General features: G+C 69.2%; 29 protein-coding genes and 1 pseudogene. 12 read left to right on the top strand and 18 right to left on the bottom strand.

Annotated elements, in window-relative coordinates; translation table 11 throughout:
* The first annotated feature begins 1068 nt into the window (after positions 1–1068).
* The 5 genes from AB0J04_RS28855 (at position 1069) to AB0J04_RS28835 (ending at position 14468) form a co-directional block, all read left to right on the top strand.
* Complete coding sequence (locus tag AB0J04_RS28855; protein WP_363171487.1) at positions 1069–3765, top strand: Helicase associated domain protein; 2697 nt, start codon at positions 1069–1071, stop codon at positions 3763–3765.
* Positions 3766–3963: 198 nt separating this feature from the next.
* Positions 3964–4959, top strand: a complete 996-nt coding sequence (locus tag AB0J04_RS28850; protein ID WP_363171486.1) for a hypothetical protein — start codon at positions 3964–3966, stop codon at positions 4957–4959.
* Positions 4956–7025, top strand: coding sequence for a hypothetical protein (locus AB0J04_RS28845; protein ID WP_363171485.1), 2070 nt, complete (start codon positions 4956–4958; stop codon positions 7023–7025). Before AB0J04_RS28850 ends, AB0J04_RS28845 begins: the two co-directional genes overlap by 4 nt.
* On the top strand, positions 7022–7987 hold the full coding sequence (locus tag AB0J04_RS28840) for a MoxR family ATPase (RefSeq protein WP_363171484.1): 966 nt from the start codon (positions 7022–7024) through the stop codon (positions 7985–7987). Before AB0J04_RS28845 ends, AB0J04_RS28840 begins: the two co-directional genes overlap by 4 nt.
* Positions 7914–14468, top strand: a complete 6555-nt coding sequence (locus AB0J04_RS28835) for an SAV_2336 N-terminal domain-related protein (protein WP_363171483.1) — start codon at positions 7914–7916, stop codon at positions 14466–14468. The genes AB0J04_RS28840 and AB0J04_RS28835 overlap by 74 nt, the downstream gene beginning before the upstream one ends.
* A gap of 107 nt (positions 14469–14575) precedes the next feature.
* Here AB0J04_RS28835 and AB0J04_RS28830 read toward each other — a convergent pair whose 3' ends face one another.
* On the bottom strand, positions 14576–15133 hold the full coding sequence (locus tag AB0J04_RS28830) for an XRE family transcriptional regulator (RefSeq protein WP_363171482.1): 558 nt from the start codon (positions 15131–15133) through the stop codon (positions 14576–14578).
* A 6-nt stretch (positions 15134–15139) separates the two neighbouring features.
* Positions 15140–17383, bottom strand: a complete 2244-nt coding sequence (locus AB0J04_RS28825) for a helix-turn-helix transcriptional regulator (protein WP_363171481.1) — start codon at positions 17381–17383, stop codon at positions 15140–15142.
* Positions 17384–17658: 275 nt separating this feature from the next.
* On the opposite strand from AB0J04_RS28825, the gene AB0J04_RS28820 reads away from it, so the two are divergent.
* On the top strand, positions 17659–19290 hold the full coding sequence (locus tag AB0J04_RS28820; RefSeq protein ID WP_363171480.1) for a hypothetical protein: 1632 nt from the start codon (positions 17659–17661) through the stop codon (positions 19288–19290).
* A gap of 434 nt (positions 19291–19724) precedes the next feature.
* On the opposite strand, the gene AB0J04_RS28815 is transcribed toward AB0J04_RS28820, so the two are convergent.
* The 7 genes from AB0J04_RS28815 to AB0J04_RS28785 all read right to left on the bottom strand — a co-directional run bounded on the left by AB0J04_RS28815 (position 19725) and on the right by AB0J04_RS28785 (position 27022).
* Entirely contained in the window at positions 19725–20402 is a 678-nt protein-coding gene (locus AB0J04_RS28815; protein WP_363171479.1) for a hypothetical protein, read from the bottom strand.
* Positions 20403–20448: 46 nt separating this feature from the next.
* On the bottom strand, positions 20449–21633 hold the full coding sequence (locus tag AB0J04_RS28810) for a hypothetical protein (protein WP_363171478.1): 1185 nt from the start codon (positions 21631–21633) through the stop codon (positions 20449–20451).
* Positions 21630–22418: a hypothetical protein gene (locus AB0J04_RS28805; protein WP_363171477.1), complete on the bottom strand. Its 789-nt coding sequence runs from the start codon at positions 22416–22418 to the stop codon at positions 21630–21632. Before AB0J04_RS28805 ends, AB0J04_RS28810 begins: the two co-directional genes overlap by 4 nt.
* On the bottom strand, positions 22415–23869 hold the full coding sequence (locus AB0J04_RS28800; protein WP_363171476.1) for a hypothetical protein: 1455 nt from the start codon (positions 23867–23869) through the stop codon (positions 22415–22417). Before AB0J04_RS28800 ends, AB0J04_RS28805 begins: the two co-directional genes overlap by 4 nt.
* The gene (locus tag AB0J04_RS28795; protein ID WP_363171475.1) at positions 23866–24624 is read right to left on the bottom strand and encodes an ATP-binding protein; all 759 of its coding nucleotides are present in this window, start codon (positions 24622–24624) and stop codon (positions 23866–23868) included. Before AB0J04_RS28795 ends, AB0J04_RS28800 begins: the two co-directional genes overlap by 4 nt.
* Before the next feature lie 62 nt (positions 24625–24686).
* Positions 24687–25481: an ATP-binding protein gene (locus tag AB0J04_RS28790; RefSeq protein WP_363171474.1), complete on the bottom strand. Its 795-nt coding sequence runs from the start codon at positions 25479–25481 to the stop codon at positions 24687–24689.
* Positions 25478–27022, bottom strand: coding sequence for a Mu transposase C-terminal domain-containing protein (locus tag AB0J04_RS28785; protein ID WP_363171473.1), 1545 nt, complete (start codon positions 27020–27022; stop codon positions 25478–25480). The genes AB0J04_RS28790 and AB0J04_RS28785 overlap by 4 nt, the downstream gene beginning before the upstream one ends.
* Positions 27023–27599: 577 nt before the next feature.
* Here AB0J04_RS28785 and AB0J04_RS28780 point away from each other — a divergent pair.
* Positions 27600–28097, top strand: a pseudogene (locus tag AB0J04_RS28780) (helicase associated domain-containing protein); the annotation flags it as partial.
* 49 nt (positions 28098–28146) lie between these two features.
* Here the strand turns inward: AB0J04_RS28780 and AB0J04_RS28775 are convergent.
* From AB0J04_RS28775 to AB0J04_RS28740, 8 genes are all read right to left on the bottom strand, one after another.
* The gene (locus AB0J04_RS28775; RefSeq protein ID WP_363171472.1) at positions 28147–28725 is read right to left on the bottom strand and encodes a DUF6262 family protein; all 579 of its coding nucleotides are present in this window, start codon (positions 28723–28725) and stop codon (positions 28147–28149) included.
* Positions 28722–31331: a tyrosine-type recombinase/integrase gene (locus AB0J04_RS28770; protein ID WP_363171471.1), complete on the bottom strand. Its 2610-nt coding sequence runs from the start codon at positions 31329–31331 to the stop codon at positions 28722–28724. Before AB0J04_RS28770 ends, AB0J04_RS28775 begins: the two co-directional genes overlap by 4 nt.
* Positions 31313–32455, bottom strand: a complete 1143-nt coding sequence (locus AB0J04_RS28765; RefSeq protein ID WP_363171470.1) for a tyrosine-type recombinase/integrase — start codon at positions 32453–32455, stop codon at positions 31313–31315. The genes AB0J04_RS28770 and AB0J04_RS28765 overlap by 19 nt, the downstream gene beginning before the upstream one ends.
* Before the next feature lie 218 nt (positions 32456–32673).
* Positions 32674–33369 carry a DUF6308 family protein gene (locus AB0J04_RS28760; RefSeq protein ID WP_363171469.1) on the bottom strand — a complete coding sequence of 232 codons (696 nt, stop codon included), beginning with the start codon at positions 33367–33369 and terminating at the stop codon, positions 32674–32676.
* 107 nt (positions 33370–33476) lie between these two features.
* Positions 33477–35375 (bottom strand): hypothetical protein, encoded by a 1899-nt coding sequence (locus tag AB0J04_RS28755; protein ID WP_363171468.1) that lies wholly within the window; start codon positions 35373–35375, stop codon positions 33477–33479.
* A gap of 144 nt (positions 35376–35519) precedes the next feature.
* Positions 35520–37013: a ThiF family adenylyltransferase gene (locus tag AB0J04_RS28750; RefSeq protein ID WP_363171467.1), complete on the bottom strand. Its 1494-nt coding sequence runs from the start codon at positions 37011–37013 to the stop codon at positions 35520–35522.
* Positions 37010–37381, bottom strand: a complete 372-nt coding sequence (locus AB0J04_RS28745) for a hypothetical protein (protein WP_363171466.1) — start codon at positions 37379–37381, stop codon at positions 37010–37012. Before AB0J04_RS28745 ends, AB0J04_RS28750 begins: the two co-directional genes overlap by 4 nt.
* Entirely contained in the window at positions 37378–37641 is a 264-nt protein-coding gene (locus AB0J04_RS28740) for a hypothetical protein (protein ID WP_363171465.1), read from the bottom strand. Before AB0J04_RS28740 ends, AB0J04_RS28745 begins: the two co-directional genes overlap by 4 nt.
* Positions 37642–37975: 334 nt before the next feature.
* Between AB0J04_RS28740 and AB0J04_RS28735 the strand changes: the two genes are divergently transcribed.
* From AB0J04_RS28735 to AB0J04_RS28725, 3 genes are read left to right on the top strand one after another with little or no spacing between them, the layout of a single operon-like run.
* On the top strand, positions 37976–38353 hold the full coding sequence (locus AB0J04_RS28735) for a hypothetical protein (RefSeq protein WP_363171464.1): 378 nt from the start codon (positions 37976–37978) through the stop codon (positions 38351–38353).
* A 46-nt stretch (positions 38354–38399) separates the two neighbouring features.
* Positions 38400–39545, top strand: coding sequence for an ImmA/IrrE family metallo-endopeptidase (locus AB0J04_RS28730; protein ID WP_363171463.1), 1146 nt, complete (start codon positions 38400–38402; stop codon positions 39543–39545).
* Positions 39542–41875, top strand: a complete 2334-nt coding sequence (locus AB0J04_RS28725; protein ID WP_363171462.1) for a hypothetical protein — start codon at positions 39542–39544, stop codon at positions 41873–41875. Before AB0J04_RS28730 ends, AB0J04_RS28725 begins: the two co-directional genes overlap by 4 nt.
* A 215-nt stretch (positions 41876–42090) precedes the next feature.
* On the opposite strand, the gene AB0J04_RS28720 is transcribed toward AB0J04_RS28725, so the two are convergent.
* Positions 42091–43353 carry a WD40 repeat domain-containing protein gene (locus AB0J04_RS28720; protein ID WP_363171461.1) on the bottom strand — a complete coding sequence of 421 codons (1263 nt, stop codon included), beginning with the start codon at positions 43351–43353 and terminating at the stop codon, positions 42091–42093.
* Between the two features lie 144 nt (positions 43354–43497).
* On the opposite strand from AB0J04_RS28720, the gene AB0J04_RS28715 reads away from it, so the two are divergent.
* Positions 43498–43980, top strand: coding sequence for a hypothetical protein (locus AB0J04_RS28715; RefSeq protein WP_363171460.1), 483 nt, complete (start codon positions 43498–43500; stop codon positions 43978–43980).
* On the top strand, positions 43977–45524 hold the full coding sequence (locus AB0J04_RS28710) for an ISKra4 family transposase (RefSeq protein WP_363171459.1): 1548 nt from the start codon (positions 43977–43979) through the stop codon (positions 45522–45524). The genes AB0J04_RS28715 and AB0J04_RS28710 overlap by 4 nt, the downstream gene beginning before the upstream one ends.
* Positions 45525–45858: the final 334 nt, after the last annotated feature.

The raw sequence follows: 45858 nt of genomic DNA, 5'->3' as shown, positions 1-45858 counted from the left end.
GGAGCGGTCGCTGCGCTCCCGCTGCCCACGCAGCGCGTGGGCAGATCCCTACGCTGCGCTCCTGGATCCGGTGGGGCCGGCCGCTGCGCGGCACGGCGGGCTGCGCGATGCGCGATTCCGGCTGAAGGGGTGTCAGGTGCGGATAGTGGGCCCTCCAGTGCGGGAGTTAGGGGGTGCTGAGCACTCCAGGGCGGGTTCGCTGCGCTCCCCCGCCCTGATGGTCCTTCAGGCTTCGCCTTACGGACCGTCAGGCCCGCTTGCCCGGGCCAGGCTAGCTACGGGGGTGGAGGTCGCTCGTTCGCGCCGGGTTTCAGCGTAGCACGTGCATCAGGTTGATGCTGCATGTACCGTTGGTGGAAACAAGGGACGCCCCGCAACCACCACCGGGGTGGATATTCGAGAGGAACGGCCGCAGATGACCGGTCACTACGAACCTACCGGAACAGACCCTGCGCTGAGCGGCGATTCTGTGCACAGAGTGACGCAGTATCAGCAGGAATTCGCATTCCTGGCCTCGCAGGGCGTGCCCGCGAGCGAGGCGGACGACTTGGTCGCCGCACTGGAGGCCGGGGCGGTCGCCGGGCGCAGAGCGAGGTGATCGAGCTGGGCGGCATGACTCCGGGTCCGGTGTTCGAGGACAGCTGGGATGAGGGCGTGACAGCCGTGAGCGAGACCCTTGTGCGCATTAACCAGGGCTGGTCGCGGCGCGGCTTCCGGTCGGCCGGGGCTGCTGAACTTGCCGTACACATCGCGGACGTGAGGCAGCGTGAGCGCGCCGGGCTGGTGCGCCTGGAGGCGTTCGTCCGGGAGACGGTGCTGGCGCGCACACACCCGCACACCACAGAGCGGCGCCGTGTGCTGAGGCACTGGGCGAGGCCGGCAGTCTGTCCACCGGCGACGTCATCCTCGAGGCCGGGCACTACGACCCGGACGACAAGCCGTCATGGAAGGACGGAAAGCCCGGCGGCCGGCGCCTCGCCAATGGGTCGATCTGGGACCACTCAGCCACGTACCCGCACGCGGACCGTCTGAAATACCGCCGGAATTAGGCATCGAGGAGGAGAGTAAATGTCTGCGATTCAGCTCAAGGAACACCAGGTCGATCAGAAGGCGAGTTTCCGTAAGTGGGTGGGATTTCCTGCAAGGTCATCTGTGCCCGCTCAGGGGGCGCGCGCCATGATCGTGTCGGCGACCGGGTCCGGGAAGACGTACACGGCCGCCGCGGGCTCGCTGGAGTGCTTCCCGGGCGGGCGGATCCTTGTCACGGTGCCCACCCTCGACCTGCTCGTGCAGACCGTCCGGGCGTGGCGCCGGATCGGTCACAACGGGCTGATGGTCGCGGTGTGTTCGCTGGAGAAGGACGAGGTCCTGGAGGAGCTGGGCGTCCGTACGACCACGAACCCGATCCAGCTGGCGCTGTGGGCCGGGAGCGGGCCCGTCGTCGTGTTCGCCACGTACGCCTCCCTCGTCGACCGTGAGGACCCCCGGGACATCACGGGCCAGCGGAAGATGCGCGGGCCGCTGGAGATGGCCATGGCAGGCGGTGAGCTGATGTACGGGCAGCAGATGAACCCCTTCGACCTGCTGGTCGTGGATGAGGCCCACGGGACCGCCGGCGACCTGGGGCGACCCTGGGCGGCCATCCACGACAACGTCCGGATCCCCGCCGACTTCCGCCTCTACCTCACCGCCACCCCCAGGATCCTCGCCGCTCCACGGCCCCAGAAGGGCCGGGACGGGAGGGAATTGGAGATCGCCTCGATGGTCTCCGACCCGGACGGAACCTACGGCGAGCGGATCGCCGATCTCGGGCTGTCCGAGGCGATCGAGCGCGGGATCCTCGCTGGGTTCGAGATCGATGTCCTGGAGATCCGCGACCCCGATCCCATCCTGGGGCTGTCCGAGGAAGCCCTGCGCGGTCGGCGCCTCGCGCTGCTGCAGGCCGCCCTGTTGGAGCACGCCGCCGCTCACAACCTGCACACCGTGATGACGTTCCACCAGCGCGTCGAGGAGGCCGAGGCGTTCGCGGCGAAGATCCCCGCCACCGCCGCAGAGCTGTACGCCACCGAGGCCTGTGGCAAGGCCCTTCAGGACGCCGCCGCGCTGCCCCGGTCCTCGATGGGAGCCGAGCCCTACGAGCTGGAACCGTTCCGTCACGTGCCCGCCGACCGGGTCTGGTCCGCCTGGCTGTGCGGAGACCACCTCGTCAGCGAACGGCGAAAGGTGATCTACCAGTTCGCCAACGGCATCGACGCCAAGGGGCGCCGCGTGCACCGCGCGTTCCTCGCCTCCGTACGCGTCCTTGGAGAAGGCGTCGACATCACCGGCCTGCGCGGTGTCGAGGCGATCTGCTTCGCCGACACCCGCGGCTCCCAGGTCGAGATCATGCAGAACATCGGCCGAGCCTTGAGGCCGAATCCGGACGGGACCACGAAGGTCGCCCGCATCATCGTCCCCGTCTTCCTCTCTCCCGGCGAAGACCCCGACAACATGATCTCCTCCGCCTCCTACAAGCCCCTCGTGGCCGTCCTGCAGGGCCTGCGCTCACACGACGAACGCCTCGTGGAACAACTCGCCTCCCGCGCCCTGACCCGCGGCAAGGAGCGCCGGCGCATCCACGTGAAACGCGACGCCGACGGCAACATCATCCAGCCCGATCAGACCGAGGGCGGCGGCGAGGGCGAGGGTGAGGAGGAGGGCCAGGATGCGGCCGAGGCCGCCGTGGAGTCGGCGCTGCTGCACTTCGCCGGCCCCCGCGACCCCGCCACCATCGCCGCATTCCTGCGCACCCGCGTCTACCGGCCCGAATCCCTGGTCTGGCTGGAGGGCTACCAGGCCCTGCGCCGCTGGCGCGCCCGGCACCACATCAAGGGCCTGTGCACCGTGCCCTACGACACCGAAACCGAACTCGGCGTCACCGTCTTCCCGCTGGGCCGCTGGGTCCACCAGCAGCGCCGCGCCCACCGCGCCGGCGCACTCGAAGACCACCGCAAACAGCAGCTGGACGACGAAGGGATGGTGTGGGAACCCGGCGACGAAGCCTGGGAGACCAAACTCGCCGCCCTGCGCTCCTACCACCGCGCCCACGGACACCTCGCACCCCGCCAAGACGCCCTCTGGGGTCAAGGTGAGGGCGAGGCGATGATGCCCATCGGCCATCACCTGGCCAACCTCCGCCGCAAAGGCCAGAAGAACGGCCTGGGCAAAGACCCGGAACGAGCCGCAGAGCGCGCCGCGCAGCTGACCGCCATCGATGAGGACTGGGACTGCCCCTGGCCCCTCGACTGGCAACGGCACCACCGCGTCCTCGCCGACCTCGCCGCCGACGAACCCCACGGCCGTCTGCCCCACATCGCACCCGGCGTACTCATGGACGGCGACGACATCGGACGATGGCTGGAGCAGCAGCGCAAGCCGGGCACCTGGGCGCAGCTATCCACCGAGCAGCAGCAGCGGCTGTCCACGCTGGGCATCAAGCCGCTCGAGGCGCCGCCTGCGGCTCCGGTGGCTGGGCATGCGGCGAAGAGCCCGAGCAAGGCACAACAGGCATTCCAACGCGGCCTGACGGCCCTCACGCAGTGGGTGGAACGGGAGGGTCAGCGGCCGGTCCCACGCGGCCACAGCGAACAGATCACAGCCGAGGGCGAGACGCAGCCGGTAGTCGTGAAGCTGGGGGTGTTTATGAGTAATACCCGGAGCCGCCGCGACAGGCTCACCCCTGACCAGCGTGCCGCGCTGACCGAACTGGGAGTCGAATGGGCCTGAAGGACGTCACCACCGCGGCCGCACCAGCGTTGCCTGCCACCGCAATGCCCATGGCAGTAAGAGGCATGGTAAGGCGTTCTTCTCCGTTCTGGAGCATGTACGCCTTTCAATCTGATAGGGATCACCCTGAGCACATTTCTTCTCACGAGCTTGCAGGGTTCAGAAGTCAAGGCGCGGACTGCTGTACGGGGGTATGGGATGAGTGATTCCGCCAGGAGCCAGCTGGTGTTCGTACACGGTATCGGCGGCGTACGAGATGCCGTTCAGGAGCGCCGCGAGTGGCTGGAAGCACTGGCCGAGGGCGCCCGCAAGGCGGGGCATGCCAATTCGGTGTCTGGGCTGACCCAGGGGTGGCTGGCGGAGGCCCGCTTCGCGGATTACAGCGATCTGTTCGTGGTCCGGGGCACGCAGGGATCGGATACCGGAGGGCACGACGATGAGCAGGTGGCATTCCTGGACGCACTGGTCCGAGACGTCATCGACGAGCTCGGTCTGCAGGCCCAAGAGCAAGGAGATCAGCGCGCGCTGAAGGCCATCGAGACTGCCCGAGACCAGCTGCCTGATGGGGATGGGGATGGGGATGGGGATGGGGATGGGGAGTGGCAGGGGGTCGGGGAGCCGGTTCGAGTCCTGGGGAGAGTGCTGACGACTCTGTTGCAGGTGCCTGGGCTGCGGCGGGCTGCCCAGTGGGCGAGCGGCAGGACGTTGCTGGGGCAGCTGGCTCAGGTCGGCCGCTACCTGGATCGCGGTGGGGCGGACGAGAGTGGGCGGCCGCTGGATGTGCGGATCCGTGAGCGGGTGCTGCATGGAGTGGATCCGGAGCGGTCGCTGGTGGTGGTGGCGCATTCGCTGGGCTCGGTTGTGGCGTTCGAGGCCTTGCATGACTATGCAGGTTCGGTACAGCTGTTGGTGACTTTGGGCTCTCCTCTGGCGACGGGGGCGGCGGTGCTGCAGCGGGTGCGTCCGCAGCCCGCGCGTACGCCGGAGCCGGTTGGGCGGTGGCTGAACTTCTGGGACCGGGACGACATCGTGGTAGCCCGCCCGCGGGTGCAGCAGTGGATGCTGCCGAGTTTCTCCGGGGTGGTGCCGGTGACGGATCGGGTGGACTCTGACGGTGTGTGGGTGCACACGGCGACGAAGTACTTGCGGCAGCCGGCTGTGGCCGGGCCCATCGTGGAGGCGCTGAAGCAGTGACGGGCGGGCTGGCGCGGCATGTGCTGGTGATCGGGGCGCAGTGCCGGGCCATGGGAACGTTGACGCGGCTTGAGCAGGCCGCGCGTGAGTTGCATGACGTGCTGACTGATCCTGCGCTGGGGGGCTGTCGGGCCCGCGTCGGTGAGTACCCGTCTTTGCTGGTGAACAGGGAACTCCAGCCTGCGGACATCCGCAAGGCGGTGGAGGAGGCAATGCAGCAGGCCAAGGCCGATGGTGCTGTGCTGGTGGTGGCGCTGCTCGGCCACGGGTTTACACCACCGCAGCAGACCGAGTTGTACTTCATGGTCAGTGACTCCACGACGGAGAGTGTTTCGTCGGCGGTAAACGTCAGGCAGTTGCTGACTGAGGCAGCCGATGAGGCCGGCGTGGACGGCGTGATAGCACTGGTCGATACCTGTCACGCTTCGGGAGCCACGCCGGATACGGGCCAGGTCGCGGGCGGTATCCGTGCAGGCCGAACGCGGCTGTCGGTGCTCACCGCCGCTGCAGCCGACCAGCCCGCTCGGGACATGAGACTGACCTTCGCCCTGGTCAAGGTGCTGGCTGAGGGACTCGCCGGGGCAGGCAGCGAAGTGTTCGTGGGCCGGATGCTTACCAAGGAGCTGCGCGAGCGGGTCAGTGGGCAGACTGTCGGGTGGATGGAGTATGACAACGACCCGTTCGCCCTGGGGGGCTTGTGGCTGGCCCGCAACCGCCGCTATCGCAGCCAGCGGGCTGCCGACGAGGTCGTGGGCCCACTGGGACGGCAGGAGTTGCAGCAGGCCGTGGAGATGTGGCGGGTACAGCGGCACTTGCCTGAGCGCTTGACCCGTACCACGCTCACCGAACTGCACGACTTCGTACACACCGGCCCGGTCGAGGACGAGGCCAGCGCTGACTGGCGTATCCGTGTGGGCGACGTGGCAGGCGCGCTCGTGGAATGCGCACAGACCGGCGAACTACTCAGCAGCGTGTTCGCCACTGCGCTGACCAGCGATCTGCTCCGTGCTGCAGGACGTCTGGCGGGTTTTCCACTGGAGGCTGCAGGAGCGGTGCCGCTGCGGGACTTGCTGGAGTACGCCGCCCTGTCCGCGCAGCCTGTCGACGGAGCTCGATGGCAGGGCCTTGCCCGTTTCATGGCTGCCGTCGAACACCAGGTTGATTCCGGGGTCGAGGATCCCCAGATGCGAAAGTGGGCGCAGCAGCATGGGGTGATCACCGAGTTCAACGATGCCCTGGCCGAGTTCTCGCAGAGCAGGCAGCAGCAGGAAGTGCGGTTGGTCGTCAGCCTGGCCGGCGCTTGGGCAGACTGGCCGGAAGAGGTGGACGCCTGGCTACTGCTTGGTCAGTCGGCACTGCCGGCGCGCGAGCGGTTCGGCTGTGAATCCGTAGACCGCATCGGTGTGGGAAAAGCGATCAAGGCAGCGCTGGATTGGGCACGCAGCCGGCTTCCTGCCCCGGAACTGCTGATGCACGTCGATGTGGCCGCCCCCGCCCATCTGCTGGCGCAGTGGCAGCCCGAAGAAGAAAAGGTCGGCCGCTCTCTTCTGGGAGTTCACCATGTGGTCGTTGCGCGCTGGAGCGGCCGATTGGACCCGTCTGAGGACAACGCGGAGATCAACGACACCGCCCGCAAGACACTCAACGCCATGGCGTCTTGTGGAAAAGTGCCTGTGGAGTGGGTCGACCCGGCTGTCCTGGTCGACCAGCCCGGCCTGGAGCACGCGCTGATGACCGGCCAGTACGCCACGGCGGTCGGGCTCGACCACCACCCCCAGGACCTGCATGAGATCTTGGGACTGCTCCTGCCCTATGCGCCGATCATCCTGTGGCCGCGCGCCGATGCACGGCCCGCCAACGGCCAAGTCCAGACCGTGGTACAGCAGAACTGGCACGACTTGCCCGACGGCTTCGCCGAGGCCTATCGCAGCCGCTGGAAGGGCTCTCACGCGGACTGCCCGGTCTGCCTGGGCGACATCCGGGCCGTGTGGCACGACGAAGCGTGGCTGAATTTCTGCCGCCCGTTCGAGAACCGCATCGTGGCCGCCCTCGAGGAGGAGCTGTGACCTGGAAGCCCTACTACCACGGCGACGGCGAGCGGCGGCAGACGTCGCTGGCCAAGCCGCCGCCGTGGCGGACTTTCCCCCGCACCCCGCAGCACGAGGAATTCCGGCCTCCGCCCGGGTTGACCGACGCGGTCAACGCGGCCCTGCACCTGCGCCGACCGCTCCTGATCACCGGGCCCGCCGGGTCGGGGAAGTCCACCGTGATCGAGCAGGTCGCCCACGAACTGGGCCTCGGCCCGGTGCTGCGCTGGCACATCGCCTCCCGCAGCACGCTGACTGAGGCGCTGTACCGCTACGACGCCTTGGGCCGCATCCATGCCCAGAGCCTGCAGGCCGCCATGGGCAACCGCCCCGGCGCACGCACACAGCGCAGGCACCACCACGGCGGCGATGACATCGCCCCGTTTCTGCAGCTCGGACCGCTGGGCACGGCTCTGCTGCCTGCGGAGCGGCCACGGGCCCTGCTCATCGACGAGATCGACAAGAGCGACCTGGATCTGCCCAGCGACCTGCTGGAAGCCCTGGAGCGCGGCGAGTACGAGATCCCCGAGCTCGTGCGCTACCGGCGCCCCAAGGTCAAGGTCCGCCAGTGGGACAGCCAGGATGAATACGTCATCCTCCGCGGACGCGTACAGTGCACACAGTTTCCCTTCATCGTGCTGACCAGCAACGGGGAACGCGACTTCCCCCCGGCCTTCCTGCGCCGCTGCATCCGCTACACCATGCCCCCGCTGACACCCGAACTACTACAGAACATCGTGCACGCGCACTTCAAGCGCGCACCCGACGCCGGCACTCAGGAACTGATCAACGCTTTCGCCGAGCGGGTGGGCAGCGGCGAACACCTTGCCATCGACCAGCTCCTGAACGCCGTCGCGCTGCTCACCGGTGATCACGAATTCCCGGAACAGCAGCGCCAGGAACTGCACGAGCTACTTCTTCGCGAGCTCTCCCGTGCCTGATGACCTCGGCCGCCTCCTGGCCGCGCTCGGCGCCTCGGTTCCGGCCGACGCAGACCCGCAGCTCCTCGCCGACGCCGTGTGGCTGGCCGCCGCGCGCGCCGCAGCCGACGACACCGGCGAGGCCGGTGCCGCAGCCGCTTCCGCGATCCCAGGACCCACTGCCGCGGAGGGCGCCCCCGCACAAGCCTCCGAGCCATCACCGTCAGCGCCGGCCGACACCGCAGACGGTGCAGAAGACGCTGAGGTGTCCGCGCTCCACCCGGGGGGAATCACCCACGTCCGCGGCGTTCCGCTGTCCCTGGGACGGGCCGCTCCGCTCCCCGGCGCGCTGGCCGTCGGACGCGCGCTCCAGCCGCTGCGAAGGACGTGGCGCCGCGGCGCCGGAATGCGCCTCGATGTCGACGCCACCGTGGAGCACTATGCTCGCGGAGGGCCACTGGTGCCGATCTTCGCTCCACGGCCGGAACGCTGGTTCGAAGTCGTCGTCATCGTCGACACTTCGCTGTCGATGAGCGTCTGGGGCGAGACCACACACGCCTTGGTCCGCCTGCTGGGCAGCCTGGGCGCCTTCCGCGCCGTACATACCTGGCAACTGCACTGGCAGGACGCGCAGCTTCACGTACGCGACCACTGCGAGCGGGCCATTCCAGCCGACCGCGTCCCTCTCCACGGCAGCGGAGCACACGGCCGACGCCTCGTTGTGGTCGTCTCGGACTGCGCCGCACGCGGCTGGCACCACCCCCGGCCCTGGCAGCTACTGAGCGCCTGGGGCCGGCAGGCACCCGTTGCTCTAGTCAACCCGCTGCCGCAGCGTCTGTGGCGCCGCTCCGCACTCAACCTGCCCGCCGTGCACGCGACCGCCCCCCAAGCCGGAACCCGCAACAGCGCCCTGAACTACCGCCTGCCCCTGCGATGGCACCCGCGCCCCGGACACCGCGAGAACCTGAGTCCGTGGCAGGCGCTGCCGGTCGCCTCTCTGACCCCTCACTCGCTGGGCGCCTGGACCCGGACCCTGATGGCCGCGGACCCGCACGGCTGCGACGCCGTACTCATCCCTGCCACCGGGCGCCTGCCCCACGCCGTCACCCCTGGCACCGCCTCCCCCGCCCCCCAATCCACCGACGATCCCGCAGGCCTCGCCGACGCCTTCTTGCACACAGCCTCCGCCGGAGCAGTCCGTCTCGCCGTCCTCTGCTCCCACCTGCCCGAACTCACCCTGCCTCTGCTGCACGCGCTGCGCGACCAGGCCGTACCTGAAGCCCAGCTCGCCGACCTCGCCGAGCTGCTCACCAGTGGCCTCCTGACGGTCGCCACCACCCCCGGCCACGACCCCGTCCTGACGCTCCGCCCCGCGGCTCGAGACCGGCTGCGCATCCACCTGACCACCCATGACGCCTGGCAGACCCTCCGCGCCTTCAGCCGCCATCTCGCCACCCACCCCCACGCTCCTGGCGGCATCGCCGCCATCCTCCACAGCCCGCATGCCACAGCCCAACTACCCGCCCAGCTCCAGCCCTTCGCCCAGGCCGCCACCGCCACCCTCCGCCTCCTCGGCATCACCATCCCCGCCGCAGACGCCCCCGCGGAAACAACCAGTCCGCCCAACGCGGCACCGGCCGCGCCAGGCTTGCGGCCATCAGCCACCCAGGTAGACACCACACCCACGTCGATCACCTCATCAGCAGACCCCGACCACCAGCCCGCGCCACCGGCCGTCGGTCACCCGCACGACGTGCCGTCATCCATGCAGGAGACCACGCACTCCCCAGAGCCAGCGCCCGACAGGAATGGTGAGGAATCTCAGACTCCGCCCCATTCCATGACCGATGCCCCCCCTCCAGACGCCACAGCCGCAGATCCGGACGCAGCGCTCAGCCGCTACTGGCGAGATCCCGCCTACCGGATCGAGGAGTTCCCCACCTCGTCTGCCCTGCCCGAACTACGAACCCTTGCCGAGCGGCCCTCGGAACTGCTGTCCACTCGTTTCCAGGTGGTGCCCTTCACCGGCCGCGACGCCGAGCTCGCCAGCCTCACGCGCTGGCGCGATGATCCGGCCGGTCTGTCGATCCGGCTCATCCACGGGTCCGCTGGAGAGGGGAAAACCCGCCTGGCCATCGAGTTCGGCAAAATGAGCCAGGATGCAGGATGGGCGGTGGGGAAGGCGTCGACACCGCCAAGCAGCGAGCCGAGTGCGGACGCCACCCCGCCCAAAGACCTTCCGGGGCGCCGTGCAGGAATCCTTGTCGTGGTGGACTACGCCGAAACCTGGCCCCTTTCCACCCTGCACGACTTCCTCCAGGAACCGCTCCTGTACCGCAGAAACACCCCAGTCCGCGTACTCCTGCTCGCCCGCCACGCGGGAGCCTGGTGGCAGAACCTGACCACGTGGATCGACCACCGGCTCGACGCTGCGCACGACACGCTCCCGCTGAAGCCGCTGGCAGCCTCAGTCCGGGCGCGGACTGAGCTCTTCCACCTCGCCTGCGACAGCTTCGCAGCGCACCTCGGCCTCCCCCACGACCAGGCCGCCCGTATCGGCCCGCCCCCGGACCTGGACACCGACGAGGACTACGCCCAGATCCTGACCATCCACATCGCCGCCCTGGCCGCCGTCGACGCCCACCTGCACCACGAGAGCGCCCCGACCAACCCGGCCCGCGCCTCCGCCTACCTCCTCAAACGCGAACGCGCCCACTGGAGCGCCCTGCACCAGCGCCCGTCCCAGCCGCTGTCCACCGCCGCAGCCTTGACCGCCGTAGAGGATCTCCTGCACAACACCCCACCCATTCCCCGCGACAGTGCGCTGTCACCACCACGATGGCCAGGCGGACCTTCAGAAACGCGGATCGTCATGATCGCCAGCACCATGGATCCGGTGCTCGCCGGGAGCAGCTTCCGCCAGCTGGGTACCGGTTTCCTGCTGAGTCCTCGCCTGATCCTCACCGCCGCGCACATCCTCCAACCGGGCAGCCGACCGGAGACCGTCAAGGTCCGCAACAGGCGCGGCACCATCACCGCGGACGGCTGGGTCGACTGCCGCGTCCTATGGGCACACGACACCCACGACGCCGCTCTGCTCCTCGCCGAGGAAGACCTCGTCGAGCCCGCCACCGACAGCCACTTCTCCGCCCCCCGCTGGGCACAGCTGACCGGCGACGAACCACTGAGCCCCTGCCACCTCACCGGCGTTCTCATCGCAGACGCGGCTTCCCCACAACCGAGCGGCCATCTGACCGGCACCCTGCGCCCCACTTCCTCCTCCCGAGGTGCCGCGTACGAATTCGAACCCACGAACCCCCTGCCGCAGCCCCGCAGCACTAAACCGTTCGCCAGGGGCATGTCCGGGGCCCCCGTCTTCTTCGGGGACTTCCTTCTGGGCTTCGCCATCGCAATGCGAGACGACCGCTCCACACGCCCTCGTTTCGCTGTCGCCGCCATCAGCACCCTGGTCGACGACCGCGGGTTCAACAAGGCCTGCAGCCGGTACATGCGGCGCATCCCCCGCCTGCACTCCTTGCCCGACGCCCCTTCCACATCGGCCGGGGACGACTATGCGAGTGGCGGGCTGACCGGGCGCCAGCCGCCGCGGGTGTTCATTTCCTACGCCCGTGAAGACGACGACGGTACCCACGCCGAACAGGTCCGCAGTTTGTGGCGGCTGCTGCGTACGGAAGGAATCGACGCCCGTCTCGACCAGATCGACATCAAGGCCGGCCAGGACGTGACGGCCTGGATGCGACACGAAGTTCGGGCGGCCGACTTCGTCCTGGTCATCGTCTCCCCCGCCTACAAACGCCGCGCCGAAGACCCCGAAGCCGCCCCTGGGGCCGCAGCAACCCTCGAAGCCCGCCTTCTCCGTAACAAACTCGCCCACTCCCCGACCGACACGAGCCAGCGGATCCTGGCTGTGGTCCTACCCGGCCACACCCTCATGGACCTCCCCATCCTCCTCAGGCCTTTCACCCCCTACATCGTCGACCCCATCACCCCAGCCGGCGCCGCCCTGCTCCTGCAACGCCTCGCTCAACGCTCCCCTTCTGCCGCAGGCCGCACTGACCCGGCTGAGCAGGCCCGCCACTCCACCGAGCTCGCGGAGCACCACTGGCGCGCAGGGCGCCATACCGAAGCTCTCGCTACCGCCGACCAGGCAATCGAGGTCTACCGGCGGCTGGCTTCCGACGACCCCGCCTACCGGCCCAACCTCTCCACGGCCCTCGCCACCCAGTCCGATCGGCTGGCCGAAACCGGTCGCTCCAGCGAGGCTCTGCAGGCCGCCCGAGAAGCAATCGCCATCGCAGAGAGCGCAGCCCAGTCCGATCCCGATGCCTTCCGCCCGGCTCTTGCCATCGCCCTGTCCACGCTCAGCAACCGCTTGGACGAGACCGGCCAGCGCAAGGAGGCACTGGCCCCAGCCGAGCGGGCGGTGGTGATCCGGCGACAGCTGACGGATACCGACCCCGTCACGCACACGTACGACCTCGCACGGTCACTGTCCAACCTCAGCAACCGCCTCGCCGACCTCGGACGGCATCGAGAGGCACTCAGCGCGATCACCGAGGCTGTCACCCTGTCCCGACAAACCGCCGGGACCAACCCAGACACCTTCCTTCCCGGCCTCGCCACCATGCTCAACAACCAGGGCGCCGCGCTGTCGAAAGCAGGCCGCCCGGCAGAAGCAGTACACGCCACCGAAGAGGCCGTCCTCATCTGTCGAAAACTCGCCCGGACAGGCCATGACTCCGCTGTTCCCGGCCTGGCCAGCACGCTGCTCAACCTCGGCGCGGCACTGTCAGAAACAGGCCGGCATGAAGAGGCCCTGAGCACCGCCGAGGAAGCCGTCACCCTCTACCGGCACCTGACCGAACCCGGCACCGGCACCCACAGCCCTCGGCTCGCCGCCGCGCTGCACAATCTCAGCCTCCGCCTGTCAGAGACTGAACGGTCGGACGAAGCACTCACGGCGCTCGACGAAGCCATCGCCCTCCGACGTCGCCTCGCAGCAACCAACCCGGACGCTTTCCTCCCCGACCTCGCACAATCGCTGAACGCGGCAGCGGGGCTACGGACCAGCTGGCGCCAGGACCTGGACAGAGCCCTGGAAGAAGCAGGGGAGGCCGTGGAAATCTTCCGCCGGTTCGCCGCACAACTTCCTGCAGTGTTCACCAGCCGCCTGCACCAAGCGATGACAACGCAGGCAGCGGTCCTCGACGCGCTCGGACGTTCCGACGAAGCCGACCATCTGGCGCCGTTCCGTGACTCTCTGGCACCACCGGATTCCGGAGAGACGACGGACATCCAAGAGGGCTGGGCCTGGCTGCGGTCAGACCCGCTCCAACGCTCCCGCCCCTCGGAACCCCCCGACCCGTCCCGCTCGAACGCAGTCCTGGCAGACGAAGCGTTGTCAGCGGGGGGCCATAACCTGGCGAAGCGGGAACCGCAGAAGGGCACCTCCATGAACGCCAGTTACTACCGGAGCCAGCTGGACAGGAAGAACAAAGCTCGCGCTGACGCGGAGAAGAAGGTCGGCGAATTCCGCAAGAAGGAAGCCGACAAGCGTGGGAAGGCCACGAAGGAGCGAGCGGCCGCAGCCAAGGCGCGCAGCCAGGGCACCATCAACAGCAAGCTGCGCGCTGCCGAGCGGTACGAGAACGAGGCCAACAAGGCGAGCCAGGACGCCAGCACGTGGAGCGCCAGAGTGGGCAAGCTCTCCAAGGAGACAGCTGATCTGTCGGCCAAGCTGGCGAAGGCGCAACAGGCTGAGCGGGCGGCCGCGGAGAAGGCTCGCCAGCGTGAACAGCAGAAGATCGAGAGCCGTCTGTCGACGACGGAGGGCGAGGTGCGCACAGTGCTGAGGGAACTGCGGGCCCCGAAGCCGGAAAAACTGCGGGTGCTGCTGCTGGCGGCCGCTTCCGCCGGTGACCTGCGAGTTGGCCAGGAGCAGCAGAGGATTCGTGCGGCGGTGCAGAGTGCCACCCATCGCGACCTTGTCGAACTGGATGTCCACCCGGCCGCGACGGCGGACGTCTTCCTGGACGCGCTGACCCGGTTCCGTCCCCACGTCGTGCACTTCTCCGGTCACAGCACGCAGGATCTGATCGCTTTCGAGAAAGGTGAGGACGGCTTTCACGAAAGTGCCATCGTCAGCGCCGGCGCCTTCGCCCGGGCCATCGCCGCCGTGGACGACAAGCCGTTGCTGGTCCTGCTCAACTCCTGCCACTCCGCAGCCCAGACCGGGAAGCTGGTCAGCACCGTGCCGTTCGCCATCGGCATGTCCGACACCATCGGCGACGTCGACGCCATCACCTATGCCGCCCGGTTCTACGCCGCCGTCGCCGACGGCCAGTCCGTCCAGGCCGCCCACCTCCTCAGCCGGGCGGCCATCGAAATGAACGGCCTGCTCGACCACGACCTGCCGACCCTCACCTGTGCAGTGGACGTCGACCCCAGCGCTACGAAGCTGGTGACGCCGCCTCCGGAGTAGGACGTGGTTGAGCACGGCATCGCGTGCATGAGTAGCTGTTTCCCTCGGATACGCGAGCGAGCCCGGACCAGTTGGTCCGGGCTCGCGGGCTGTTCGGGCAACGGCCTCTAAAGATCGAACTCCAAGTGCTCGATGTCCGTGAGGCGCACCTCCTCCAGCTGTCCGGCGCGGCGGCCGTTGTCCTGGAAGTACACCTCCTTGAGCGCTTCAGCGGCGATCTCCCGCAGGCGGTCGTCGCTGACGCCGGCCTCCTGGGCGTCGAACAGGCGGGCGGCGTAGCGGGGCGGCAGCGCGACGGTCAGGTGCCGTATCCGGTCCTGGTCCGTCGACCCGATCGGCGCGGTGTAGCCGAGGCGGGCGCGGGTGTCGATGACGATGCCGCCGGTCGTCGCCGCCTTCTGCCGCGCCTGGGCGCGGATCTGAGGCTGCCAGCGGGCCCTCACCTCGCGCTCCAGGCGCGCGGCGAGGCCGGCGCGGGGCTTCTTGATCTGGTCCTTCACGTACCGCTCGACGGTGCGCTGGGAGACCCGCAGCATCTGGGCGACCGCCTTGGTGCCCCCCAGCTGCCTGACCAGGTACCGCATCTGCGCGCCCGCGCTCTTGGGCGCCGGTCGGGTGAACGCCTTCTGCACCGCGGCGTCCAGGCCGTCCCCGAACACGCTCATGCCTGCCTACTCCCCACTGTCGACGTCGGTGACGGTGCCGTCCTTGATGTACCGGGCCAGGTTGAGCTCCGGGGCCTTGAACTGCTCGCGCACGCCCTCGCCCCACAGCACGCTCTGGGTGCCCTCCCACTTCACCAGGCCCGGGTTCACGCCGAGCTTGAAGCCGCCCGGCAGCGGCTTGCCGTCCCGGTAGGGCAGGAAGTCCAGCGGGCTCTCGCCGTCGACCGCGTACACGACGCAGTCGGAGAGGATCGCGACCGGGTACTGCCCGGTGAAGGACGCATGCCGGATCATTTTGCGGTGCAGGTTGATCCGGGTGCGGGAGATGACCGCCGCGCGGATGTCCGGCCTCCACGTCGGACGGGACAGTGCCCGCCACGGCTCGCCGGACTTCCAGCCCTCCCCGCGCGGGCGCTCGCGCAGCTTGCCCAGGCCGCCCTTGACCGTCGCCTTGACCGCGTTCACGACGATCGCCAGCTCCGGGTCGCGTTGCCGCCAGCCGGACATTGCCGTCAGGAAGTCGGCCGGCTCCATGTCCGCGTGCACGCCGAGGTCGGCCATGGTGGCGAGGAAAGCGTCGCGCAGGCGGTTGTACCAGGAGTCCAGGTAGCGGCCGGAGTCGTAGCGCACCCACGCCTCGAGCGGCGTGACGTCGTAGCCGAGCTCCACCGCGTACGCCACGGTGGGCGTCGCGTACCAGGCCGGACCCGTCGGGCGCTCGCCCGACGGTGTGAACGGGCTCGGCAGCAGACTGCCGTCCAGGTCCACCCACTTGTCCTTGCCGACCTTCACCCTCGACAGGTCGACATGGGACAGATCGACCAGCCACGCACCGGGCAGCTTCGCATCGAACACCGGCGCCTTCACCTGCGTCGGCGCACCGAGACCAACGGTCAACCCGTTGGCTCCGGCGGCGAACGCCATGTTCACGTCGATGCCCACCAGGTGCCGCCGGGTGTATTCGACGTCGGTGAACGGCCGCGCCCAGTCGTACGCCTCCTCGAACAGCTTCTCCGCCGGCGTCCGCGTGTGGAAGCGCGGCAGATCCTTCAGGAGCGGGTGCCCGTCCGGGGCCTCGCACGGCGCGCAGTCCACCGGGTCCTTGCCCAGCGAGCCGGGGTTGTGCTCGGAGTGCCGCTTGCCCGTCTCATCGGGCTCGGAGGCGCGGGTCGGCGGGTGGAAGCCGGTCATCAGCTCCAGGCCGGTCACGGCGGTGGAACCGCGGGGCGTCATCACCCGCGACGCGTACACACCCAGGAGCCGGGCGAGGTCCGCCGCCGCCAACTGCCCGGCGTGGCCCCAGCTGCGGGGATCGAGCGCGTCCCACGACGGGATGCACAGCTGCACGCAGGCCCGCTCCGAACCCGTGGCCGGACGGTAGATCCGCGCCCATGGCCCGAACCCGCGCTTCGTCAGCTTCCAGTCCGCGCGGGCCAGCTGCTTGATCACCTTGTGGCCCTCCGGGATCCGCCCGGCGAGCCGCTCCTCCTCCGCGAGCGCGACCGGCAGGCCGTAGCGTTCCAGCGCGGACGGGGTGAGGACGATCAGCGGGTCGGCGTCCTTGCCCGGGCCGGACAGCTTCGGCTGACCGAGCCTGGCCTCCTTGAGAGTCCAGTCGACCAGGGACGGGATGGACTTGGCGGGCACGTCCAGGACCAGGCCGCCGACGCAGTACGCGAAAACCTGGCTGTCGTCGTCGACATCGACGACCGCGAGCGGACCGTTGACGAAGCGCGGGTCGGCGCCGGCCGGGGTGTTCGCCGCGGCGGCCTTCCGCGCGGCCGGACGGCGCGATGTCGACGACGGCCTGGCGGTGTGTGCCGGACGCGACGCGGCAGCCGGAGCGGTGGCGATGGGGCGGGAGGAGGTGTTCTCGGAATCAGTCATGGCCGCAGCCTCGGAGGCCGGGGCTGCGGATACAGTCCACGCTTCCGGTGCCGGGGCGGGAGTGCTCGCGAACGTCGCGGGAACGGCCGTGTCCTGGACGGGCGTTGGGACGTTGACAACAACAGCGGGGTAGAGCTCCGCGAGCTGCGAGAGCAGACGTGCGTACGCCTCACGCTCGGGCGGCCTGGGCTCGGTCTTGCCGGACTCCCACCCGCTGACGGTTGCCCGCCGCACGTCCAGAGCGACGGCCACCTCATCCAGCGTCAGACCGTGCGCAGCACGCAGTCGCTTGCGCTCCGCCGGTGGCGGCAACGGGGACCGGGACGCGACCAGCGCATCGACCCGGTCGAACAACTCGGACATGGAACACCTCCTGACAACACCCTAACCGCATGAACCGTACGGATCACGCACCTTTACCGTACGGATCACGCACAAAATCCGTTCGTTGGCCGGACGTGCACACGCGCGGCGGAGCGAGACGGAGCGGCTGCGGAAGGCCCGCGAGCTGCTCGACACGGTCGATGTGCTCACGCACGAGGAGGGCACGCCGGTTGAAGCCCGTTCCTCCGAGGCTGATCGGCCCGCATCCCCGATGATGGGGACCGCCGGGGACAACGGATCAAGGGAGTACGCACATGACGGCGGAGGCCGGCACACGGCAGGAGGAACGCGTCACGGGACGGGTATGGACGGTACGCCTGGACCCTCACGGCCGCCCGTCCTCCGGTGCGGTGAAACTCTCCTGCTCCCGCCCGGCCTGCGCCGAGCAGCGCGTCCCCGGCGGCGCCGCCGCAGGGCGCAAGGCCGCGATCGGCCACGTCAACACACACCTGGCCCGCATCCGCAAGGCCGGAGGGCCGCACGGCGAGGCATGGTGCGCTTGCCGCGCCGCCGACTGCGCGTGGCACACCCCCGACACCACTGCCGTACGGCGTGGCGGGGCGAACCCGGCGGCGGGGGCGGTGCGCTGCGGCGGCCCGGTGGTCCTGACGGTGCACGCGGACCGAGCCGGAAGGCTGTGGCGGATCGCGGAGACGTGCGCGCGGTGCGCGGCCGCCACCTCCGACTGCCGCGTCCTGGACACCGCCCTGCCCTCGTTCCGCACAGCCGGCCAGGCGGCAGACCCGGTGCCGGAGCGGGAGCACGCGGGCGGCGCGGCCGGGGATGCGGCGGCGGTGTTCTCCGACCACGCTCCCTCCTCCTCCCCAGCTACCGACGCGGCTTCGACCGCCGGGCCGGCTTCGCTCCCCCGCGCCCGCAGCAGCTCACCGGCCACAGTGTCCTGGCGGGCGAAGCGGTGGGGGAAGATCGCGCAGCGGACCGTGCCGCACGACCTCGAGCCCGACGTCCTGCGCCTGGAACTCATCGACCTCGGGGATGCGTTCCGCGCCTACCAGCAGCGCCCCGAACCCGACCTCGTTCTCCTGGCCGGGCTCCACGAGCGCAAGGCCCGCGCCTTCGCCCTGTGGGCCGACGTGAGCGGCGACGGATCCCTGCGCCACGAGGCGAAGCGCGCCGAGAAGGCCGCGCAGACCACCCGCGAGATGCACACCAACCGTGGCGGCCAGGTGGCCAGCGACACAGTGAGCGGGGACGGGCCGGTGGTGGAACGGCTGCTGGCACGGCAACAGGCCGTACACGCACGCACCGTACTGGACTACGCCGCCGCCCACGCCCCGCACCCGCAGGCCGAGGTGCGCCTGGCGGTGCTCATGCTCACCCTGCGGGCCGCACGCGCCGGTACCGGGAACGTCACCGGGCAGGATCTGACCGGCTGGCTCCCAGACGATGCCGAGCGGGTACTTCAGCAGCTGGTCGCGGCCGACTGGCTGCGCCTGCCCGGCACCGTCGCCGAGGTGATGGCCTCCCGGTCCGAGGACCCCACCGCCATCACCGTCCCCACCCTGCTGCCGGAGCAGCCCCGGCCGTTCGGCTTCGGCAAGACCACCCGCGCGAGGATCTCCGGCTGGGCCCAGAAAGCCGTCGGCGACCGGAAGATCCGCAAGAAGAAACTGCCCGCCACCACCCGGCTCCTGGCCCTGTACACCGCCGCCCACGCCCGCCCCGACGGACGCCTCGGACGCCCCGAGGACGGCGGGCTGGACCTGGACCAGCTCGCCGCGTTCTGCACCCTGCCACCCGGAGATGTCGCCGAGCACGCCGAACTGCTCGTCGCCACCGACTGGCTCGCCGAAGCCGACACCGCTGGGGGACGGCTGCGCGGCCGGCTCACCGAGCGCATCCTGCCGCTGAGCGGGCTGCTGTAACACGCCCCACCCACCCTGCCGACGGCCTCGCGTACCGCCACTGCGGGCTCGCGTGCACGGAGCAGCGGCACCGGGACCGTCCGGCGCGCATTGGATCTGCTCGGGCCGGTGACCACCGGACGCCCCGCACCGGAGGTATGACCTATGCCCGGACCGGATCTGCCGCCGGCGACGCCGATGACCGTGGAGGCGCTGGCAGGGCGGTGGCCGACGGGGACCGAGAAGGTGGAACTCATCCACGCAGTGATCGTCTTCGCCGGCCGTTTCGGGCCCGCTCGAGCACCGAGTCCGTAATGCCGGCCACGGACACCGCCTCCTCCCCATCCACCGGCAGTACCCGCAGTCTTCCCCGCCCGGGGCCGGTCCATCGAGGCCCCGGCCCGGCGGTCTACAGTCCGCTCCCGCACGCGGACGGTGACGCGGCGGGCAGCGGCTCAGGACGTCATGAGGCGGTCATAGCCCTCGACCTGCTGGGCCAGGTCGTCTTCGGGGATGCCGGTGAAAGCGCTCATCTGGGCGTAGGACAGGCCGCTTCGGCGTCCGACCAGCGCGAACTCCCACAGGGCCTGGTCGATCCGGGCCCTGGCGGTGCCGAGGGAGACCATGCCCAGCTCGACACCGTCGGTGGCCGGCACAGTGCCCTCGATCTTCAGCTCGGCCAGCTGACGCACCGCGCAGGTGATCAGGTCGGTGACGAACTCCGGCATGTCGGAAGGGACGTTGCCTGCCCAGGTCCGCTCGTGCGGCTCCGGTGAGCCGGCGCCAGCGTGCTGGGAGCGGCGATCGGTGATGTACTCCCACACCCACCGGTAGGACACCGGAAGCCCGTCGGTGCGAAGGTTCAGCTCCTCATACAGCTCGAAGGCCGAGCGGCGCTCCTCGGACGCCTTGGCCTGGTCTTCTTCCAGCAGCGCATCCAGGAACTGACGGGCCTGGTCCAGGCCCTCTTCGCCGGCCAGGAGGGAATGCGGCAGGGGCAGCACGGTCGAGATCGCCTCCTTGACCGTCGCTCTGGCCACGCCGTGCCGGGCGGCCAGGAAACGGGGCAGCCTGTCGCCCGCGCGGTGGTCACGGCGGATCGCTTCGAACAGTTCTGTCCCTGGCTCGGCCATCATCTACTCCCTATGTGTTCGCGGGCCGGTTGGGCGCGCGCCCGCCTCATGCTGCCCGGTTCGGTGCCGGTGTGCTGCCCGCGCCCCGGTGTGTGGCAGCGGGGCGTGGGGAACGCGGGGTGGCCGCGGCCGGGTGCCGGCTCGAGCGGGACGGTTGGTGCTCGACCACGCCGCAGGTATGGGCCGCTTCGGTCACGGCCGCCTGGTCCCAGGGGCTCAGCCGCAGCGGGCGGGCGCTGGGCTCTCGCCCTTCCAGTTGCCCGAAACGGCGGGCTGCCTCGATCAAGTCCACCGCCCAGAAGGGTGTTTGACATTCCCGACCGCGGGTGGTCCGGGCTGGGGCCGCTTTCGCGGCGGGTAGCTGCTGCAGTTGCGCGGCCGGGCGGCCGGTGAAGATGCGCGCCGCCAGCGCGGCGGCGTGGACGGGATGGGCGATCCGCGCGTGAAGCCGGTGCGCGAGGAGGGTGGTGTGCTCGTCGGGCTCGGGCGGGAAGCGGCCGGCCGCGGGCAGCGGGAGCACCGCGCGGCCCAGGCGGCGGACCACTGCCTCGATGTGGCCGCGGCCGGGCGTACGGCGGGTCGGCAGCAGGAAGCACGGCTCGCCCTCGTCGGGCAGGAACTGCTCGCCTGCCTCCCACCACGCGAACCGGCCGGCGCACGGTGGTGGAGCCGGCGCAGGAGCGGCCACGGCGCGGCGGGCCGCGGCCAGGCTGTGCACCGCTTCGTACGGGAGCACGGCCAGCGCGGCGGCCAGGACGGGCGGGAGCGGGCCGTGGCACAGCAGGGTCAGCCGGATTTTGGTGAGCTCCCGCAGGGCGAAGAGGTGCTCGAAGTGCCGGGCGCTGATGCGATGGGTCCGGGTGACGACGACATGACCGATACGCAATGCCAAGATCCAGGCGGCGACCGCGCGCCAGGCGGTCTCGGTGTTGCCGGTCCAGTAGGTGCCGTCCTCGCTCCCGGCCAGCGGGAGGTGTTTGCCCATGCTGCGCAGCAGGTCGTGGGCCAGGGCGGCGGGAGCGCTCGCCACGGGGGTGGGGTGGACGGTGATACGGCCCAGCGCGGGGGTGTGGGCGGCCAGCGCGGCGGCCATGAAGGCGTAGTCGTCGTGGGGGTCGTGCACCACGGTGAGCGAGGGCAGGCCGGGGCGGGTGTGGCCGGGTGACCATGTGGGCCTCCACGCGCCGGTGGTGGTCTCGGTCACGGCGGCCGGGCGCGGCATCGGCATCATCGCGGCCTGGGTGGTGGTGTCGGGTCAGCGGCAGGCACCGACGCGGGGCCGTCCGCGGCGGCCTCTGTCCGGGTGAGGGGATGGGCGGCCAGGCCGAGGGCGAACAACACGTCCGGGTGGGCAGCCGGCTGCTCGCCGGAGGGGGCAAGCAGGCGCCGGTTGGCGAGGCGGGGGATCTGCTCGGGTGGCACGTCGGCAGGAAGGCCGGTGACGGTGCAGTGCAGCAGGCGGGTGACGGCGGCGGCCTCGCCGGGGGCGAGGGAGGCGGCGGTGTGGCCTGAGTTGTGCAGGTTCTGCCGCTGGTTGGGGCCCAGCAGGCCGGGGACGGTGGTCAGGTGGATGGTGGTGTCGGTGTAGAGGAGCCGGTGGGGGCTGCTGGGCTGCTCGAGGTGTGCGGCCAGGGTGGTGGCAGCGCGCTTCAGGCGGTGCGGGGTCCATTCCAGAGCGGAGGCCAGGTCGTCGGGGTGGATGCGGTCGGCCTCGAGCAGGGCGGCGTGCAGCACGGTGGCGTGGCCGGCCGCGCCCGGGGCGGGACGGCGGGTCGGTCCGGACCGGCGGCGCAGGAGGGATTCCGCGGAGGTGTTCAGGGCGCGGGCGAGGGTGAACAGGGTCGCGGCGGGGAGGGTGTGCGCCGTGAGGTGGGTGCCGAAGTCGGCGGTGGGTATGCCGGTCAGCGCGGTCAGGTCCTCGTCGGTGAGCCGGCACTCCATGGCGCGTGTCCGTAGGAACATCAGGTCGAACACGACCGCGGACGTGCCGCCGGACGGCGCGAGTTGGTCGGTCACCGGCGTACTCCCACAAGGCGCGGCAGGGCATCAGGGGCGGGTGGTGCGGGGGTGTGCAGGTGCCAGCAGTGGGCGGCGGTGTGCCAGTCGTCCCCGGGGCGGGGGTGAGCCAGGGCGGGGATGGCAAGGCCTGCGTCGGCGATGAGAGTCTCGAAGCGTGGCGTGGTGCCGAAGCAGTTCGCGAACAGGCCGTGGCCCGCGGCGGTGCGCGGGGTGCGGCGGCGGAATTCCACGGCCGCGTGCAGCAGGGGGCGGGCGCGGGGCGGGATCGCGTACATGTGCCGGGGCCCGGGAGGTTCACCGATGTGGATCCGCGAGTCACGGTCGATGGCCACGGTGGCGTGGGCGTCGTCGACGCATCCGATCTGGGTCATCGACAGCAGCGACTTGGCTGTGCCGGTGAACAGCAGGGCGGCCACCGCGGCGGCGCGCAGCGGGTTGGGCAGGCGCACGGTGATCGTGTGCACGACGCGCGCCGTGAGGGGCACGGTGGTGATGCCCGGCCCCGCGCAACTGGTGAGGTCGTCCGGCACGTTGAGCAGCACCGAGCGGGCCAGGAAGCCGGCCTGGGCGCCGCGCACGCGCGCCACGGTGTGCTGCGGGCTGGGACTTGAGACGGTCAACCGTGCCAGGAACAGCCGCAGCGCCTCCATCTCTTGCAGATTCCAGGGGGTGGGGGCGGCCGGGCCGTCGGCGGGAACGGTGACCTCAGGCTGGAGCGGCAGGGTGCGGGCCAGCCAGGTGCGGGCGGCGGCGTAACCGGCGCGGTACTGGCCGTCGGTGTGGGCGAAGTCGGTGGCGTTCTGGCGGCGCCAGCAGTCTGCGCGGAACGCGGCCACCCCGCTACGGGGCACCGTGGGCAGCGGGTGAGCGTGATCGTGCGGCGGCGGGCCGATGCGGCGGCCGACGGCGGCCGGGCCGATCGCGCCGAGGACGGCGGCCGTGCCACGTACGGTCACCACGTCCACCAGATGGGCGGCAGTGAGGTGTTCGCGCAGGCGCTGCTCGTCAGCCGGCTCCGGGATGTGGGCGAGGAGCGTGAGGCGGATGCCGGTGTCCGCACGCCACGCGGCCAGGCGGCGCAGCCGCTCCACCGTGAGGCGGTGAGCGCGCAGGACAATCACCTCGTGCACGTCGGTGACCAGGGTCCAGCAGGTCACCGCCCGCCAGGCCGGGTCAGTAGACATCCGCTCGGCTTCCGGGCGGGAGAACCCGTCGCGGCCCATGGCGCGCAGCACATCCAGCGCGAGGTAGGCCGGGCTGGTGGTGTGCGGGGTGGGATCGACGGTGATCCGGCCGCGGGCGGGATCGGCCCACTGGTAGGCGGCCCGGTGCACCGCGTGGTCGTCGTCGCCGTCCAGCAGCAGCCTCACCAGCCGCGTGGCCGCGGCCGCCGACGACGGCGTGGCGGCCTGCGGGGCGGTGGCGGGAGAGAGCGTGGGTGTGGTCATGGACGTGGTCCGCCGTCGATCCGGTCGGCCACGGCCTTGAGCAGGTGCTGGTCCGGCGTCTGCGCTCCGGTGGCTGCCAGGGCCCGCTGGGTGTGATGGGTGAGCACGGCCCAGCGGCGCAGAGCGCCGTCGGCGAGGCGGGCGTCCAACGCCTGCAGGTCGCCGGCCGCGACGCTCTGCCACAGCGGATGTAGAACGGGAACCGCCTGGGGTATCTGGTCGCGGGTGAGCGCAGGGATGTGAAGCCAGCCGGCGCTACGGGTGGCGAGCATCCGCTGGGCGCGCAAGGAGCGTTCGCCACGCCTCGCGGCGATGAGCACCACGCACAGCCCTCCCGGAGTGTCGTCGTGCAGGAAGCGCAGGTACTCGAAGCAGGACGCCGACAGCCGGTCGGCGTCCTCGACCACAACGATCCTCGGCCCCTGGGCCAGGGCACGGCGGATCCAGGCGTCTGCGGCCCCCGGGTCGGCAGGTGGTTCGCCGCGCAGACCAAGCTCATGGTGGAGGCAGGCACGCAGGTCCGCCGGCGCCGGCTGAGCCCGGAAATCCAGCGGCAGGTGGCCGCCGAGGCGGTGTGCCACGCTGCGGACGGCGAAGGTCTTGCCGACCCCGGCATCACCCAGCACGCAGAGGAACCGCCGCTGGGCACAGGCATCGGCGAGCACATCACCGACGGCGAGCATGCCCGGGGTGAGCAGAGCGCGTACCCCGGGGACGGCGAGGAAGTGCAGGCCGGGTGGGACGGCGTCTTGCACGACGGTGAAAGGTTCGGCAGCGTCGGCCGGGCCCGGACCGGCCGACGCCGAGCGCGGGGTGGTCAGCACCGCTTCAGGGCCCAGTCCACGACTGCGTCGTCGACCTTGTCGGCCCCCAAGTGCTCCATCCCCTTGATCACGTGTTTGGTGACCTTCGCCCACTCCCGGAAGGAGCCGAGCGCGTACTGGGTGTCGATGCGCTTCAGCAGCGCCTCGCCCGCGCTCTTCCACACCGGATGGGAGTCGGGCACAGTCTTGAGGATCTCCTCCTCGGTCATCGCCAGGATCTCCAGGCGGATGTAGATCCGCGAGGCCAGCGCCGGGTCGCTCTGCAGCGTCTCGTACGCCTCCCGGCCGCCGACGAAGAGGACGGCGGGCTTGGGGTCGCAGTTGTCCCACAGCTTGCGCAGGAACTCGAAGTTCTCCCGCCGGTACTGCTGGGCCTCGTCGCACACGATCACATACGGACGCCGGGGCAGGCTCTCGCGCAGCAGCTTGTCGAACGCGGTCGGCGTCCCCGGCATCTTGCAGGAGAGGTTCATCTGATGGAACAACTCCTCGCGCAGATCTTTCGGCCCCGGGCGGGAGCGGGCGAAGTCCAGCGGGAGGATCAGGTCCGGATTCATCTCCTGGATCGTTGCCCGGGTGCCGAAACTCTTGCCGAGCCCCGCATCGCCGTAGATCACCGACATCGCCTTCGACTCGACGGTGTCGACGACGGTGTCCTTGATCTGCAGCAGCGTGTCGGTGGCGACCAACGAGGAGTCCTCGAGACCGAGGAAGAACTGCGGGCGCAGATCGGGACGGCGCGGCGCCGCCGGCTCGGGCGGCTGCTGCAGCGCGGTGGTGACGGTCATGCGTCCTCCGAAGACGGATCCGGGAGTGCGGTGGCCTGGCCGGGGCGTGTCCAGCCGGCCGGGATAGGAGTCAGGGGCTGATAGGGCTCCGCGCGCCGCCGGGGCGGGGTGGGCGGGGCGGTTCCCTCGAGTTCGGCGCGTGCCTCCTGTTCCGTCATGCGGACGGCGCGGACGGGGAGTTCGGGCTGGGTGGAGGGCAGATGGCGTTCCCGCTTGCGTTCGGCGGAGCGTTTCAGCGCCTGGCGCAGCACCTCGCTGTGCTCGTCGCGGTCGTTGAGGACCTTCTCGCGCATCTCATCGCTGACCTCGTTACTGAGGAAGGCCCGGCCGAGGTAGCGGTTGCCGCGGAAGGTGTAGAGGTCGATCTCGTGGTCGTGGTGGGGCATCCACCGCAGGCGCAGTTCCAGACCGATGCGTCCCACGCCCTTCTCGGGCATGTAGTAGCGGTTGTTGAACTCGACCCCGTGACTGGTGATCTTGTGGACCTTGTTGTCGCTCTCCAGCATGAGCGCGCGCAGTTCATCCGGACCGGGTTCCGGCCGGATCTCGGCGGGGTCGGCCAGCCACGCCTGAAGCGGTGTCGTCCCGGTGCGCCCCAGGACGTGCTGGGTGTTGCGCTCCTCGACCCACTGGCGCAGCAGGCCGACGAAGGCCTCGAAGGTCAGCGGCGGGTCCTGGTCGCCGACCCGGCGGCGGTGGTCGAGCTGGGGTGCCTTGGTGTAGCGGGGCAGGTCGGCGAAGAACCGGGTCATGCTGGTCCGGTTCAGCCGCTCGATCCCGCCCTTGTGGCGGGCGCTGCGCACCCTTTCCATAGGTACCCCGAGCAAGCCGAAGGTCCGCCGGACGGTCCTGGACAGGAAGTCGGCTCCGCCGTCGACCCGCACCAGGTGGGGCAGTCCGCCGGCGGGCCCGTAGGGGGCTTCGCGCAACACGGAGGCACGGACAGCCGCCAGGACCGATCCGCGGTGCGCGGAACCGGCGGTGACCGCCCAGCCCATCACGTAGCCGGTACCGCGGTCCTCGAACCACGTCACCCACAGCTTCGACAGCTTCCGATCGGGCATCATCACCACGGTCGGGGCCTGCTTGTGGTCCCCCTCCCACACCTGGTTACGGAACACCGCCGGGCGCTGGAAGGCGGGGTCGAAACCGCGGGCGGCCGGGATGCCCTCCCGCAGGCCCGCCATGAAACCGGGGTCGAGGTCACGGGCGATGGCGTCGTGCAGCGTGGTCAGCCCCACCGGCTTCTCCCCCGCCGCCACCGCCACACACACCAGGTGCTCATGGGCGCGTTTCACGTTGCCCTGGTAATCGGCGAGGACATCAATGACCTCTTCGGTAATCCTGAACCGCCTGCGGTCGGGTTTCTCCGGTGAACCGGTCTCCTCGGCCTGTGCCAGCCAGCGCCACACCTGCCGCACACTCACGTCCACCGAGCCAGCGACCAGCTTCACGTGAGCGGTCGTCAACTCCCCCGACTCCCGCAGCCTGAGCAACTGCCGCACCGCGGCAGGCCGCAGTTCGTCCCGGTGTCGACCCAAGCCCGTCTCCGCAGCCTCCGAGGCACCGCCCAACGTCGTCACCCCAGCAGCCGGGCGAATAACGGCACGGTGACCACGTACAGCCTCCAACAACGAACAACGCTTGCGTACAGGACAGTTCAACCAGACACACGCGTGTGACGGATGCGTCTGACACGAGGCTATGAGCCGCGCATGGGCTTCCAGCCCAGCCACTCACCCGGGCGGGTGACAGCACAACGTTCCCGCCAGTTCGACGGACACACGTGCTAACGAACCCCGGGACCGCCGCGGGAAACCGGGCCAGCCAGGCACCGCGACACCGACACCGGCGTCGCACTCCCCCGGCGACAGCCGGTGTCCCGCCAGGAACCACCGGACCCACTCCGCACACCGAGACGACCCCACGAAGACCAGGAAGACGAAGGAGATACGACGAACGTGACACCGGCCGATACGGCTTCACATCACTGCAATGTCCGGGAAACCGTCACCATGATCGACCGACCCAACTGCCCTTGAACAGCACCGATATGCCTACACGCCAGTGCCATACAAGGCCGAACATCCCAGTGCCATCACGGCCGAACCTCACAGGGACTGCCCGTGGCCGCTGGACTGGCAACGCCACCACCGCGTCCTCGCCGACCTCGTCGACGCCGACGGCCACCTGCCCGACATCGCTCCGGGCGTCACCTTCGACGGCGACGATATCGGGCGCTGGCTCCAGCGGCAGTCCCAGCCGGGTACTTGGGCGCAGCTGTCGACCGGGCAGCAGGAGCGGCTGTCCAAGCTGGGCGTCAAGCCCGCCCAGGCGCCGTCTCCGACCCCTGCGGCTACGCGTACGACGAAGGGCCCGAACAAGGCGCAGCAGGCGTTCCAGCGCGGCCTTGCGGCGCTCACACAGTGGGTCGAACGGGAAGGCGCCCACCGGCCTGTACCACGCAGCCACAGCGAAGAAATCGCGGTCGACGGCGAGACGGAGCCGGTGGCCCTGAAGCTAGGCGTGTGGGTGTCGAACACCAAGACCCGGCGGGACAAGCTCAGCGCGGAGCAGCTCGACGCGCTGCGGGAGCTGGGCATCGAGTGGGCGTGACGCTCCCATCGGCAAGGTCCGTCCCGTTTGGCAATGATCCGAGGCTGGGTCAGGGGCGCGGGGGCGCGGTGGTGAGGTAGGGAACGAGTTGGGCTTCAAGGTCGGCGATGCGTTTGTCCATGAAGCGGTTGTTCTGGCGTGCACTGGTCAGGCGTTCTTGAAGCTGCTGGTTGTCCTGGGTGAGTTGTCGTACGTGCTGCTTCAGCGTGGTGTTCTCCGTGACGATGCGCTGAAGTGAGCCTTCAGGGAGATCGTGTTCGAGGTCGCGGATCTTGCCGAGGAGTTCTGCGATGCGGGTGCGCTGGGTACGGATTTCGCGCTGGGCTTGGGCGAGCGCGTCTTCGGCGTTGAGTGCACGTTCCTTCCAGGCGGGCTGTGCGCGGCTGCCGCTGTTGGAGACTCCGGGATGGGGTCTGCTTGCTCGGTTGGCCTGCTCGATCAGGTCTCTGGCCTGCTGGTTTTGATAGAGGAAAGTGCGTGAGACGCGGGCGGTACGGGCAAGGGCGGCAACAGTTACAGGCCTGTGGCCGCGGGCTGCGGCCGCCAGGGCGGCCTGGAGGCGTTCGAGCATCTCCTGAGTGGCTTGGCGACGGGCTCGGACGGCCGCATCCGTGCGGGAAGTCCTCATGGCTGTCCTGAGGCGTCGTCGGGGGCCTGCAGTGCTGCGAGGTCTCGGGCGCGGAAGGCAGTGCTCCAGGTGCGGTGGAAGTAGTCCTGGGGGCGCCGCAGGTCGAGGGTGAGGGCTTCGTCGAGGATGCCGAGGGCGGCCAGAGCCTGTTCAAGTCCTTTGATGGCCTTGGCGGTGGGCTCAAAGACGGTGTGGAGGTAGTCGGCGGTGGCGTCGTCGGGGGCGTTCTCGGCGATGGAGCGCCACTGTTCGGCTTTACGCCGCCAGTAGAGGAGGTCTGCGCCGGACAGGACGAAGTTGTCGCAGTTCTCGCAGTCGAGTTTCCAGGGGCAGGCTCCGCCGTCGACGACGGGTTGGTAGGTGCAGAATCCCCCGTCGGCGGGGGTGCTGCGGCGGGAGAGGTCCAGGGCCAGGGCGAGGGCTGTCTCGCGGTCTATGGGGGTGGTGTCGCCGGAGAGGAGTTCGCCTGGGTTGGGTGCGCCGGGCCCGGCTACCCAGACGGTGTTCAGGACGTCTTCGAGGTCGCTGTTGGTGATCTTCACGTAATGCTCGGCCATGCGCTCGGAGAGCTGGCCGAGGTAACGGCGGATGTGGGTGAGCGTGGCGCCGGCGCGCAGCAGGTTGGTGGCCAGGGTGTGGCGGGCCTGATGGGCGACGTAGGCGCCACCGAGGTCGAGGTCGGCGATCCAGGTCTTGAAGCGCTGGTTGAAGTGTCCGTAGGAGATCGGCTGCCGGCCGTTGGGGTTGCGGATGCGGGAGGGGAACAGGGCCAGGCCGGGGCGTTCAGCGGCTGTTGGGGTGCGGCCGTAGCGCTTTTCGAAGCGGTGGAGTGTCTTGGTGCGGCGGGCATCGAGGCACTGGTAGACGGGCTCGGGGATGCGGATGCCCTCGTTGTAGTTGCCGACCTTGGTCTGGTCGTGCCACAGCATGGCCAGGCCGCGGTAGCGGCCGATGCAGTCCAGGCGCAGTTGGACGACCTCGCTGCAGCGGCGCCCGGTGGCGACGATGGTCTCCCAGATGTCCCGCAGGCCCCGGTCGTTGAGGTCGAGTTCCTCCAGGCGGCGCAGGTTGGTCTCGTCCATCAGCGCGCGGGCGACGTCGTCGCTGAAGGGGTTGCGGGAGCGCTGTTTGAGGCCGGTGCCGCCGAAGGGGATGGCGGTCAGGAAGCCGGTGTCGATGCCGAGGCGCTCGGCGTGGCCGGCGGTGATGGCGCTGTAGAGCAGCTTGCGGGCCTGGTTGAAGACGAACTGGCAGCTCAGGTCGGTGACGGTGGGGGATCGTCCGTCGACCAGGACCATGCCCAGGGACGGCAGGCCGTGGCGGGCGCGGTGGCGCTGGTCGGCGACGAACCGCTCGGCGTGCTCACGGCGCAGCACAGTGGGGTCGTGGCCGGCGCCGGGGGCGTCGGCCTGGAGGAAGATACCCAGTTCGACGGCGGCGCGGCGCATCTGGTCGAAGGGGCCTCTGGTGCGGGGGCACTGCGGGGATCGTAGCCACTCGGCGAGATGGTCCCAGAGCAGGTCGCGCAGCCACCGCTGCGGTACGGCGGTGATGTCGAAGTTGCTCTGGGCGTTCTTGAAGCGCCGTCCGAAGTGATCGGTCTCCAGGAAGCCGGCGTCCTTGGTGTCCGAGGGGCTGTAGTAGACGCAGCGCAGACCGTTGACGACTTCCCAGATGATCTTGCGGACCTCGGAGTCCATCTGCTTGCGCGTCAGGTCTTTGTAGCCTCCGTCGTGCAGGTCCATCAGGGACGTGATGCTGCCCCGCCAGCAGTATCTGACGAGATTCCTGATGCCGTTGGTGGTCCACTCGGAGTGCTGTGCGGACTGGGCATGGGCGTGCAGGCCCCACTGGATCTCGGCCCGCACCAGCGGGGGCAGGCAGTGGAGGTTGACCAGCCCTGGCTGCGTGACCGGCTCCGCAGTGGCGCACCAGGCGCGGAATGCCTCCTCGTCGCCGTAGGCCACCGGGAGCGGCCGGCCGTCCTTGAGGGGGCCACGTAAGTTGTGCGACCGGGCGTCTCCGGGGCGGTTGTCGATCTTGTACCGGTTCAGATGCTGCAGACACAGCCCCAGCGAAGTGCAGGCCAAAAACGGGCACCGCGCCTGGCACAGGCCGTAGCCGGGAAGCGGACGCTGGGTACGGGACCAGTTCTCGAACCGGGCGCGGTCCATGCCGGCTGCCTCGCCGTACTGCCACCTGGTCTGGTGCTGCTGGCACAGCCGGGTAGCGGGACTGATCGCCGGACGATCGGGACAGATCAGACACCGGCCGTAATCCACTCCCCGCGCGGCGGGCAGACCGGCGGCCGCGTCCATGAAGGCACGCTTGGTCTGCCCCGCCCGCTCGGCCTGCTCCCACTCCAGGTTGTGCGTGTTGCACAGGTTGTGGCTGACCCGGCGGATACGCAGGCAGCCCTCAACAGCGCACTGCCAGGCGTAGACCGGGTGGTAAGGCGGGATGAAGATCAGCGTGTCGCGGAAGAGCGGGTCGAATGCGGGAGCCTCGATGAGGGCTGTGAGCATTTCGAGCCGGTCGCGGCCGATGCGGGTGGTGTCGGTGCGGCCGGGCAGCAGCGTCAGCGGGATCACGGCCGTGTCCCCCACACCTGCTCCAGCGCCGCGGTGAAGACCGGGTCGTAAACGTCCACGTGGCCGTAGACCTGCTCGACGGTCGCGGCCGAGGCCCAGCCGCCGGCCTCCCTCGCGATCACCGCGTTACCCCGGGCGGCGTCCAGCACCGCGGTGGCGAAGCTGTGCCGGAAAGCGTGCGGGACCACCCGGCCGATCTGACCACGGGCTGCGGCCCGGCGCAGCATGCCGCGGGCCGCGGCGGTGGTCCACGGCTGGCCTCGGGAGGGACCGTGCAGGCCGACCAGGAGCATCCCGTGAACGGACTGGGCGGGGTACTGGGTGGTGATGTACTCGAAGTAGGTGTGGATCATCGCCGGACTCGCCCGGCGCACCGTCCCCCCGCACACGGTGTTGTCCTGCCATGTCCAGGGCGTCTTCGTCTTGACCCGGGCCCGGTTGGCATTGTCCTCACGGTGGCAGATGTGCACATGCGGCCCCCGGCACTGACCGCACGCCGCCTGCTCGCGCAGGTGCAGGTCGACCAGACGCAGCCCGCACAGCTCACCGATCCGGAAACCACCGTCAGCCAGCCACGTGACCACCATCCGATCCCGCGCGCACGACACCGCCCCCAGCAACACCTCCCGGGCGCCCTCGGGCAGCATTTTCGGATGCCGGCGCATCTGTTCGGCGGGCGCGAGCGGGTTGGCAGGCATGCTGTGCAGGACGTGTCCGAGCATCGCCCGCCGCCGGTCCGCCCGCGTCGGCAACCGTGTTGCCCGCAGTGCCTCGGCCAGTGCGGGGTTCACGCCGTGGATGCCCAGGTGGAGGTAGAAGCCCTTGAGGCAGGCCGCCGCGGTCTTCAACGCGCTGTGCCCGTACGGACGTTTGTTCTCCCGCCACGGCAACCCGAACGGCCCCGGATAATCCGCCCCCAGAGCCGCCATGTAGTGCCGCAGATCCTCCAGCGACACCGACTCCACCGTCAGACCCGCAAAGCGGAGCCAGCGCAGATGATCCACCAGCACATACGCGTACGTCCGGTCCGTACCCGACCGGCAGGAACGCAGGAACCCGTCCGCCTCCGCCACCACCGAGCAGTCCGCGTCCACGACCGTGTAACAGACCCGCCCGCCAGCACGGACGATCTCCTGCACCCGTAACTCCCCCACCACCAACCGACCACCCACCCCGCACCGCCCCCTCCGAACCGGGAACCGCCCCGCCGGCGGCACCCTGGCCCCGAGTCCACACCCCTCCCCCACACCCACGGACCACTCCACACGAACGTCACACACATCCAGGCGACGGTTGGTAAAGTCCGTCACCCTCACACGCCAGAATGTCCCCTCGGTCATGTTGGCGGCAGACATCCTCAGGGGCAGGCATGGCCGACGGCCCGGTGGTTCATCCATACCGCCACATCGCACACCCGCAGCGCACTCACCGTCTCGGGTAGCCCCGCGGCCTGCCTCAGTTCCAGCAGCTGGCGGTGCAACGCGGCGTCGTCCTCGCGCAGCGCGGCATGGAGAGCGAGCCAGAAGGACGGCGGCCGACCGACAGCACAGCGGACGACTCGGTCGTAGACCGGGAGCAGTCGGGGACGCTTGCGGGCAAGGACCTTCCCGGCGATGACCCAGTTGACCCCATACTGCTCGCAGAGCAGACCCCAGGCCTGATCCGCCGGCGAGCCGTCGGCCACGACGACCGCGTCGGCGTCAACCATGTCGACGTCCCTGGGAATGGCGTGCAACAGTCCGGACAGCCGCGCGCCGAGGCGGCCCTCCAGAATGTCCAGCGCAACAGGCGCCGGAACGGTGACCGACAAAGTCTGCACCGCGACCAGGTCCTCAGCCGTGATCCGGTCAACGACCTCCGGCCGGTCTCCCCCACCCGCCAGGTGCTCGAACCGGCTCCCGGTGAACGGCATCCCGCCGGGCGGCACGCCTATGCCGAAGTAATGCCGCAGGTCACCGATGACGCGCTCGGAACTCAGCAGGACACCCAACCGCCGCCCCAACGGCGACAACGCCCCATCAGAAACACCGGACACTGGGGTAGAAGCGGCCATGCGAACTCCGTCCTTCATTGAGATCGTGAGGGGGTGAGCGGCACCAGAAAGTCCTGTCCGAGAAGCATGCGGCAACCGGTCGGTCGGTCGCGCAGGGGCACCGATCATCAGCTGGTGGACGAGCTCTGCTGCGGCTGCGGCAGGGCGTTGACGAGTGGCTTGAGGACACTGTCCACCAGCCCAGCGTGCCGGGCTGGTGCGTCGGGCTGTACTCGCATGACGTGCAGGATGTGGTCGCGTACGGCGGCGTTGCACAAGCTGCCGCACTGCTTGCTGCGCAGGATGTCGAGGAGGCTGTGCCCAAAGGCTTCCTGCAGGGCCTCGATCATCTCCAGTTCTTCGATGTCGACGATTTCCACCGGGTCCGTGTCCGGCTTCGTGAACAGCCCCTTCCTTCGGGCGCGTTCACGGATCACGGTCAAGGTGATGGGGTTGACGGGGAAACCCTCCGGCAGCACGAGCAGCGGCAGGAAGCGACGGCCACCAGCAGCAGGTGCACCGGTGAGGGCGGCCTCGTCGCCGCGCAGCGCGGTGATAGTCGCGTCGATCTGGTCGAGTTCTTCGACGAGTTTGTCGATGTCCTCGATCTGTGATTCGCCGGGGACTGCGGTGGCGGCTTCGCGGCGCATCTGGGTGGTGGTGACCTCTATGACGATCCAGGTTCCGGGGTAGTCGATGGCGGCGTCGGCGATGCGCTGGCCTGGGGCGGTGTAGGCGGCCTTGAGGTCGGCGTCGTCGTAGACCCGGCGAGTGGTGCCTTCGTCGCGAGTGATCGCGTGCAGGACCTCGCTGACGTACACCTCGCTGCAGTGGCGCAGGGTCTGTTTGGCCCGGGCGGCCATCTTGCGGTGGCCGGTGGGCTTCGTGCGCCCCGGCGGCGGGAACTCGATGTCGAAGATCGGCAGCCACCCGAAGGCCCGGCTGATCAGGTGGCGAGGATCGAGGATCAGCAACCGGTCCTCGGGCAAGCGGATCACGGGCCACTGCTGGAAGGGGTCGAAGGACCATTCGGTGCGCTGTTCGGGGCGTTCTCTGCGCACGGCCTCCCGCATGCCAGGCAAGTCGTTGGTGATCAGCGCCAGGACCGCCTCGACGTGCTCCGCGGGCATGGTCAGGCCGGCCAGTTCGCCCGGCTCGATGACGAACCGTCCCATCGTGGTGCGCAGCCACAGGTGGCCGGCCACCGCCGCCAGGTCCTCCAGGCGGGCGCCGGTGCAGTCCTGGTAGGTCTGGCCGAGTTCGACGATGCCCGGCTCGCCGTGGTGTTCGGAGGGCAGTTGCAGCCAGCGCCGTGCGTAGCGGGCGAGGATGCCGGGAACGGACCAGCTGTGGTGGAAGTGCTGGTTGGCGATGAGTTCGCGGCCCAGTGTGCCGGGCCGGTCCGTGATGACGCTCGGACCGGGATCGGGATGGCGGCCCATCACCTGGGTGAGGTTGAACAGAGCGCCGACGATGTCGCCGTCAGGGAGGTCGCCCGGCACAGTGTCCGGCGATACCTCCATGGCCCTGCGGGCCAGCAGCATGAGGGCCTGGGGCACAAGCAGCCTGCGGGTCTCGTCCCGGAGCAGATTCCGGACACGGCTGCGGACCGGCTCATCCAGCCACTCGACGGCGAAGTGCGCCTCGACGGCCTGCACGGTCACGCCGGGCAACTCCAGGGCGTTGAGCACCCGGGCGCAGAACCGTATGACGCCTTCAAGCGGAAGGCGCTCCAGCTGGCGCACGGCGTAGTCGGCGGGCAGCTCGAACCCGAAGATCTCATCGGGCGTGAGATACGCCGCGCCCAGGTCGATCGGCGCGGGCGGCACGGAGGTGGCGGGCACCAGCAGGCCGCTGGGGTGCTCGTTCCAGCGGGGCACGAGAGCCGTCGCGGTGGATCCCTGCAGCACCGGGCGCCCGGCCGAGGCATCGGCCAGGTAGCTGGTACGCAAAGACGCGGGCTCGGCATCCGTGAACATCTTGCTCAGCGTTTCGATCTTCTGGACGAGGCGCTCTGCGGCGTCCATCGGCACTCCCGTCGTGCGTGTAACCGCTGGCCGTGAACTACCGGCTGCCCGTCACGTTGTTGCGGATTTCAGTGTTGGTCTCGCGGACCGGGCGGGCCAAGCGCATATGCGTGGTCCCCCCACGGATGCTTCTGAGCGAGTGTTTCATCGGAGTCGGTGCAGGAGGTCGTCGACGGCCCGCCAGGTGCGGAGCGGCCAGCGGCGTACCGCGCGGGCACGTGCAGCGCGGGCCTGTTCAGCGGCCGGGTGCCGTCCCGTGACGGTGACGGGAGCGTCGTCGCCGAGTGCCCGCAGCATGCCGTCGTAGGGGCAGCCCGTCTCGCAGCCGTCTACGAGGTGGTCGAGGGTGGCCGTGGTCAGGTGGTACAGGTGGGCGCCTGTGTCGGCGATCCCGCCCGGCGCGGTCGTCATGGTGACGAACTGGTTCAGCTGCGCAGCCGCGGCACTGGCGGAGAAGACGAAGACGTTCTCCTTGCGGCGCAGCGGATGGTCGGCGGGCAGTCCGGTGATGTAGGCGGGGTCGTCAAGGGAGCCGTCGCGTTCGGCTTGGACGTGGGCGGGGTCGTACTGGTCCAGGCATTCCATGCAGGCTCGGCCGGGGGCGGCGATGTGGGCGCGCCATTCGGCGCCGCGCAGACGTCCGCCACGGGCTTCGACCGCGATGCCGCCGTCGACGACGGGGATGAGGTGGGCGTAGGCGAGGAGGTTGAGCACGGCGCGGGGCCAGGGCCGGTCGACGCAGGAGAAGATCACGTCACAGTCGGCCGCGGCGGCGAACCCGTCCGACTCGACCACGCTCAGCTCGTACGGCGCCGCACGGAAGCTCGTGGCGGTGGCCGCACGGCGGGCACTACGGGCGGCGAGGCGGACCTTGACCCGGTGCAGGCGCACATCACGGAGGGTCGCATGCAAAAGCCGGTCGAGGTTGACCTCTTCGACGGTGTCGAAGTCGAACAGACTCAGGCGCTTGATACCGGTGCGGGCCAGGGCTTCGACGACGAGCATGCCGACACTGCCGCATCCGACGACACCGACGTGCAGTCGGGCCAGGTCGTCCTGGGTTGTCTGTCCCCAGGCGGAGACGGTGCGCAGTTGCCGGTTCGTGGCCGGCGGCGCGGAAAGGAGACGGTTGTTGAAGGTGACCGTCAGGCGGCCGCCGACCACGCGGACGCTCTCCGCCTCGGTGGGGACGTAGCGGCGGGGGGCCTGCTGCTGCCAGATGCGGGCGCTGAAGCCGGCGTCCGTCCCCGCGAAGGTCAGACCGACCAGCGGACGGCCGGTGATCACCTGGGTCTGCGCGGCGTAGGACGCCTCAGCCGCGTGGTCGATGGTGTTCAAGCGCTGCCATCCCCTGCCTTTGGGGTGGGCGTGGATGAAGCCGAGTCCGCAGCCGTGCTCGGCCGCGAGGGCGGCGGCGCGCAGGAAGTAGGCGCTGGTGAAGTCCACCGTGCCGTGCACGATCCGCTCGCCCTCTTGCGGCAGGACCACCTCGGTGAGCAGGGCGGTGGTGCGGCTGGCGCCGGTGCTCGGCCGCCACAGCACGAAGGCGCAGTCCTCCTGCCCGTCCGCACGGCGCAGGTGACCGGTCAGGTGCTGGGCGACCTCGCTGGTCATCGCGACCGAGAAGCGGGTGATCACGCGGAGGGTCCGTTCTCCAGCTGCGCAAACAGGGTGCGCAGGTGCCGCAGGTAGCCGCGAAGCGTACGGTCCTGCGCCCAGTCGGCCGGCGGGCGGCTCCAGTGCTCCCACTCCTGCCCCAGCGGAGACGTGTGCACCGCACCATGGGGGTGTCCCAGGCGGGGGGTGATGTGCGGGCCGTGCGGGGCTGACAGCGGCCAGTCGGGCACGAGTTCCAGGCCGACGCGTACCGTCGTCCCGGCCTGCGGGCCGACCTCGATCAAGTAGTCGAAGACCGCGAAGTTGCCGTTCTCCTCCGCCGCATAGCCGGCGCGGCGCAGGCCCGCGAGCATGCCCGCGGGCCCCGCCTCCGGCACCACCGCGGTCATGCGGTCGGGGTCGGGCCGGTGGAGACCGACACGAACGTCTCCCGCTCGTGCACGGTGATCTCCTCCTCACCGCGGCCGGCGAACGAGTGCTGATGCCGCCCTGTGATCCGCACCAGGTAGTGCGTGCGGGCCTCGATGCCGGCCAGGCCCAAGACCGCATTCGGCGTCGTGTGTTTCGGCACCTCGACCGGTTCGCCGTCGACCGTGACGGTCACCGACTTACGGGCGGTCTCCTGCTGCTGGATATCTGCCGTCGTCATGACGACCACCTCCCTTTCCTCCGGCCCGCCGCGGCGGGCCGGGATATGCGAAAGGCGGGCTCGAAGCCCGCCTACTTGCTCTTCTTCGAGCCGCGCGACGCGCGCTCGTTCACCGTCGTCGACGGGTGCCTGCGCAGCGTCGACTGCTTCACAAACCGGCCCGTGACCGCGCTCCGACCACGCTTCCCACCAGACCCACTCGCCTTACTGGCCTTGCCCGGCATTACGCACCTCCTTCAAGACGAATCAATCTGACCTGCAAAGACGATCCACCACCGGAAGAGTTTCATGCACCCAATAAGCCAATGAAACTTTCCTTGATCGAGAGAGTAGCATGGAAGCGACAGGTATACGCAAGAGGTTTCTGGGGCTGCCGGTGGACATCGCCTTCGACGACGCGGAGCTCGCCCGCGTCTGCAACAGCGACGCGGCCCGCCGGGCCCGCTTCGGGCCGGAGGTCGCCGCCACCCTCCACAGGCGCCTCGGCCAGATGGCCGCCGCCGACCACCTGGCCGACCTGCATCGCCTCGCGGCCGCCCGGCTACGGCCCAATCCGGCCGACAGCGGCGTGAGCCGGATCGTCGCGCTCGGAGACCACGGCCACCTCGTCGTACGCCCCCGCGACGACCCGCCCGCCGCCCACCGTGACGGCACCCTTGATGAACACTCCGTACGCGCCCTGATAGTCACCGCGATCGCCATCACGCGATGACCGCCCCGACCACCCCCGCCTCCCCGACCTCAGAGAGGCACCACCCGTGACCCCGCCTCCCGCCCCGCACTTCGTCTACGCGCCCGACTCCGCCCCGCCGCCCGGCGAGACCCTCAAGGAACAGCTGGAAGCACTCGGCATCCCGCAGGCCGACCTCGCCCGGCGTACCGGCCTGTCCACCAAGCACATCAACCAGATCGTCCAGGGCACCGCGGTCCTCACCCCCGAGACCGCGCTCCTCCTCGAGCGCGCAACCGGCATCCCAGCTTCCATGTGGAACCAGCTGGAAGCCGCCTGGCGTACCCACGTCACCCGCCAGCAGGAGCTCCAGCAGCTCAGCAAGCGCATCGACTGGCTCGACAACTTCTCACTGACCGACCTCGTCAGGCGCAGCATCCTGCCGAATAAGGACAGAAGCACGGACAACCTCCAGCGTCTGCTGGCGTTCTTCGGCGTCGCCGACCCAGCCGTCGCCGAAGACCTCTGGCGCAGCTACCGCACTGCTTTCCGCCGCTCCACCGTCTTGAAGACCGACGACTACGCCACCGCCGTATGGCTGCGGCAGGCAGAACTTCAGGCCCGTGCTCTGCCCTGCCAGCCGTTCGACCGCGCCGCCCTCACCGCCCTGCTTCCCCGCCTGCGTGCCCTCACCCTGGAAGACCCAGCAGCCTGGCCCGACCGCATCACCCATCTGTGCGCCCAGGCCGGCGTAGCCGTCGTCTTCCTCCCCGCCCCTCCCCTGACCAGCGTCTCCGGCGTCACCCGCTGGCTCACCCCCGACAAAGCCGGAATCGCCCTCAGCGACCGGTTCAAGAAAGACGACCACTTCTGGTTCACCGTCTTCCACGAGATCGGCCACACCCTCCTGCACGGCAAGAGACTGACCTTCCTCGACAACACCGACCGCGCCGACGAACGCACGCCCGAAGGCGACCGCAGCGAAGAAGAAGCCGACGCCTTCGCGGCCCAGACCCTCATCCCGCCCGAGCACAACGCCGCATACCGCCGCCTCACCCGCAGGCCCATGCCCTTCGACAACATCAAGACCTTCGCCCACGAGGCCGGCATCGCCCCCGGCATCGTCGTCGGTCGCCTCCAGCACGACGGCGCCCTGCCCTGGACCCACGGCAACACTCTCAAACGCCCCGTCCGCTTCCCCCACAACGGCCCCGCCAAGGACCAGCCACAGTGACCGACCACCCCCGCGAAGGCACCGTCGCAGCACCGGGCTCTCCCGACTTCGCCCTGCACACCCTGGGCTGGCGCGCATTCCAGGACCTGTGCGCGGCCGTACTCCGCGAGGTGTGGGCCCAGTCCGTGCACACCTTCGCCGACTCCAACGACGGCGGACGCGACGGCGCCTTCTACGGCACCTGGCAACAGCCACCGGACCCGATCGGCGTCCAGGACGTCCCCGACGGCCCCTTCGTCCTGCAGTGCAAACACACGAAGAAAGCCGACACCACCCTCACACCCTCGGAACTCAGCGACGAGTTCGACAAAGTCCAGGCTCTGGTGGAACGGGGGCTGTGCGGCAGTTACGTCCTGCTCACCAACGCACGGGTCAGCGGCATCTCGGGGGCAACCATCCGACAACGGCTGCTCGATGCCGGCGTCGCGTACCCGCTGATTCTCGACGGCCAATGGATCTGCGACACCATCGCCACCAGCCAGCGCCTGCGGACCTTCGTCCCCCGCGTCTACGGACTCGGAGACCTCTCCCAGATCCTCGACGAACGCGCCTATAACCAAGCCCAGGCCCTGCTCGGCTACCTGCGAGACGAACTGGCCACGTTCGTGGTCACCGACGCCTACCGGCGTGCCGTCCAAGCCGTGCAGGAGCACGGTTTCGTCCTCCTGCTCGGCGAGCCGGGCATCGGCAAGTCCGTCATCGCAGAGACCCTGGCCATGACCGCCCTCGACGCCTGGGGCTGCTTGACCGTCAAGGCGCCCGACGCCGACGGGCTCATACGCCATTGGAACCCGCACGAAACGAACCAGTTCTTCTGGATCGACGACGCCTTCGGCAGTGTCCGCCACGAGCGGCATCTCACCGACGACTGGACCCGGCGCATGCGGGAGGTCATGACCGCCGTCCGTAGCGGAGCAAAAGTCGTCCTCACCTCACGCGACTACATCTACCGTGACGCCCGCCGCTACTTGAAGGAGTCCACCTACCCGCTCCTGCACGAACAACGGGTCGTCGTAGACGCCGCGCAGCTCTCGCCAGAAGAACGGCGCCAGATCCTCTACAACCACATCAAGCTCGGCGACCAGCCCCGCGAGATCCGCTCGAGCATGAAGTACCACCTGCACGAGGCAGCCGACGCGGACCCCTTCTACCCCGAGGCTGCTCGGCGCCTGGGCCTACAAGCCTTCACCCACCGCCTCCAGCTGAACAGCCGCGGAATCGCCGACTTCATGGCACGTCCCAGCGATTTCCTCCGCGAGGTCTACGACGGACTCGAACCCGACGAGAAGACTGCGCTAGCCCTGACCTACCAGGCCGGTGAGTGCCTGCCCTCCCCTCTGGACCTGGACTCCGCCCAGCACGATGTCGTCACCCGCATGGGAGGAAGCATCGCCGGCGTCAGCCGGGCGCTCCAAACCCTCACCGGCACTTTCTTGAGGCTCGGTTCCCCGCCCGGCAACAATGCCATCACCGGATGGTCCTTTCGACACCCCACACTGCAAGAGGGCTTCGCCGCTTTCCTGGCTACCGACCCCAACCTCATCAAAATCTTCCTATCCGGCCAAAACTGGCGCACGATCCTCCCGCGAATCGACTGCGATACCGGAGACCAGGCCGGAACCCTGCTCAGAGTGCCACCTTCCCTATATTCCAGGGTTGTTGAACTTCTCCAAATCGCGGATCAGGAAACCAGAGCAAACTGGGCAGGTCAAATGATCTGGCATGAGTTCCTCGCCAGTAGGTGCTCCAACGAGTTCCTCACCCTCTACACACGGGCGCAACCTGACGCCGTGATCCGCATGACCTGGTTCACATCGTTCCTGAACGTCGTCGACGAACCCCGGGTCCTCGCAAGACTTCAGCAGGCCGACCTCATCGAACCTGCACACCATCAACTCATCCTAGAACGAGTTACGAAGCTCGCCGTAGAGTCACCAGACGCCGGCTGGACATGGCTCCCGGAATGGAAGGTGCTCCTCTCAGATACCGAGCGAGAACAGTTGCTCAGCCACGTCAAACTGCAACTGCCCTCCCGGTTCGGAAAGATACTCCAGGACTGGCGCAGCAACTACAACCCTGACGAAGCGGATCCGCAGACGCACTTCGAGGAACTGGAAATAGAGCTCAACAAGTACCAAGACGTCTTCGCAGACGATGCGGATGCGGTTTCCGCGATAGAGCAGGCCTTGGAAAAGATGAACGAGGCAATCTTGACCATTGACGACGAATTAGTCCCGCAAGGCCCTCACGGCTCAGCACCTCACGGACACTCTCCACTCCCGGACGCACCATACGGGCGAAATATCTTCGACGACGTCGACGACGACTGACGACACTCCAGTCGTCGCCAGCACGAGCCGCATGTATGAACACGTGCATCACGAAGAGCACATGTCAGCCGCTACCCCTGCACCTCACCGGTCCGCAAAGTCGTGATCATCATGGCGTTCCTACGCAGGCGGGTGTACCGACCGGAGCTTTTGGTGTGGCTGCAGGAACGGCATCACAGGGCTGAAAGAACAATCTCGCGGTGAGGACGGCCCGTTCACGTCAGATTGATGATCAGTACGCCTTCGTTACAGGCCACCGCCAAACGGCCATCGGCCACACAGATACCGGTGACGGCAACGCCGATACGGATGACCGCTCGGATCTCACGCTCGCGTGGATCCCAGATCTGCAATTCACCGTTCCAACTGCCGCTGACGAGGAGAGTCCGGGCCCCCTCGGCGCTCTGGAATGATGCGATCGCCCCCACGCCAGCGTTGTGGCCGGTCAGGTACGGTTCTCCTCGTTGGCGATTCTCTGGGTCGATAATCCAGACCTTGCCGTCCTTGGTGCCAGCCGCGAGCAGACTGCGCCTGTCTTGCGTAAAAGAGGTCAGCGACAAGACCTTGCTCGGTAGACGGATCGGGTCGCCTATCTGAATACCTTCCCTGGGGTTCCAGATCCGGATCGTTCTGTCGTCGCCCCCGGTAGCGAGCTGCATCCCGGTTGGGCTTCGCAACGTCGTGATAGCGCGAATACTCTTGCTGTGGCCGGGCATAGCGAAGTTGCTACGGGTCTCCAGGTTCCAGATGTGTACCAACTTGTCTGTGCCAGCGCTGGCAAGCAGGACTCTTCTCCGCGATGACGCGGTGAATGCGGCCAGTGCCAGAACCTGGCGTTGACTTCCTCGCAGCGGCGGTTGCTTCTCACGCCCGGTGTTTGGGTCCCAGATTCGGATCTCTCTGTCGTAACCGGCTGTCGCAAGCAGGCTCCCCCGCTCGCCCCTCTTAGGGAAAGAAGTCACCGCGATGATCGGCCTGCGGGATTTTTGAAGACGCTCACCGATCTGCTCGCGCTGCCTCGGGTCCCACAATCTGATACTGCCGTCGCTGCTCGCCGTAGCGATCTGGGTCTGACCATGCTGTCCGTGGTATGTGGTCACCGCATTGACAGGGCGAGGATGTCGGATTGTGCGATCGCGGGTGGGCGGGTCGCCTGTCGGGTCCCAAACTCTCACGGTGCGGTCCCGGCCTGCGGTTGCGAGCAACCTCCGCCCATCCGGGTCTATGTAGAAGTGCACTGCGCGGATTCCTCTGCTGTGGCCGCTCCACGGTTCGTGGCGGATCTGCTCACCTGTAAGCGGGTTCCAGATGCGCAGCATGGTGTCGTTACCGACAGAGGCCAGCAGGGTCGTGCCGTCCGGTCGGGTGAACACCGCAATGTCGTTCACATCCCCGCGGTGCTCGACGAACGGCTCTCTGACTTGCTGGCCAGTGTCCGGGTCCCAGATCCGAACGTCTCGACTCGCGGTGGCCAGCAAGGTCTTTGGGTGTGGATCTTCTGAGGGTGCCTCGTTGGGGTGATTCGCCGAGGTTCGGGGTGTGGCCGGTTGTGCCGACTTTTACCGTCGCTGAGGTCGAGCCCGCCGTGAGACGCGGGGGTGCTGAGCGAGGGTGGGTGTGGTGTGCCGTCGTTGATGGAGGCGTTGGAGGCCAGGCGGGCTGATGTGCTGGGCCGGGCCGAGCGGCTGCGTGAGCAGATCGCTGGTCTGTCCGAGGAGTTGTCGCGGGCCGAGGAGCGGCTGGCGCGGTTGCAGATCGCGCGCGAGACGGTGGAGGATGTGCTGGCCGCGCCGCCTTCGCCGGTGCCGGATGCGGACGCCGCGGGCGGGGATGCCGGTGGCGGGGTCGCCGTGGCACTGGTGAAGGCCGAGGCGGAGTTGGATGTGACGGTGATGTCGCCGGAGTATCGGGAGATCATCGCGTTGTTCGCGACCTCGGGGGCGGCGATGCGTTGCAAAGAGGTCTGCCGGCACCTGGGTCTGGGGACTGAGCCGCGGCATGTCGAGGGGATGCGTTCGAAGCTGAAGCGGCTGGTGGAGCGCGGGATCCTGGCCGAGCCCTCGTCCGGGCTGTTCAAGGTCGACGGCAGGAAGCAGGGGTGGTGAGCGTGGTGGGGCCGGCCCGGGGCGCGCTCGCGGAGTGTGAGGACGCGTTCGCCGTCTCGGCGGGTCTGTTCGCTGCGGTGTGTGCGGAGTTGGCTGCCCCTCAGGCGGCGGTGATGACGCACGCGCAGTTGGAGGATCTGCTGGGGGCGCGGATGCGCGAGGTCACCCGGCAGTTGTTCCAGGACCATCTGACGCTGCGGGCCAGGGACGAGGTGCGCCGGCAGGAGGTCGTGGACGCCGCCGGTGTCGGGCGCTCGAGGATCGAGCGGGGCCGGCGCCGGTTGCTGGCCACGGTGTTCGGCAAGGTCACCGTGGTCCGGATCGCCTACCGCGGCACCGGCGTGGCGGACCTGCACCCGGCCGACGCGGTGCTGAACCTGCCGGACGGAATGCACTCGCACGGGCTGGCCAGGCTTGCCGCGATCGAGTCCGCCCGCGGCAGCTTCGCCGATGCCTGCGAGCGGATCAACGCCCACACCGGCTCCGGCATCGGGCACCGGCAGGTCCAGGAACTCGCTGTCAGCGCCGCGGCGGACATCGACGCGTTCTACGACGCTCTCGTGCCGGCTCCCTGCACCGACATCACACCGCTGATCTTGTCGGTCGACGGCAAGGGCGTGGTGATAAGGCCCGAAGCGCTGCGTGAGGACACCGCCAAGGCCGCGGCGGCCAAGGGCGGCAACGTGATGAAGACCCGGCTGGCGTCCGGCGAGAAGCACGGCAGGAAGCGGATGGCCACCCTGGGAGCCGTCTACGATGCCGAACCCGCGCCGCGCACAGTCGACGACATCATCGCCGACCCCGACCGGCAGGACGATGCCGCCCACGGCGCGGTGCCCGAGCGCCGCCAGGGGCCGAAGGCCCGGTCGAAGTGGTTGTGCGGCTCGGTGAACGACACCGCCGCGCAGGTGGTGGCCGCCGTGTTCGATCAGGCGGAGCACCGCGACCCCGGCCACCGCCGTCCTTGGGTCGTCCTGGTCGACGGGGCCCGCCATCAGATCGACCTCATCAAGGCCGAAGCACAGCAGCGCGGTGTGGACGTCCACATCATCGTCGACCTGATCCACGTGCTCGAATATCTGTGGCGAGCAGCGTGGTGCCTGCACGAGGCCGGCGATGCCTGTGCCGAGAACTGGGTCGCCCGTCACGCCCGCGTCCTGCTGGGCGGCGGCGTGCAGCAGACCGCCGCCGCACTCGAGGAAGCCGCCCGCGCGGCCGGACTGCATGGCGCCCAGCGCAAGGCCGTCGACGAGGCCGTGAACTACCTGTCCGGCAAGGCCGAGCACCTGCGCTACGACACCGCCCTTGAACGCGGCTGGCCGATCGCCACCGGAATCATCGAGGGAGCATGCCGGCACCTGGTCAAAGACCGCCTGGACATCACCGGCGCCCGCTGGGGCCTGTCCGGAGCCGAAGCCGTGCTCAAGCTGCGTGCCGTCCGCGCCAACGGCGACTTCGACACCTACTGGGCGTGGCACCAGCAACAGGAGTTCATCCGCAACCACCAGACGCACTACCGCGACCAGGTCATACCCACCGACTGATCGACTGCACCCTCATTGGATCTGCACCCATCAAAGAATGGGAGGACAGCGGCACCTGACGGCCGGTGCAACCGCCAAAAGCATCCGTTCGGCTGGTGCACAGAGCGGCGGGCCGGGTCGGAGCTGTTCTGGTCGAACGTCAACCCGTACGGCACCTTCCGCCTCGACATGGACAAGCGCCTCGACTTGGGGCTGCCCACCACTGTGTCCCGGCCTCGCACTTCGGCGGCCTCCGCATGAGCTAGTGCCGCGGCAGGCAACGTTCGCCCCGTCGCGACGCCCGGCACGCACTCTCGCCGCACCGGCCGAAAGCCCAAGTACGTCCAGTACGAGG

It is taken from the genome of Streptomyces sp. NPDC050263 (assembly GCF_040655955.1).
In the GTDB taxonomy this organism is placed as follows: domain Bacteria; phylum Actinomycetota; class Actinomycetes; order Streptomycetales; family Streptomycetaceae; genus Streptomyces.
The sequence above is the reverse complement of the archived record's forward strand: the minus strand, read 5'-3'. Positions and strand labels throughout refer to the sequence as shown.

Excerpts from the sequence above, each read along its gene's own strand:
- AB0J04_RS28850 (WP_363171486.1), top strand. The coding sequence starts at position 3,964 with ATGAGTGATTCCGCCAGGAGCCAGCTGGTGTTCGTACACGGTATCGGC.
- AB0J04_RS28855 (WP_363171487.1), top strand. The coding sequence starts at position 1,069 with ATGTCTGCGATTCAGCTCAAGGAACACCAGGTCGATCAGAAGGCGAGT.
- AB0J04_RS28745 (WP_363171466.1), bottom strand. The coding sequence starts at position 37,381 with ATGACCGCGGTGGTGCCGGAGGCGGGGCCCGCGGGCATGCTCGCGGGC.
- AB0J04_RS28735 (WP_363171464.1), top strand. The coding sequence starts at position 37,976 with ATGGAAGCGACAGGTATACGCAAGAGGTTTCTGGGGCTGCCGGTGGAC.
- AB0J04_RS28800 (WP_363171476.1), bottom strand. The coding sequence starts at position 23,869 with ATGACCACACCCACGCTCTCTCCCGCCACCGCCCCGCAGGCCGCCACG.
- AB0J04_RS28825 (WP_363171481.1), bottom strand. The coding sequence starts at position 17,383 with ATGTCCGAGTTGTTCGACCGGGTCGATGCGCTGGTCGCGTCCCGGTCC.
- AB0J04_RS28755 (WP_363171468.1), bottom strand. The coding sequence starts at position 35,375 with ATGGACGCCGCAGAGCGCCTCGTCCAGAAGATCGAAACGCTGAGCAAG.
- AB0J04_RS28775 (WP_363171472.1), bottom strand. The coding sequence starts at position 28,725 with ATGAGGACTTCCCGCACGGATGCGGCCGTCCGAGCCCGTCGCCAAGCC.
- AB0J04_RS28790 (WP_363171474.1), bottom strand. The coding sequence starts at position 25,481 with ATGACCGTCACCACCGCGCTGCAGCAGCCGCCCGAGCCGGCGGCGCCG.
- AB0J04_RS28760 (WP_363171469.1), bottom strand. The coding sequence starts at position 33,369 with ATGGCCGCTTCTACCCCAGTGTCCGGTGTTTCTGATGGGGCGTTGTCG.
- AB0J04_RS28810 (WP_363171478.1), bottom strand. The coding sequence starts at position 21,633 with ATGATGCCGATGCCGCGCCCGGCCGCCGTGACCGAGACCACCACCGGC.
- AB0J04_RS28830 (WP_363171482.1), bottom strand. The coding sequence starts at position 15,133 with ATGAGCGTGTTCGGGGACGGCCTGGACGCCGCGGTGCAGAAGGCGTTC.
- AB0J04_RS28740 (WP_363171465.1), bottom strand. The coding sequence starts at position 37,641 with ATGACGACGGCAGATATCCAGCAGCAGGAGACCGCCCGTAAGTCGGTG.
- AB0J04_RS28820 (WP_363171480.1), top strand. The coding sequence starts at position 17,659 with ATGACGGCGGAGGCCGGCACACGGCAGGAGGAACGCGTCACGGGACGG.
- AB0J04_RS28815 (WP_363171479.1), bottom strand. The coding sequence starts at position 20,402 with ATGGCCGAGCCAGGGACAGAACTGTTCGAAGCGATCCGCCGTGACCAC.